Source organism: Vibrio sp. 1751 (genome assembly GCF_033339895.1).
Taxonomy (GTDB): Bacteria; Pseudomonadota; Gammaproteobacteria; order Enterobacterales; family Vibrionaceae; genus Vibrio; species Vibrio alginolyticus.
This window is the reverse complement of the sequence record NZ_JAWOVM010000029.1, coordinates 1-48143: the sequence shown is the minus strand read 5'-3', so window position 1 is coordinate 48143 and position 48143 is coordinate 1. Positions and strand designations below refer to the sequence as shown.

Sequence of the window (48143 nt, the reverse complement as noted above, 5' to 3'; positions counted from 1 at the left end):
TCGTTTCCGCTCGACTTGCATGTGTTAGGCCTGCCGCCAGCGTTCAATCTGAGCCATGATCAAACTCTTCAATTTAAGATTTTGTTCGGCTCAATGAATACTGAACATTACATAAGTAATGTTTGAATTGACTGTGCTCTTATTGGTTTTTACTTTTGAAAAAGTAAAACAAAACAGCTCAAGGCTGCTTCCCAATTCGAATGGTCACTTCGTTTCATTGAAACCTAAATTGTTTCCGAAGAAACTATTTGGATTATCATCAACGAGTGCCCACACAGATTGATAGGTCTATATTGTTAAAGAGCTTGCTTCGTAAGCTTTGCTATCGAAGCGGAGGCGTATTCTAAGGAATTAACTTTCAGTGTCAAACACTTTTTAAAATTAATTTTTAGAAGCTTTCTTTCGCCTTATTGCCAATTGCTTTTGCGTTTCCGCTTTGCCCTGACAACGGAGGCGCATTATAGGGAGATGATTTTTCTTGGCAACCCCTTTTTAGAAAAAAACTTAAAAAAAAAGCATCGAGTGATTAAATCTCACTCAAACGCTTAATTTTAGCACTCAGTTGTTAACTTCAAGTAACAAATAGGCAATCAGTATGTGTCTACCCAGCTCTCTTTAAAGCTGGTGATATCAAGATCCAGTGATTGCGCCGCTTCGATTTGCTCGATAGCCTCCAATTCTTTATTAACACTGCTCATCGTCAGTGTGTTGTTGTCTAACTCAAACACTTGGCGTTGCGTGGTGTAATAGAACTTAAGCGTAGTGAGCGCTTTTACATTGTCATTGCTCGCGGCTGCTTTAATGCTTTTTAGTTTACGAAAGATTTTGTTGTGCAGTTGCTTGAGTTTCCAAACGTACAGCACTTCTTCCATGTATGGTCGAGTTTTAATTTGATTCAATAAAGAGAGGGAAGTTGCAACTGCGAGAACGACACCAATCAAATTCCAATGGAAATTGCCCGTTGATTGTTCTGGTACGACTTCAGTGTTGCCAAACAAAACAATCAGCAAGGTACTAAAGGCAAGAGAAGAGATGGCGAGCAACGCAACAAAACCGCCAATCACAAGGCTTACTTTCTTTTTATAAATGTCTTTATTTATCTGTTTGATTTCCATATACCGCTCCTAACAGGTTCCCTCTATTTTAACCAGCGCACTCCGCACGACAATCGAAGCTTTGTAAGTAAGTTCACATTTGCTATTAAACTCGCATCCCTTCCCTGCTTGGGTATATACTTCCGCGCATTCACTCTTCCTATATAGAGGCTAAATTCATGCGCTCTTTTGTTTTACGAGCTCGCGCGGCGCCAACCACCAGCAAAGCACTGTTAGAAGGTGTTGGTAATGAAGCGCATACAGAGATTCTTGCTCATACCATGATGAACACTATGTTCGTTGCTCAATCACACCGTGAAGATGTGGTTGTTCACTTGGTTTTGGAAAGCACAAAAGACTTCTCACGCACCATTACTATTCGCTCCAACGACATCACCAACATTGGCGGCTTCCATGAGTCAACCTTGATTGCAGCAGTGGCTCGCGCTTTGGATGCTTCGGTTGGTATGGGTAAAGAGCAGCTTCGTGAAGTTGAACCCGGTATTACGGTTCGTACAGTGAGCTTTGAACGCTTGGTGCAAGAACTGGCGGAAGACCACCAACTTTATATGTTGGACAAGAAAGGCGAATTTGTTCGTGACGCAGAAATTGGTGAAAATCCATGTTTCTTACTAACCGATCACATTCCGATGCCGAAGAAGTCGTTCAACAGCTTAAAGCGCCTTGGCACAGAGAAGATCAGCTTAGGTCCTAAGATGCTTTTCGCTTCTCAGTGTGTAGTATTGATCCACAATGAGTTGGACATACGCGAATTCTAGTTATTCGCGCACACGTTGCTAGATAATGAAAGAGGACTCTATTGAGTCCTCTTTTTGTTTCTATAGTAATGCTAAGTTTACTTACCACCAATGCTCAAACGAGCAAAACGAACGTCTGGCGAGAAGAAAGTTCGGCTATAGTTAATTAGCTGAGTATCACCTACTGCCTCAACTTCTTGCAGCATATTGTAGAAGTTACCCGCTACCGTGATCCCACGAACTGGTTGAATGCGCTTACCATCACGGCACAAGAAACCACTCGCGCCAAATGAGAAATCACCACTCACTGCATCCGCACCAGAATGGACACCTTGAAGTTCGACTAACTCTAGGTACTCACCCGCTTTTACTTCTGACGCACTGCTGTTACCCGTCGCAATCACTTTGTGATTCGCTGATACGTCTAGGCTCGATTTTGCACCGCGAGCGGCACTTGCTGTCGAGACTGCGCCCAAGTAACTTGCGGTCTGGCTGTTGTGTAGCAAGGTTTTCAACTCACCATTAGCAATCATGACATTATCTTGAGTAGCGAAGCCTTCACTATCAAAACTCGCGATTGCCATACCATTTGGCATGTAAGCCGTATCAGTAAAGGTAATTAAATCACTCGCAACACGTTGACCAAGCTTGTCACCCAGTGGCGTAATGCCTTTCATCGCGCTTACGCCAGAGAAAGCACTGCCGAAAGCACCGAATAAACTTGCTAGCGCATTGATGTGGAAAATAGCAGGGTAGTTACCTGTCGCAACCGGAGCGCCTTCCAGAAGATCACGAGCAAGGTTGTAGCCACCTTCTATACAGTAAGCTGGATTCAACTCATCAAAACGGCGACCAAGTGACATTCTACCCGCCATTGACTGTTTGCCGTCTTTTTCAAACAAGGTATACGCGTAACAAGTGAACGAGCGCTCGAAGTGTTGACACAATGTGCCTTGAGTATTGGCAATGATCAGTTGTGTTTCACCGTCACTGTAACCATTGTATGGTGAGCTTGAAGCGTGAGGCAGAGCCACAACACCTTGCTCAAGCGCAAGGGACAGTTCAATTTTCTCATCGACCGATGTGGTATCGTCTTGCGCAATTTCTGCAATATCAGTGGTGATTTTGCTGTTTACGCAGCTGATGGTTTGATGTTCATCTTGCTTGGAAAAGCGAGCACTTTGCAGCGCGTTTGTGAGCATCAAATCTAAACTTGGTTGCTCTAGTGATTCAGAATAACTTGTCGCGACACGAGCATCTTTAATAACTCGAACACCCAGCACTTGACTTGAGCTTACTTTGTACTCATCCAGCTTTCCTTGGTTCGCTTTCAGAGAAAAGCTGCTGTTGCGGTTTACAATGACGTCCGCTTCTGCACCTTGGCGTTTTGCTTCTGATAGGACGTAATCAACCGCATTAAGAAGTTGTTGTTCTTGGCTCATTAGTTACCGCCTCCTACCAGAATGTTATCGACTTTCAGTGTTGGCTGACCGACTGTTGTTGGTACTGAACCACTTACGGAACCACACATGCCCGGCGCAAGTGCCATGTCTTTGCCGACCATGCTGATTTCTTTCAACACTTTTGGACCCGTGCTGATCAGCGTTGCTGTTTTCAGAGGCTTGGTGATTTTGCCATTTTCAATGAGATAAGCTTCACGAACAGCAAAGTTAAACTCACCCGTACCCGGTTGAACCGAGCCACCGCCCATCTTCTTCGCATAGATACCACGCTCGATGCCTGCCAGCATGTCATCAAGTGAATGCTCGCCTTCTTCGATAAAGGTATTACGCATACGCGAGGTTGGTGCGAACTTGTAGTTTTGACGACGACCAGAACCCGTAGGTTCGTAACCTGTCTTCATGCCACCCATTTTATCGACCATAAAGCTGGTTAGCTTACCGTCTTTGATCAATTGGGTGCGCTGAGTCTTCATGCCTTCGTCATCAACATGAATCGAGCCCCATTCGTTGGTCATGGTGCCATCATCGACTGCATTCACCGCGGTGTGAGCAACCATTTCGCCCATCTTGTCGTGGAATACTGATGCTTTCTTCGCAACTGAAGTGGTTTCTAGCAAGTGACCACATGCTTCATGGAAGATAACGCCGCCAAAGCCGTTACCAATCACCACCGGCATTTCACCCGATGGACAAGCATCCGCGCCAAGTTTTACTAACGCTTGCTGCGCGATAGTTTGACCTAGCTCTTTGGCATCAAGCTGTTCACTGAATTCCCAACCAGCAAGAGCGCCAGGACCTTCCATACCAGAAGACTGCTCATTACCTTTTTGCGCGACAGTGTTACCAGCAACACGAATGTAGTGGCGAGTATCGTCAACGTGTAGACCTTCTGAGTTGAAGATAGACACTTGTTGCTCGCGCTGAAGAACGCTGCCAATAAACTGGCTGATATGTTCACTCTCAGCACGTGCGGCTTGGTCAACTTTCAATAGAAACGCGATTTTTGAATCTAGGTTAGCATCCTTGCTTAGCGGCATGCGGCAACCATGTTGGATTGGGTAGCGGTTCAAATTCAAAGAACCCGCTGACGCGATTTGCTCACGCTTGTCTTTTGCAGCAAGCAGCGAGGTTACGCGCTTTAGTTCGGCTTCATCTGTGCTGTTGGTGTAACCGTAAAGCACCTTATGACCGAAAAAAAGACGAATACCGATACCAAAATCGATACCCGAGTTAACCTTATCCACTTCACCAGATGCGATCTGGACAGTGTTGGTTTGGTGATGTTCAACGAATAGTTCAGCGAAATCAGCCCCCAAAAAGAGCGCATGATCGATCACTGACTTCGCTGTTACAGAATTAAGCATGAAGTCTCCTTGCTCGATGATCGTCTTAGCCATCCTAATTAACTGTGAAAAAGTTCAACAAAGTTAAATTGGTAACACGTTAAATTTTAACAGTTTTTTAACCTTGTTTTGTGCTAATCCTTGCTTAACGAGACCACGATTATTTATTAAATATTCCAGGTTCTGCTCATTCACCAGAGCGTTGCACTAGTAAATTCCACCCAGCAAACCATTTAGGTGCTTACTTTATCACTCACCTCGCATAATTGAATACTCATTATAATTACGCTCAAAAAACGTATCCCTTCCGCAATGGTCCTGCTATCATCCGAACGAAATAGTCGGGGGGCCACACGACAAGTGTTGGCTGAGATCGAAATTCGAGACCCGTTGAACCTGATTCAGTTAGCACTGACGTAGGGAACTATGCACACTTTGCCTTTCGTCGCCCCTCTTAGGTAAGCGATAGCGATCGAAAAATCGATCTATCTGCAACGGTCAAAGTCAGTTCCTATACGTCTTGTAGTAGGAGCGACCATGACGCAGCAATCACAACCTCATTCACATCAAACGCCAGCCTTGCCTACCCCTATCGTATTGACCATCGCGGGCTCAGACAGTGGTGGCGGTGCAGGTATTCAAGCTGACATCAAAGCGATGTCCGCAACTGGTAGCTTTGCCTGCTCAGTGATTACCGCCATCACCTCACAAAACACTCAAGGCGTCTCTGCGATTTTCCCAATTCCTCTCGACCATGTAGAGAGTCAACTCGATGCGGTATTCACCGACCTCAACATCGTTGCAGTAAAAGTGGGCATGCTGGCAGATTCCAACATCATCAAAGTCGTTGCTGACAAAATTAAACAATACCAGCCAAAACACCTCGTGATTGACCCTGTAATGGTGGCCACCAGCGGCGATCTATTACTGGAACAGTCGGCAATCAGCACTTTAAAAGAAGAATTGATTCCGCTCGCAGACATCATTACCCCTAACCTACCCGAAGGCGCAGCATTGACGGGTAAGCCAATGCCTCAATCAGAATCTGAAATGAACGATATGATTACCGACCTTCGTGCGCTTGGCGCCAAAGCTATTCTGCTCAAAGGCGGTCACCTTGAAGAAAATGAAAACAGCAACGATCTGCTTATCATGCAAGACAGTGCCGAGTTAATTAGCGCCAAGCGATTTCCAACCAAAAACACCCATGGCACAGGCTGTACACTTTCTTCCGCCATTGCGTCTTATCTTGGCCAAGGCAACAACCTACACAAAGCGGTGCACCTGGGTAAGCAGTACATCAGCCAAGCTATCGCGCACGCTGATGAATTGGATGTAGGTAAAGGCCATGGCCCTGTGAACCACTTTTTTGCGGGTCATACTTATGTTCGCTAACGCGATTGGCATTCAGCTTTCCGATGCTAGTCTGCGATACAAAGACAGCCAAACACCAACGCTAGCAGGGTTGAGTATGACTATTCCTGCTAATCAATGGACAGTGTTACTTGGTCGCAGTGGCTGCGGAAAAACGACGATCCTTCGTTATCTAGCGGGTTTGTTAGACGACAAAGTCGAATGGCATGGCGAGTTAACGACCACGGATGGCATCACCTTACACAAGCGTATTGCCTACATGGCGCAGCAAGACTTGTTGCTGCCGTGGTTGAATGTGTTAGACAACGTCTGCCTCAGTTCTCGATTTTCTCAAGAGCAAGCACCAGAACAAAATAAACAACGTGCACTGACTTTACTCAGCCAAGTGGGACTCGCCGATTACCCGGATGCTAAGCCAGCTCAGCTCTCTGGCGGCATGAGACAGCGTGTTGCCCTTGCTCGCACTCTGATGCAAGACAAACCTCTAGTTCTGATGGATGAGCCTTTCTCTGCGTTGGATGCGGTTACGCGCCATAAGTTGCAAACCTTGTCTGCCGATTTACTGAAAGATAAGACGGTTGTTCTAATTACCCACGACCCACAAGAAGCGGTGCGATTAGCTCACCAACTCTATGTACTGCAAGGCACGCCTGCGCAAGCTCAGCACTTGGTCGTTCCAGACTCCAAGCCGCCACGAGTTCTCGATGGAGAGTGCGCAGCGCTACAACAGGCGATTTTGGATGAATTGGAGAAAGACTATGAGTGATATGACTCAGTACAACTCCGTTTCGGCACGTATTAGTAAAAAAGAACGCGTGCCCCATCCGGCTCTGCGCTTGGTCATTAGCACGGCGGTGATCTTGGGATTGTGGCAGTTGGTCGTGGTGATATTCGATATGCCAAGCTTCATCTTACCTTCACCAATTGAAGTGCTGGATAGATTGGTCACTCGTTACGATGTCCTGCTCAAACATACTTGGGTTACTGCGCAAGAGATCTTACTTGGCTTGGCGCTTGGATTATCGATGGGTTTGCTGTTCGCATTGCAAATGCTGATGTTCGAGCCGCTGAAGCGTTGGCTATTGCCTATTCTGATTGCTAGCCAAGCGATCCCTGTGTTCGCCATCGCGCCAGTGCTCATGCTTTGGCTGGGGTACGGCATTGCATCAAAAGTAGTCATGGCGGCGATCATCATCTTTTTCCCCGTCACGACATGTTGCTATGACGGCTTGCGCAATACGCCAACAGGTTACCTCGACCTTGCCAAGACCATGGGCGCGTCTAAATGGCAGCTACTTCGTCATATTCAATTGCCAGCCGCACTACCAACTTTAGCCTCAGGTATTCGTGTTGCCGTCGTTATTGCGCCAATTGGAGCAGTGGTCGGTGAGTGGGTAGGTTCAAGCGAAGGCTTGGGTTATCTGATGCTCCAAGCCAACGCTCGCATGATCATTGATGAGATGTTTGCAGCGCTGTTTATCCTCGCTGTGCTGTCTATCTCACTCTACTTCATCACCGATAAATTATTGAAAAAAGCCATCCCTTGGGAAAGCAAATAATTACAGAAAATAACCAAAGAAAATTGGGAAAGAAAAGGAAGAACCCCGTGAATAAAAACAAACTTATGAGCGCTGCTGCTCTACTCGCTTCAGTGGTATCAACCAACGTGCTTGCCGCTGAAAAAGAGATGACACTGATGTTGGATTGGTTCGTCAATCCAAACCATGGTCCTATCGTTATTGCCAAAGAGCGTGGTTACTTCAAAGAGCAAGGTTTGAAGGTCAACATTCAAGAGCCAGCAGATCCAAGTACACCTCCTAAGTTGGTCGCTGCTGGCAAAGTCGACATGGCGATTTCATACCAACCAAGCCTAACTATCGATGTCGCAGCTGGTTTGCCACTAATCCGCTCTGCGACTCTGATTGCTACGCCACTCAACACGCTGATGGTGTTGGATAACGGTAAGAATGAAAACCTTGGTGACTTGAAAGGCAAGAAGATCGGTATTGCGATCGCAGGCAACGAAGAAGCGACAATCGGCACCATGCTAGCTGAAGAGAACGTGAAGTTTTCTGACGTACAAATCATCAACGTAGGTTGGGCACTGTCTTCGTCTCTTGCGTCTGGCAAAGTGGATGCGATTTGGGGCGGTCTACGTAACTTCGAAACCAACCAACTTGCACTAGAAGGTTATAAAGCTAAGGCCTTCTTCCCTGAAGAACACGGCGTACCAGCGTATGACGAGTTAGTCTTCGTAGCCAATGCAAAAACCTACGACAAAGAAGCCATCAAGGCATTCAACAAAGCGCTAGAGCAAGCAACCACTTACATCGTTAACCATCCAAAAGAGTCGTGGAAAGAGTTCGTGGCTTATTCACCAGACACGCTCAACAACGAGCTTAACCAACGCGCTTGGAACGACACGCTAACTCGTTTTGCTCTTCGTCCATCCGCAGTAGATCTGAAACGCTACGATGATTATGCGCAATTCATGTATTCACAAAAAATCATCGAAACACTGCCAAAAGCGAAAGATTACGTACCGAGCTTTGACTAATTCTACTGACCTTAGGATCTCAGCCTAGGGTCTTTTGATAACGAGATACCCATAATGAAATACCAAGATTTGATCGACGCTTGCCGCCAAGATTGGCAAGAATACACTGAGCATGCTTTCGTACAGCAATTGGCAAAAGGCACTCTGACTCAGCCTTGTTTTCTGCATTACCTAAAGCAGGATTTTCTTTTCCTAAAGCAGTACGCACGAGCTTACGCATTAGCGATCTACAAAGCGCGTACTTTGGATGACATGCGCCGCGCTCTCCCAAGCGTACATGCATTGCTCGATTCTGAAATCGCCCACCACGTGACTTACTGTGAGCAATGGGGACTGACAGAATCCGACTTAGAAAACGAGCCAGAAGATTTCGGCACTGTGGCTTACACGCGCTACGTATTGGATGCTGGCATGACGGGCGATCTTGTTGATCTATACGCGGCACTAGCACCATGCTCTATCGGTTATGCCGTAATCGGTAAAATGCTGATTGAAGATGAGAACACGGTAATCGAAGGCAACCCATACGCAAGTTGGATCAACCTCTACGGTGGTGAGGAATTCCAATCTGGTGTCGCAAAAGGTGCAGAACACTTTAATCAGTTATTGGCGGAAATCGACATCAATAGCCAACGCGGTCAAAACCTGATTCAGGTATTCAAAACTGCAACGCGTATGGAAGTGGCATTCTGGCAACAAGGTCTGAACGCTCAGCAAGATTAATCGGAGAGTCTCATGTTAATTGAACAAATCACCCAAGCATTAACCGCAGTACGCCAGCAAAAGCCGTTAGTCGTCAACATCACTAACTACGTGGTGATGAACAACACGGCAAACGCGCTATTGGCTATCGGTGCTTCTCCAATCATGGCGCACTCCAAGCAGGAAATGGCCGAGATGATGTCGTTCGCTGGCGCACTGGTTATCAACATCGGTACCCTAGACAGCGTTTGGACACCGCGTATGAGCTATGCCGTAGAGCAAGCCAATGCAAATGGTAAAATCGTTGTACTCGACCCCGTCGGTTGTGGAGCAAGCTCATTACGTACCGAGACATCACGTGAGATCGCACGCCTTGCAGACAAGTTGATCATTCGTGGTAACGCTTCAGAAATCATCGCTCTCGCTGGCGAGCAAGCACAAAGCAAAGGCGTTGATGCGTTAGACAGCAGCGACGCAGCACTTGGCGCAGCCAACTTCTTAGTCGCAGAGTATGGTGCAAGTGTAGTGATTTCTGGCGAGACTGATTACATCGTCACGAAAGAGCAAACCGTCCAGTTGAATAATGGTCACGAGATGATGCCTTACGTAACGGGCATGGGCTGCACACTAACGGCACTGACGGGGGCTTTCGCTGCTGTTGGTGATCACTCCGGACTTGCTGCTGCGGCGGTACTGGGCGTTGTTGGCGAAATTGCAGCGGAACAAGCTCGTGGTCCAGGTAGCCTGCAAATGAACCTGTTGGATGAGCTTTACCAGTTGGATGAAGAAACGCTGGCAAAACGCCTAAAGCTCCAAGTGAGCAAAGCTTTTCTCTAACAAATATCGGCCTCTCATTCCATCTAGATGAGAGGCCCAAAGGAAACAAAATGAACGCCTATCGTTTATATTTGGTCACCGATGACCAACAAGATTTAGCCACACTAAAGCGTGTTGTGAGAAAAGCCGTGGAAGGTGGCGTGACCATGGTACAAGTTCGCGAAAAACACGGTGATGTGCGTGCGTTTATCGAACGAGCTCAAGCCGTAAAGACTATCCTTGAAGGTACTGGCGTCCCGCTAATCATCAATGATCGTGTTGATGTTGCCCTTGCCGTCGATGCCGATGGTGTTCACCTCGGGCAGTCAGACATGCCAGCAGAGATCGCTCGTCAATTGATTGGCCCAAACAAGATTCTCGGCTTATCGATTGAGACTGAAGAGCAGCTGGCAGAGGCGGGTTATCTGCCCATTGATTACATCGGTTTGAGTGCGATATTCGCTACACCTACCAAAACCAACACCAAAAAACACTGGGGTATTGAAGGTTTGAAGATGGCGCTGAACACCACGCCCTTACCAATCGTCGCGATTGGTGGCATCAACGAAACCAACATTCCTGCCCTGAGTGCGACAGGTGTGCATGGTTTGGCTTTGGTTTCTGCCATTTGTCATGCAGAAAACCCAACCAAAGCAGCAGAGTACTTACTTTCTCTGATGGATTAAGACCCCAACGCTTAAGGATGAGCGCCTTTACCCTCCGGATAAATGTCATCAATTCATCACTCAACCTTCATTCTCTCGTCAAATTGACAGAGCGTTGATAAGTTTTTCACGCCAGATAACGTAAGATAAGCCCCTTATTTTCACGTGGTTGAATAACCCTCAATAAAAACAAAACGCTCTCAATGAAAACCAAAAAATATGGATTGATGATGCTCGCCTTGTTTGTTCTTGGCATCATCCCAATGTCGCTGTTTGGCTCTTATCACAATCTCACTTCACAGGTGCCTGAAAGTCTGGGTATTACTTTTACTTTGCTCACAGATTCTGCTGGTAGCAAAGGCTTTTTAATTACGTTAACACTGCTACTGCTTTCTTTATTTCGCTTTAAACCAAGTCGCATTGAGTGGATACAAAGACTCTCAATGTTAGGGTTGTTACTTGTGATTGGTTTTGCCAGCAAAACGGGGCTAAAACTGATGACAGAAAGCCCGCGTCCCTACGCCGAACTGCTTGCTGCAGAGCAATTGATTGAGCACCCAGAAGCGTTTTATCAGTTGGATACAAAGCAGCAAGCCAACGTAATTAACCAGATTTCTGAACACGTCAGTGATTGGCGAACGCGCCATTGGCAAGGCGAGAAAGACTATTCTTTCCCATCCGGCCATACGATTTTCGTTTCGATTTGTTTGGCTTTCTTTGGCGGGTTGTTCTTACAGAACAAGTGCTATATCTCTGCACTGTCATTATGGATGTGGGGAATGAGCGTCGCATATAGCCGCTTATGGCTGGGGATGCATCGCCCTGAAGATTTAATAGGCTCAGTCTTGTTTGTCGCGATTGTATTTACTTTACTCCCGACATTTCAGATTAAGAAACAGATGCCATTTGTTTCTCTCGCTTCGCGCTAATGTGAACGATGACTAGATAAAAAAGAAGCCAGCGATTCGCTGGCTTCTTGCTTTAAAACGCTACTTTTTTCTAACCATTTCTTGGTGGTTCAAACGCTGTTAGTTCTAATTCTGGGCCAGTGTATTTTTCAATACGAACCAGTGCCGAGTTCGCCGCACAGCCGTTTGCAAGTCGAGAGGTCGGAATATCCAACGTTAACACGTTACAACCGCCGTTCTTACAAATGCCGATTTTCGGATCCAGATCCGGCCAGCCGCCTTCATGAATACACACTGAACCTTGCTTGATTCGGTCAGTCACTTCTGCACCAACCAATACTTGGCCACGGTTGTTAAACGCACGAACTAAATCGCCCGTTTTAATACCACGCGCTTTCGCATCTTCAGGGTGAATCCAAATAGGTTCACGGTTTGCAATTGCGTACTCTTCGCGAATCTTCGCGTAGTTAAACTGGCTGTGTAGACGATGCGCTGCGTGCGCGGTCATTAGCTGCAACTCGCCGTCTTTTGCATTGCCAGTGTACTCGGTTGGTGCCATCCACGTTGGGTGTGGAGGACAGTCTTCCAACTGATAACCTTCAATGGTTTTCGAGAAGATTTCGATCTTACCACTTGGTGTACCGAGTGGATTCATGATCGGGTCTTCACGGAAATCTGCGTAACGAACAAACTGTGCGTTCTTCTCGTTCCACTTCATCTCGATCAGTTGGTTATCTTCCCAGAACTTGCTGAAGTTCGGCATTGCTACGCGAGAGCCACGGCCACCTTGTTGCGCCGCCTTGTAGAAGCCGTACAGCCATTCCATTTCGGTTTTACCTTCAGTGTATACGTCACGGCCACCCGGAGCTAGCATCTCTGCCATGTCCGCGAATACATCGAAGTCATTACGCGCTTCACCTTGCGGCTCAACCACTTGCTTCATTGGCACCAAGTGTTGGTTACTGTAGTCACCCGTCATCGTTAAGTCGTTACGCTCAAACGATGTGGTGATTGGCAGAACAATGTCCGCGTGCTTCGCAGCCGCCGTCCAGTAAGGCTCTGAAATCACGATCAGTTCAGGCTTTTGCCATGCTTTAATCAAGCGGTTGGTATCTTGGTGGTGAGTAAAGTTCGCACCACCGGCCCACCAAATCATCTTGATGTCCGGGAACGTCAGTTCATGACCGTTATGATGGTAGGATTGACCTGGGTTTTCCAACGCCTCGACAATACGCGCTACAGGGAAGCTTTGCACCGCGCCAGACACCGCCCAGTCGTTCCCCGCAGAAGAGCCGCCACCCAGCGATGCCGAAATCGCAGGAAGTACGCCAGCATCACGAGCAGGGTTACCACCGTTTGAGTAGTGGTAAGAGAAACCAAAACCACCGCCCGGTAAACCGATCTGGCCCAACATCGTTGCCAGTGTAACCAGCATCCAGTGACGCTGCTCACCGTATTGTTGGCGCTGCATGCCCCAACCCGCCATCAGCATGGTGCGGTTTTTACTGAAGATGTCAGCCAGTAGCTCAAGTTGCTTCGCAGGTACGCCACAGATTTGTGATGCCCATTCTGCTGATTTTTCTACGCCGTCTTCTTCGCCCATCAGGTACGCTTCAAACTTGTCGTAACCTGCGGTGTATTTATCGAGGAAGGCTTTATCGTGCTTACCTTGTTTCACTAAGGTGTGTGCGATACCCATCATCATTGCCACGTCGGTCATTGGGTGAGGAGCAATCCACTCCGCATTCTCACCAAAGAACTCGATGGTTTCAGAACGAATAGGGTCAATAGCGATAACCGTCTTGCCTGACTTTTTCAACTGATGGAAGAACTCAAGACCAGCACAGTCTGTTGAGCTCCACGCGATTTTTAGAGTGTTGATTGGGTTTAAGCCCCAAAGCACAACCACATCGCTGTGCTCTAATACCACTGGGTACGTGGTTTGTTGCTCGTACACTTCGATAGAGCCCACAACGTGCGGCATGATGATCTGCGCAGCACCCGTTGAGTAGTCACCCAAGTGGCCTGAATAGCCACCCGCCATGCTCATGTAACGTTGCAGCAAGGTTTGTGCTTTGTGCAGCACGCCACTTGAACGCCAGCCGTAAGAGCCTGCAAACACAGAAGCCGGGCCATATTCTTTGCGAATTCGCATGTGCTGTTCGTGGATCAGCTTGTAAGCCTCATCCCAAGACACACGCACAAACTCATCACTACCGCGCACACCTTCTGGCGACGATGGGTTTGCCAAGTAGCCTTTACGTACCATTGGGTACTTCACACGCGCCTTGGTATGCACTTGGTCAGGCCCAGTAGTTTGTAGGCTATTTGGTACAGTTTGTGGAAGAGCATTAGTAGTCGAAACCAACTTACCATCTTTCACTTCACACAGCATTGGGCCCATGCGGCCCGCCGTTAGAATGCCCTTGCCACGCTGGTTTGAAGACGCAACAGACATAGGTGCAAATGAAGTGAATGCCATTGCACCAGCCGCCATACCAGTGCCTTTTAGAAATCCGCGACGGGTCATATTAGTCATAATCTTATCCTTCTATTTATCGTTAGTGACCAACCACATCTTTCGCGTGGTGCTGGAAGAACTTGGTTAGAATTTCTAGGTTCTCGGCTGAAATATCAGTTCGATCACCCATACTTTTCGCTACCGGTCCCCATGCATTCACTGTGAAGTGATTTGAAGGAATTTTCGCGTGACAAGTTGCACAGTAAACGTTGTCCAACTCTTCTGCGTATGACCATACGGGTTCAAGCGTGTCAACAACTGGAGAATCAATAGCGCCAGTTAGAGAAACCGCGCGCCATTCGTTGCCGTAAACATCTGCCTCAAATTCACCAGTTTCAAGCGCTTGTTGGCCTTGCTCTGTTAGCGTTGCAACGATGGCACGTTGACCTTCTCCCATGTAAAGTACTTGCTCTGCGCCTTTCATTTGGAATGCGTTCAACTTAACAGTGCGGTTGTCGCCTTCAGAGCTGATTACTTCCAACTTCGTCGTTGGGTTAATTTTACCCATCTCACCCATTGCGATTTCAGTCACAGGGTAAACGACTTTGGCACCAGGTGATGTTTTTGTGGTGAAGCTCATCAACGTTTCAAATGCCTTGCTGTCTAGCTCTGCTTCTGGTGCAAAGTGCGCCACACCTTTATGACAATCGATACACGTTTGATCGTTTGCTTTCGCGTAAGCGTGCATCTTCGCCGCATCACGTGATTGCTCAAACTCTTCCATTGCATCGAAATCATGACACGAACGACACGTCGCTGAATCATTTTCACGGAACTGAGCCCATACCGTTTCAGCCATATCTTTACGATGTGCTTCATATTTCTCTGGCGTGTCGATCTTACCTGTCACAAATTCATGGTAGATGTCTTTCGACGCGCGAATTTTGGTGATCAGGTAATCCATTGGTTCTTGAGGAATATGACAGTCAGAACATTCCGCGCGAATGCCTTTCGCATTACTGAAGTGCACTGAGCCTTGGTACTCTTTGTAAGGGGTTTCCATAGAGTGGCACGAGAGACAAAATTCAGTATCTGAGGTGTAATGCATTACTGCCGCACTCCCCCCCAAAGTTAACCAGCCCACACCAATGCCGGCAGCAACCAGCAGTGCAACATATCGTTTTTTTATTGACATAATTAGCAACACTTCCAAATAAAATGTAATTATAGGTCGCAAATTACTACTTTATGGGTAGTTCTCTCTTGATCCACATCATTTCCGTGTTGCTCTGTATGCCTCAAGTATGAAATTTTGTTATTTGCATCTCAAAGATGAATATATGGCAATAATCCATTACCCAGCCAACTATTCACCACATAAATCACTTTTATGAATGCAACTATTTGATTAAACAGATAAGAGGATGAGAGACTGAATCTCCACATTGATGCAGTAAGGACACGCATGTCAGTTTACATCGAGACGCACAGAAGCCAATTAAGACCCATCAAAGCCAGTGACTGGGAACTCTTTCAACGATTACTCTCCGAACAAGAGGTTATTGCGCTCTGTTTCGATCGTCCCAGCGAAACAGAAATAAGAGAAAAATTTGCTTCGCGATTATTACCATGGACCCCAAATTGCCAGCATTGGCTTTGCCTTGTAATACTCGATAAGCAATCTGAACAACCCATCGGCATCACTGGCTTTGCTATTGAAAACGGTAAGGCAGAGGTAGGTTACTTACTTTTGCCGGAATTTCATGGCCAACAGTTTGGAACAGAAACTCTTCAAGCGCTTCTATACTGGGCAACCTCGACACATAACATCAACCACTTTTCCGCGACGGTCACTGAAGGCAATATTGCGTCAGAGCGTGTCCTGATAAAATGTGGTTTCGAACTCATTGAGGTCATTCCAGACGCATACCAAATTGGTGGCAAACCCTACGCCGATAAAATCTACTCACTACATAAATAAGGACGTATTTTGAATAAAGTAGTCATCATTACCGGCGCAAGCCGAGGTATTGGAGCCGCAGCGGCGAAAAAGCTGGCCGAGCAAGGCTATCGCGTTTGCGTTAATTACCGCACTCAGCAAGAGGCCGCCGACCAAGTTGTGGCAGAAATACAAGCAAACGGTGGCAAAGCGATTGCCATAGCCGCAAACGTAGCCGATGAGAAGCAAGTGCTCTCCTTGTTTGATGAAACAGAACGTGAATTTGGTGCAGTGACGCACTTGGTCAACAACGTTGGCATCCTATTTACTCAATCGCCTTTGTCAGAAATTAGCTTAGAACGCTTTCAGAAAGTAATGAACACCAATGTGAATAGCTGTTTTCTCTGCTGTCGAGAAGCGGCGAGGCGATTCAGTGCAGGCGGTGCAATTGTGAATGTCTCCTCTGGAGCGTCGCGCTCAGGAGCGCCATTTGAGTATGTCGATTACGCCACATCAAAAGGCGCGATGGATACCTTAACTAAAGGGCTCTCGCTAGAGTTGGCAGAGCGCAATATTCGCGTCAATGGCGTTCGACCTGGTTTCATTTACACTGATATGCATGCCGACGGCGGAGAACCAAACCGAGTAGATAGACTCAGCCCTCAAATTCCTCTTAAACGCGGTGGCACGGTAGAAGAAGTAGCAAATGCGATCGCTTGGCTATTAAGTGACGAAGCCTCTTATGTCACGGGATCATTTATCGATATTGCAGGGGGCAGATAGAATGCAAGTCCATATTCGACAAGCGATTCCCGATGATTTAGACGAAATTTTTCAGCTTAATTTTCAAATTAATTCACTGCATTTTGCGAATGCGCCAGAAGCCTTTGTTGCGCCTTCAGAAGCTGACCGCGAATTTCTTGCACAAGCACTAGAGAACAAAGAGCGACTCTTTTTGATTGCCGAACGCGAACAGCAAATTCTCGGCTTCTTAACCGCGATGATCACCCAAAACGACACCGTCAGTTTTCTGATCAAAGACCCAATTTGTCGCGTGGGAACAATTGTTGTCGATGAAGCGCAAAAGCAGCAAGGAATCGGCCGCCAACTGCTCCTAGCCTGTGAGCAATGGGCGCGCGACGCCAATGCCACACAAATTCGATTGGAAGTGATGGAATTCAATCAGCCAGCACAGCGCTTTTACGATAATCAAGGTTTTAAAACTAACTCACGCATTATGCTGAAACATTTGTAACGATAACGACAATTAAGCGCTTTTCACGACTAAACCCACCTAAATCGTATTTATCGATGCAATTTACCCCCTAATTTTAGAAAAAGACGATATGATGTGCGGATAAGGAGATTCGAACATGATTTATCTTTTCGATTGGGGGAACACCTTGATGGTAGATTTCCCTGAGGCACAAGGAAAAATGTGCGATTGGGAACACGTAGAAGCAGTCCCTCAAGCCAGAGAAACACTGGCAATACTTTCCCAAAATCATCCCATCTACATTGCGACCAGTGCATCTGATTCCAACATGGAAGAGGTTCAGCGTGCATTTGTTCGCGTCGACTTAGACCAATACTTAAATGGCTATTTTTGTTTTGCCAACCTCGGCATCGCTAAAAACCAACCTGAGTTTTATCTCGCCACCGCAAAACAGTTAGGGGTTAACGTGAGTGGAATAACCATGGTTGGCGATTTACCTCACAAAGATATTTACCCTGCGATGAAAGCGGGCGTAAACACAATTAGGTTTAACCCAACGGGCGCTGATGCACCAGCCGAAGCCATTCCTAACCAAATTCGTTGTTTATCTGAGCTTATCCCCTAACCGTTACTAACCTGCACTAATCAAGGAAGATGAATGCAAATCAGATCCATCAAGGTGAGCGATATCGCGCGCTTCACCGCGCTGTGGAATCGAGTGTACTCCGAAGGGGAATTTTTGATTTCTCCTGCACCCGATAACGCAACGCTTCGCAGAATCCTGCAACGTGTGGAAAACGAGTCCATCCCTCAGTTTGTCGCGTTTGACCGCCAAAAACTTATCGGTAGTGTTGAAATCTACCCAGCTGAGATGTGCGGTTACGAAAGAGAGCAACGCCTTCGCGTCGGTATTCTTGGTATTCACATCGACAAAAACTACCGAGGCAAAGGATTGGGGCGGAAACTATTGGCAGTCGCGATCGCACGTGGTTGGGAATTTGGTTACGACCAAATCGCACTCTACGTATACACAACCAACACACCAGCGATTGCTTTGTATGAACGGTTTGGATTTGAACATCAGGGAGAACTTGGGGAAGTGACCTTGCCAAATGGTAAAGTCTTGATGAGTCAAAAAATGATATTGTATAAAGCGCAAAGCCGTTCGAAAAGCCCAGATTTGTAGAGTCACGATAACCGTTGTTCGCAACACTTATTCGGGGTTAACACCCTTGCGTCACATGCCCTCGAACAATTGAATCGTTAGAGGCTTGATTCACGTAGTAGAAATAGCATGCTTCTTCTGCCAGTGTGTAACCTTGCGGCCAAATGTACACCACGCGATCAACACCCGATTTATCTAAGAACTGATAATCAGGAATAGCGACAAAATGAGCACTGTTTGGGTGCTGCTGACCGATGATGCAAAAATCACTGCCTTTGCACGGCACGTCAATTTTCGAATAACCTCTGGCTGGTAGATCGATTTCTAACAAAGCTTCGAATACTATCGGCACTCGCTTCTGGCATGCCTTTGCGTGTTTTGACATGTCGGTCAATGTAGTGAACGTGCTCTTGGCCGTAAGCGTTATCAATCACTGATTGAGCATGGAAGAATTTGAGAGCCGTACCCAAAGAAGACTGAGAACTGTGCAGCATCGCAGCGTATGCTTGGCGATGAATATCGAGTAGTACTGGTAAAGCAGCTAATGCGATGAAAGCCAAAGTGGTAAGCACTATGGTGATTTCCATCAGCGTAAATCCCTTTGATTTCACGTTTCTTATCTCAACTAGCCCAAGACAATAGCCCCACATCCATGTGAGACCGAGCCAATATATCGCCAATTTCTTACGATTAAAGGCTTAAGGGGTAAGAAGAGACAAACACCACGCAAACTTGAGAACAGCAGCCAAATAGCCGTGTAACAAAACGACGCTATGTGTCAGATATTAGAAGGTTTTTACTCTCTAGTTACTGAGTAAAGGCACATTATTTCGCACCAGACCACGACGAACATTCGTGCACATTTTGCCAAAACGACGAATCTCATCGAACTGCGGAACAATGCCGCGCTCCATGGCTGACTCCCAATAAGTGACTTCTGAATCGACCATTTCCAACAATTTCTTCGGACAGCCAATGCACTGCCCTTCTGGTCCACATACAAACGTTTCTGGTTCATAAATTGGTAGTTCCGCTTTTACTTGCTCGATGATGCTACGCATGGCGGTCATTCGATCTGGCTTTACCTTCATCATTCTGCTCCACGGATTAAGATGAAGCAGATTGTACCCACTGATACGCAAATGTCCCTAGCCAATTTAGGTATATTCTGTTTGAATCGATTTCTTTATCGTCAGATCCGGCTTTTTAACCACCAAATACACCGCCGTAGCTGCCAGTACGAAACCAGAAATCCCCATCCAATCAAATGACTCTCCAAACGCGAGCCAAGCCTGAATCGCCGTCGTTGGCGGCACTAGGTAGAATACAGAAGCTACGCTCGATGCAGCACCGTTCTTAACCATGTACAGCAGCAGTAGAATAGCTACACAAGAGAGCACGACGACCAACCACAACACAGTCAAAATAAACTCCAGTTCCCACTGCACTTGCATGGTTTCAAACTGCATCGCAACGGGCAGAAACATGACGAGCGCGGCCAAATATTGCACCGTCGCACCACCCACCATATCCACTTGTTGGCAATGTTTTTTCTGATACAGCGTCCCTAGCGTGATACCAACCAAAGCCAACAAACACAAACCAATGGCCAACACTTTATGCTGCTCGGATTGCCACTCCATTTTGCCCATCAACACCATAGCGATACCGACAAAACCAAGAGCCAAACCCAACCATTGCGAGGGTTTAAATTCCTCACGAACAAACGCCACCAGTAAAGCCGCGGTTAAAATCGGTTGAATACCCACCAGCAACGAACTCAACCCAGCAGGCATACCCAAGGCGATAGCGAAATAAGTACCGCCCAGATAGAAACCGTGGATCAACGCACCAACTACACAGCTGTGCCAAAAATCTTTTCCTGTCGGCAACCTTCTACGCAATACCGCCACAAGAACCAGAAACAATAAGACATTGAATGCCATACGGATAGAAAGTAGTGTCGCTGGCTCGGCATATTGCAAACCAAAACGCGCACCAACGAATCCAGAAGCCCAAAGGATGACAAATACAAAAGGGATGGCTCGGATTAACATGATCGCCTCACTCACGCTTGTTTTATGTTTTGAGATACTGCTAATGTAATTAGGTACAGTGTTTTCAAAAAGTGACAGATGGAAGTGTTTTTATGGGTACAGATTTATTGGAAAGCGGTGAAGGGAATAAGTACCTCGTGGTGGAAAAACACCTCAAACAAGCCATCAATGGTGGCGTTTATCAGGCGGATGATCGACTGCCCTCCATTCGCTCGTTGAGCCAAGAATTAAACGTCAGTAAAAATACCGTGATTCGTGCGTATCAAGAGCTGGAAGCACAAAACTTGGTTTACTCGGTTCCCAAATCGGGTTATCGAGTTAAAGTCGCCTTGCCGACCTCTCGCTCAATTCCGGATCCGACTCGCGTGGATTTGCTCTCGATCTGCAAAGAAATCCTTACTTATCCTGAATACCAAGAGCGTTTGCCTACCGGTTCTGCCCACCCAAACATTGACTCCCCCGCGATCAAAAGCTTGTACGCCGAGATCGGCCGCCACAGCCGCCAGCAAACGCATGTACCGAGCCATTACCAATTACCACCCGGTGATCACCTCTTAATCAAACAACTAGCGAAAATCACACAAGATTTGGGCACGCCAGCCAAGTTGGATGAGATCATGGTGACGCACGGCGCGCAACAAGCCATTAGCCTAGCGCTGCGCGCAACGACACAAAAAGGCGATATCGTCGCGGTGGAGTCCCCTTGCTATTTTGGCAACTTATTGATGCTAGAATCACTCGGCCTCAAAGTGGTGGAAATTCCGAGTTGCCCACGCGACGGTATGTGCCCCGAAGCCTTAGCAAAAGCAATGGCGACATGGGACATAAAAGCGATCATCGTAACGCCAAACTTCACCAATCCAACTGGTGCCATGATGCCGCTAGAAAAGCGTCAACAATTACTATTGGCGTCCGGCAATATTCCTATTATCGAAGACGATGTGTTTGGCGGGTTAAGTTATGATAAGCCGTTGCCAAGCTTGAGATTGCTCGATGACAAGCAACGCGTAATTTACGTAAATTCGTTATCCAAAACGCTCGATTCGCGTTTGAGAATTGGTTGGATGTTGGCGGGGCGATATCGAGATCAAATTGAGCAATATCTACTGTGTGAGAACATGGGCAGTTTGAACCTGATGCAATCCGCCGTGGCAACGTTTCTAACGTCAGGCAAGTATCGAACGCATACTGCGCGAATGGGTCGGGTTTATCAAAACAACATGCGACGATTTATCCAGATGCTTCATCAATACTTGGATGAATACGAACCTCTAAAAAATCGATACCAGATCAACGCCGTACAAGGCTCGTTCTTACTTTGGTTGCGACTGCCCGAAGACACGGACAGCTATGCGTTGTATCAAGCATGCAATAAGCACAGAATCAGCCTACTTCCCGGCACCGTATTTGGCACTCAAGGGCAATATCGGCATTGCGTACGCCTCAGCGTGGCAAACTTTGGTCATGAAACCGATTGGAGTCAAGCGATGCAAACACTGGCAAAATTGATAGCAAAGCATGCCTGTTAACTCGCTCTTGCTAAATGAACTTATGCCTACACACGCAAACACGTAACAACAAAAAACTCCACGCAAAGGTGGAGTTTTTCATATCGTCATCGCCTTCAGTGCGACTTAATTTGCCACATTCTCGCGACGTTTTCGGCTAAGTTAGCAACGTTGACGTCGGCCTCTTTCATGGCCTCAGGTAAGCTCATCGCCCTTGGTACACAAGCAAACACCGCATCAATGCCGCACTCATAAACCGCCTGATAGTTGTCGCCCACACAGCCTGCTAATGCAATGACTGGTAAATTACACTGCTTGGCGACCTGAGCAACGCCCATCGGCGTTTTGCCATGTGCGGTTTGATGATCGATTCGACCCTCGCCTGTAAATACGATATCCGCATCCGCAACATGCTGAGCAAGTTTGACCGTTTCAAGCACAATCTCAATTCCCGGTTGCAAACGTGCTGGCGTGTACCCGAGCAAGGCCGCGCCCATACCACCAGCAGCACCCGCCCCTTCACGAGTCAGTACATGCTTACCCGTCGCTTGTTCCGTCAACTCGCCAAACTTGCGCAATGCGTTATCGAGCAGAGTGACGTCTGATACGGTCGCTCCCTTTTGCGGGCCAAAGATAGCCGACGCGCCTTTGTCACCACAGAGTGGGTTATCAACATCGCACGCTACCAACACTTCGCAAGTTGCTAAACGAGGGTCAAGACCAGAAATATCGATGGACGCAAGCGCCGCTAACCCGCCTCCATTTGGGGTAATTGCATGACCAGACTCATCAAGAAACGCCACCCCCAACGCGGTCAACATGCCCACGCCACCATCATTGGTAGCGCTGCCGCCCAAACCAATGATTAAGCGTTGAATACCTCTATCTAGCGCGTGTTTGATCAGCTGTCCAGTACCAATGCTACTGGTCAGTTTTGGGTCGCGAGCGTCACTCGGCACAAGGTGCAACCCACTGGCCTCCGCCATTTCAATAACCGCGGTTTCGCCGTCGCCGAGGATGCCATAAAACGCTTCAACATCATTCCCTAATGGCGCGGTCACTGTTGTGAAGACTTGTTCGCCTTGAGTTGCATCTATCAAAGATTGAACCGTGCCTTCGCCACCGTCTGCGACCGGAACCGTAACAAACTCAGCATTATGCCATACGCGAGCAAGACCCGTTTTGATCGCCTCGCTCACTTGTTTGGCGGTTAAGCTTTCTTTAAATGAATCAGGTGCAATTACCACTTTCATACGTATTTCCAGAGACTTATAAGAGAACGAGGCTCAAAATGTACACCAATGCCATTGCCGTGACACCTTGAACGAGCGTAGCCATGGTTTGCGCGCGGTACGCTAAGCCCACCGACATGCGGCTAAACTGCGAAACTACCCAGAAGAAACTGTCGTTTGCATGAGAGACCGTCATCGCACCTGCACCGATCGCCATCACCGTTAATACGCGGCCCATTTCTGAATCGAGCCCCAATTGCGTAAGCATAGGCGCAACCAAAGCCGATGTGGTCACCAGTGCAACCGTTGACGAACCTTGTGCCGATTTTAGCGCAGCCGCAACGATAAATGGCATGAAAATACCCACGCCCAGCGCCGATAGCGTCGTACCCAAGTATTCACCTAGCGGCGTGGCTTTTAATACCGCGCCAAATGCGCCACCCGCACCGGTAATCAAAAGAATAGGCGCAGCAGCCGTAATACCTTGGCTGATTCGCTCGCCAAATTCTTCAATCTTGTTGTCTGATTTGAGTAGGCGAACAGAAAGGAACAGGCCAATCACTAATGCAGTTAGTGGCTGTCCTAAGAAAGTCAGAACATCAAACACAAAACCTTCGCCCAGCGGTAGGCTTGGGAATTTCGCGATAGAGCCAAAACAGATCAATAAGATAGGAACAAAAATAGGAGCGAATGCTTGGCTCGCCGTTGGCAATTTGCCGTAAGACGCTTTGAGTGCTTGCCAGTCTTGCTGAATTTCTTCTACGGCTTCAATGCCATCTGGTTCAACATGTTGGAATCGGTTCGCCCACAACATACCCGCTAACGCCGCAACCGCTGCAACAAACACACCCACACCAATCACTAAACCAAGGTTATATTCCAGGCCTAAGTTACCCGCAGCGGCAATCGGGCCAGGAGTTGGCGGCACAAACGTGTGCGTTGCGTATAAGCCAGTTGCCAACGCCACACTCATCGCAACGCTTGAGGTTTTTAAACGCTTCGCGAGTGATTCTTTGAGCGAGTTCAGAATGACAAAGCCTGAATCACAAAATACCGGAACAGAAACGATGTAACCTATGATGCTCATAGTCAATGTTGGGAAACGCTCACCCAACACTTTGATGACCGTATCGGCCATGGTGATCGCCGCACCACTTTTTTCCAAAATAACACCGATGATGGTACCTAAAACGATAACCAAACCAATGTAACCAAGGATGCCGCCAAAGCCAGAAGCAATGGTTTTGGCAATGCTATCTGCCGGTAAGCCGTAAGCAAATGCCGCAAGGAACGCCGCGATGATCAGCGCTAAAAAGGGATGTAATTTGAATTTGGTGGTCGTGAGCACAATAAATGCGATCACCCCAAGCAGGATTAATATAAGGTTCATGATAACTCCATTTATTCTTATTTTGCTGAGCGAGTCCGTGTTGGCTCACTCAACATGTAGGGACGCATGAATTATTAATCGTTTGCTTTCGAATTCCTTTAGGCGGAGTGACAAATGATGTGGTCAAAAAATAACGCGTATTGTGCAAATGCACAACATCACGACATTTTTGAGAGCCGAGTCGCAATATAAAGCTCCGCTAACCCCACAAAATTGGTTGTTGGTAGCCCTGTTATCTCGGTGATTTTCTCTAACCGATAGCGCAGAGTGTTCCGGTGAATAAACAGCATTTTAGAGCATTCTGTTACATTGCCATTGCATTCAAACAGTGCATCTAGGGTTTTCAGTAATTGCCCAGATTTGTCTTTCTCTTTCAACCGTTTCACACCATCAATAATTTGTTCACCTTGCCAAATATCCGCCAACGGCGCTAACAAAACAGGCAAACGAAGTTCATCGAACAGGTACTTACGTTTCTCTGGGTAGAACTGCTTGCCAATAGCTAATACCTGCTTCGCACTTTGGTATGACAACGCGACATCTTTAGGCTCATTAAACAGCTGCCCTAGCGCAATGTGAAACGTATGCGAATCGTGATCGCTTAAACGCGACATCAACTTATCAATGCGCTCACTTTCAACTTGGCTATCCCACTGCTTGGCGGAATGACACGGTTTCAACACCACAATTTCATTCACTGAGACAATCGCAACTAGGTTGTTACGCTCTGGGTATTCAAGCAGCTCAACAATATTGCGCACACTCTTCATGCTTTTCGAGGCCGACGGCGTCGAGACTTCAATCACCGTTGCCACCCGTGGTTGAGTAACATCGATAGAAAGACGCATCGCCCAATCTTTCAGCTCTTCATCGGTCAATTTGCCATTGATCCAAGCCAGAATAAACTCTTCACGATGACGTCTGTCCCACTGAAATTTTTCCACCAGCGCAGCTTGCTCGATTGTTAGTTCAGCGGTCATTTTAACCAGTTTTGCAAAATCTCGGATTTTCTCCGGCTCTCCTGTGACGCCAACAATACCGACCACGTCGCCATGTAATTTCAACAACATATTGATACCGGGTTTGACACCCTGCAACATCAAACATTGCTGCTCATTAAGCTCTAGCGAATCGCCATGATTCAGCGCCAGTACCGCGCCATCATGCACTTGCCCAACACGTTTAGGGTCGCCACTGCCAATGATGATGCCTGCCGAGTTCATCACATTCACATTGTGACCAATGATGGACATGGTTCGATCAACAATTTGTTGTGCTAAAGCGTGGTCGAGAATCACCATTTCGAGTTTCCAAATTGACCGTTTAATCACTCAATAAATCACAAATGGCAAACTATCGCGATGCTGCGGTTCTAAATAACGGAAGCAGCTCAAAGCATTATCCAATTACCCATATTTAAAAAGTGGATTAAACCTTCATTTTTAGCAGCGGGTTATATACTTAGAACAAAGGTTACCAATGCATTCTTCACTGTGCATTGATGCCACTCGTCTACCTACAGAGGAGAGATCAACATGGAGTTACGGAATAAATCGGGGGAAGTTGCAAATATTGCTGATAACCTCACTTTGAAGGAAATCACAGAAATGGGCTACACCGTAGATTTATGCGATGAAGCATTTGCCCCTGGAGAGCATTGGAAAGCGGAAGGTAAAACGCAAGGTATGGGCGAGTATCCAGAGGAGTAAACGTCCTGACGAACCAGCGCAAAAAAGCGCTCCACAAACAGAAAAGCCGAGCGACTTAACGCTCGGTTTTCTACTTTTGAACTTCTTGAATAAACAAGCCCATCTCTTCAAGATAATTGCCGTTTGAGCATCCCCAGTCGGTGACCTCAATCAACTCTGTAACTAACTGTCCAGACTCATCATCTTGCACTCTCTGCACAAACGCTTCAAAACGTTCCAGTTGTGCCTGACTCTTAACGCCATGCACGGCATATTCTACAAGCAAGCCGTTGTACGTCTGCCAGCGCTGATCGCCCGCAACATCATTGCTTAAAATCACAGAACACTTTTGTTGAATGCTTTCAACCGCATCATTTCTTGGTGGCGCGACTGTGGAACATCCAACTAAAATCGTACCTACCGCCAATAACGTAACTTTTGTCTTATTTATCATATCGTTTCCAACTGTATCGCCACGATATGGAAATCTTATTACACCTGATAAGGATCATCGATAGCGCACCGCAGATTAATTACTTAATAAACTGTAAACTCCATACCAGTCTTAACACTGCAAGCTCATAACTCCTATTAACTCACCCAAATGTAAACAAATAGTAAAATCACCTTTACGCGATGCAAAATCGACAAATGAGATTAGCGTTCCTTTCTCGCGACCAAGCGTGCAATAATCAACTGTCTACATAACGAAACCATTTGAAGGATCAAAATGACCGCAACGGATTACCTCAACGACCTCAATCAACGTTACCTTGCGATTCACCGCACCAAAGAAGATTTCTTTTGGGAAACTTACATGGGGATCAGCGATGACCATGATGGCTCGACGCAAGCACAAACGGCATGGACAAGCTTTTTAAGCAACGCCGAGCAAATTACTGCCATCAAACAACAGCTTGAAGCCGCGGACTCAATTACCGACCCACAAGAGAAACAACAAACCATTACAGGTCTTTCGGGTTGGCTGGCGATGTTTGAATCTCACGCTATCGAGGGCGAAAAAGCACAAGCGTTGAAAAATCAGCTCATTGCCTTTGAAGCTGAGCTCTTCGAGAAAAAACAGAACCACGTACAAACATTTACCGATGAGAACGGCGAGCAAGTAGAAGGTTCACTTCCAGTATTAAGCTCAACCATTCGCACCAGCAATCATGAAGAAGTTCGCCAATCGGCTCATCAAGCGTTGCTGAACCTTGAACAATGGCTACTGCAAAACGGCTTTATTGAACTGATCAAACTGCGCAACCAGTTCGCTCGCTCACTGGGTTATGCAACTTTCTTTGATTACTCCGTGCAAAAAACGGAAAAGATGAGCACTGAGCAGCTATTCGAGATTTTGGAAGATTTCGAACAACGCACGCGAGATGCGCACCTAAACAGCTTAGAAAACTTGGCGAAAGAGAAAGGCGCAAGCGCACTAGCAGGCTACAACTTTGTTTACTCATTCGCGGGTAACGTTATGCGTGACCTTGACCCATACGTGCCGTTCTCAAAATCTCTGAGACGCTGGGTAGAATCATTTGGTCGCCTAAATATTGATTACTCTGGCGCGACGCTAACGCTGGATTTACTAGATCGCAAAGGTAAGTACCCGAATGGGTTCTGCCACGGCCCTATCCCTTCTTTCTATAATCAAGGCGAGTGGGTCGCAGCGCAGGTGAACTTCACCAGCAATGCCAAACCAGACCAAGTGGGCAGTGGCTACGATGGCATTAACACGCTGTTCCACGAAGGCGGCCACGCAGCACACTTTGCGAACGTAAAAATGAACGCGCCTTGTTTCTCGCAGGAGTTTGCGCCAACGTCAATGGCTTATGCAGAAACTCAGTCGATGTTCTGTGATAGCCTGTTAACCGATGCCGATTGGCTAAAACAATACGCACTGGATGATGAAGGGAATTCGGTTCCTGATGAGATTATTCAAGCGATGATCAACAGTCGTCAGCCATTCAAAGCTTATGAAGAACGTAGCATCTTGGTTGTGCCGTACTTTGAACGCGCGTTATATCAACTGAGCGATGACGAGTTAACGCCAGAACGCATCACTAAGCTGGCTCGCGATTGTGAAAAACAGATCCTTGGTTTGGAATGCAGCCCTCGCCCACTGATGGCGATTCCACATTTGCTATCCGACGAAGCGGCTTGTGCGTATCAAGGTTACCTACTCGCGCACATGGCGGTGTACCAGACCCGTGCATACTTCCTTGAGAAGTTTGGTTACCTAACGGATAACCCAGAAATTGGCCCACTGCTGGCAAAACACTACTGGCACGCAGGTAATCACTTGTCGCACAACGAAACCATTGTCAGCCTGACTGGCGAAGGCTTCAATGCCAAATACCTTGCAGACGTGTGTAACCTGTCACCAGAACAGGCATGGGAAGTGCAGCAGAAGAAAATCGACTCACTTGCGACGCGAGAGCGAGTACCAGTCGCTTCACTGAACGCCGCGATTAAAGTCGTCGACGGCAGTAAAGAGCTGGCAAGCAACACCATCTCTGACGAACAAATGTGTGACGATTTTGAACATTACATCGTAGAGACTTACGGTCGATAACACGCAGAAAGCCAGGAGCTCGCCTTCTGGCTTTTTATTCTTTAGCTAATGCAATAGGAAGGAAGATCCATGTACCAAGAAGTCATCAAATTTTGGTTCGAGGAGCTATCGCCCCAAAATTGGTTTGAAAACAACCCAGAACTGGACAAGCGTATTACATCGCGATTTGCCTCGGTATTAGAACAAGCCGCTCGTTGTGAACTGTTTAATTGGCGTGACAGCGCACAAGGACGATTGGCCGAAATCATCGTCCTCGACCAGTTTTCACGTAATGTGTATCGCAACACCCCAAAAGCGTTTGCACAAGACCCACTCGCATTAGCATTGGCTCAAGAGGCAATTCAGTTAGGTCACGACAAAGAATTAGCGCCCGAGCAGCTAAGCTTTTTGTACATGCCGTTTATGCACAGCGAATCTCGCCTCATTCATGTCCAAGCTGAAAAATTGTTTCGCGCATCAGGGCTTGAAAATAACTACGATTTTGAGCTAAAACACAAAGCCATCATCGACCAGTTTGGGCGCTATCCTCATCGCAATGCGATACTGGGAAGAAAGAGCACTCCCGAAGAGTTAGCGTTTTTGCAACAACCTGGGTCAAGTTTCTAAATAACAATGAATAATGAGTTAACCATGAGAGACCACGCAGTATGTTGGCCATGCTTGCTAAAACTAGACGGCGACGATGAGCTGATCTACACGCATTCCCAGTCCGACTTAGACTCTGAATGCGAAGCCCTCATTTTTGGGCAAGATGATTACGTTATCGACTCAAATGGCAACACGTTTGAATTGAAAAACAATGGCTCGAACACCACTCTTTTACATCTAAAAGAACGAACGCTGTCCGTAGAAGAGGTTACGTCATTAATCCAATCGCATGAATTCAGCCTCGCGCAACGGTGCATTATCAAGATTCATTTCACCTCGGTGAGGCAAGCTGTTGAGGCCTTAGCTCACTAAATCAATCCCAATACGCACATCATTAAATAAAATTATCATTTTTATAATTTATGATAATTTCATGTAATCAATATCACGCCATATACTCTCCCACATCGAAACAAGACAACGTTCAAACACACATGTTGGGAGCAAACAAATGAAAATGAATCATGTCGGTATTATGGTCGGAGATATGGACAAAGCGGTTGAGTTTTACACGCAAGCGCTAGGTCTAAAAGTCGTTATGGGCAACACGAAAGTGATTGAAGAACGCGAAACGGCAATTGGCAGAATGTGTATTGCGGTCTTTGGGGAAGGCTTTAAAGGCTTCAACATTGCGCACCTTGTGACAAGTGATGGCATTGGCCTTGAGTTATTCGAAATGAAAGAGCGTCAAGAGCGCCATGAAGTGGATTTTTCTCGCATCGGTATCTTCCATTTCTGTTTGCAGACAGACGATTTTGAAGGTGCTATCAAACGCACCGAAGCACTAGGTGGCAAAGTTCGCATGGACATCATGCGTTACCACCCAGAAGACGATAATAAGCCTGCGAAAATGGTTTACCTAGAAGACCCATTCGGCAACCTATTCGAGCTTTACTCACACACTTACGAAGAAACTTACGCTTCTGATTACGAGTAATAGCCCCATCCATATTCCAAAAGGCTAGCAATACGCTAGCCTTTTTTGTTTGCTTTGAGTTGCAGTGTTTCTGCACTCGCTCTAGAAAAAAACATCTGGAATTTGATCATTTCTCTCACCACTTTTAAGGTCACTTTATACTTACCTCAACACAATGCAAAAAGGAGTGAAGCATGCCCACCAAAAATCCAATCGCCATCAAAGCGCTTGATCATGTTGTTTTAAGGACCTGTAACCTCGATGCTATGTTGCATTTCTATCGAGACATTTTGGGCTGCCCTGTCGAACGCGAAGTAACGGAACTTGGTTTAACTCAACTTAGGGCAGGTAACGCATTAATTGATGTAGTGACGGTAGACAGCGAATTGGGCCAACTCGGCGGTAAGCCACCAGTTCAAAATGGTCGTAATATTGACCATTTTTGCCTGCAATTGGCGCCTTTTCCCGAGGATGAATTACTGGAATATCTGCGTGCGCGCGGCATTGAAACCGAAGAGTTTGCGAAACGCTACGGCGCACAAGGATTCGGTCGCTCACTCTATATTCATGATCCGGAAGGAAATGTCGTCGAGTTAAAACCTCAAGTGATTGATGAGTAAGCGAGTAAAAACCTTGTTATATTCTGAAAATAACAAGGTTAATTTCTAAAATAATTATTGAAGTAAGAACATATTATTAAGTCAAAATTATATCTGGCTCACCTATTTCTTTTTCTCGCCACCATTGTTTATTTATATGTTCTTGATGAACGTAAAAACTCTCCCCCGGCATTGGCGTCAGCAGCGTTATATGTTCTTTTTGACAATGGGTAAGCAAATCTAAAATCGGTTCGTCCCAGCGGTGAGTAAACAGTTCGTATGTAGCCCAATGTACTGGCAACAGTTTTTTCGCATTTAAGTCGCGAAACGCTTGCACGGTATGATGAGCCTGCATGTGCCCCCAGTTTTCGACCGGATAACCTTGGCCTTTCACATCAGCAGCCACTTCCAAACAGGCAATGTCGATTGGTCCACATCGCAGTGCGATCTCGGAAAAGTGCGAATCGTAAGCTGAATCGCCACTAAAATAGAGCGTCTCTTCTTTACCTTTGATGACCCAAGAAGCCCACAAGGTCGAGTTTTTATCGAAATAAGTACGACCAGAATTATGGTTAGCGGGCGTACAAATCAGTTCGATTCCGGCATAGTGCACGCTATCCCACCAATCGAATTCCACGATGTTGTCTGCGCAAACGCCCCACTTTATCAGATGCTTGCCAACCCCTAAGGGTACATAAAACGTCACGGGTTTATCGGCGTAGAAACGTATGGTCGATGCTTCTAAATGGTCGTAATGATCGTGCGAAATCACGATAATTTCAGGAATCGGCAAACAATCTCTGGCATGGGTATTGGGAATATTGCGTTCAAACCACGCTTTTGCGATGAACGGAGAAGCGTAATCAAATACCGGATCAGTCAGAATTCGAATGCCATCGACCTCCACCAGCATGGTGGAATGGCCCAGCCAAGTAACGCGCATCGATTCACTTCGCTGCGCAAACTGCGTAGGTTGAATTGGGAAATGTGGCAGATGTTCGTTAGGACTCAATGGCGTTCTACCACCAAGATAGCTCCAACACACCTGCCAGAATGATTGCGGGCTAGGGACATTTGGCATCTCGTTTTTAACGCGGCCGTTTTCAAATTGAGGCGAGTGGTAAACACGGTGCGCCAACTGCGCATGGTAGGTTTGAGGCGGAATCAGTGAACTTGGCTTTTGTTCACTCGTTAGGTATGTGCGCTTAAGTATCGTCTCAGACATATCGTTATTTTGTCTCGCTTGTGAACGCTCAACAGTAGGTTTATTAAAACGTGCGTGTATGTCTATTTCGTGACCAAAATGAGGTGTAAGATGAAGATTCAGTTTCAATCAAACGTCTTCTATTTAAGGAAGCGGTTCTCAAACCTTCTGAATACTGCGTCGGTTTGAAAGGAGAAAACTATGGTGACTTGCAGCCAATACGATTTTATTGAAATCGCCTGTATGTTTAAGCTCCCTATCGAGATCACGCTAAAAAATGGTGAAACTCATCAGGGCAACGCGTTCGACACAGGCTACGACATGCAGCGACAAGAGTGCTTGTTTTTAGATATGGATGGTGAGCACACCGCTTTCCCGACTGAACAATTAGTCGCAATGCGCGCGCTCAAAGCCAATCCGCATTTTGATGAAGTGACGTTTGAGTAAACGTCCGTCTTTCATTGACACCGTCCAATAAAAAACACCTCTCAAGCAAATACAACTTGAGAGGCGTTCTCTTACACGATTCACCGGAACTTGTTGTTATTCTCGCGACCGGATGAAAACCAGCATCGGCATCATGATCACGAACATCACTCCCACAAGCTGGAAGGTGTGCACAAACGCGACCATTTGCGATTGCTGCTGCAACATCTGTTGGTATTGGTCTAACGCAACCGGATCGGTAATAGAAAGCCCCTGATTGGCCGCCCAGTCATGCAAGTTAGGATTATAAGGATTAATACCCTCTCCCAGCGCATGCCATTGCTGCTGACTATCACGATATTGGAACGTGGTGGCGATAGAAATACCAAACGAGCTACCAATGGTACGGAACAGATTGTAAATACTCGCCGCCGCAACAGATTGCTCTTTCGGAATCGTTAAATACGCCAAGGTGGATAGCGTCGAGAAGGTTAAACCAAGCCCCATCCCCTGAATCATACTCGGCATCACAATCCAAAATGTATCGATCTGCAGTGAGTATTGCGTCATCAAATAACTACCAATCCCGATGCAGCTCAAGCCAAAGACTATTTTGATTCTGGGATCGAATTGCGGATTGAGCTTAATCACCAAAATCAACATCGCCGCTGACGCCAATCCACGCGGTGCCATTAATAAGCCAGTGGTTGAGACCGGATAATCCAGCAAGCTTTCCAACAGCATCGGTTGTTGAGTCGTCAGGCCAAACATCGCCATCGACACCACGGCAATCATCAACGACGAGACCATAAGATTTCGGTCTTTCAGTAGCCACAATGGCGCTATTGGGCTTTTGGTTTTCCAGCTGCGATAAATCCACATCACCGACCCCATGACAGCGAGTAATATCGCGGTCTGGATCATGCGTGAGTTGAGCCAGTCTTCTTCGTTACCTTTATCCAACACAAACTGCAACGCGCCCACACCTAACGCCATGTAACCGATGATCCACCAGTCAAAGTTAGGTTTGGATTTGTTGTCGATGTGGATATAGCGATAAATCAAAGAGGTACAAATCAAACCGAATGGCAAGTTGATGTAAAAAATCCAGCGCCAATTGATGTTGTCGGTGATCACGCCACCCACGACTGGGCCCAAAATAGGACCAAGCAAAATGCCGATGGAGAAAATCGCCATCGCTTTGCCTTTTTGTTCGTACGGATAAATCTGCACTAACGTCGACTGCGCTAATGGAATCACCGACGCGCCGAAAGCGCCTTGAATAATGCGAAATAGCACCATCTCTTCAAGAGACTGTGCTTGCCCACAAAGCGCACTGGCAATCACAAAACCGATCACAGCAACCAGCATGACTTTGCGTTCACCAAAGCGCGACACCCAGAAACTGGTCATCGGAATGAAGATCGCTTCCGCCATGCTGTAACCCGTCAGCACCCAAGTAATTTGGTCTGCCGTTGCGCCCAACGCGCCCATCATGTGCGATAGCGACACGTTCGCAACGGTCATATCGATTAACACCATGATGGCAGAAAGCATCACGGCGACGGTGGCAATCCCCCGTTTGTCTGCCGTAATTTGATGGCTCATTGCACGCTACTTTGCAAATCAATGGTGACTTCTGAGCTCGCACCCACGCGAAGTTGCGGCGCATCGGCCGGTACTTCTAATGCCAAACGTACAGGGAAACGCTGTTTGATTTTAACCCAGTTACCTGTTGCGTTTTCTGGTGGCATCAAGGAGAACGATGTACCACTCGCAGGCGACAGCTGCTCTACCGTTGCTTTCCACACCACGTCTGGGTACATATCAATCACCACATCCGCATGCATGCCAGGTTTAATATGAGTAAGATCGGTTTCTTTAAAGTTCGCGCGTACCCAATAGCTGTCTTTTAAAATCACAGGGAACAACGTTTGACCCACGCTAACGACCGAGCCTACGTGCGTATTGATCTCACCGGCAATGCCATCCACTGGTGACGTAATGTCGGTGTAGCTCAAGTTCAGCTCTGCTTGCGCTAACTGTGCTCCCGCTTGTTGAACAACCGCAGCCTCTGCGCCTTCTTCACCACGGTTCGCAATGGCTTTTTCTACCGTCGCGCGCGCTTGCTCCAGGCTCGCTTGGGCATTGGCTAGTTTGTTTTTTGCCGTATCTAAATCTTGGTCCGACGCCAGTTTGCGTTTCACCAAGGAATCCGTACGTTTGTACTCCACTTGCGCTTCTGTCAGGTTAGAGCGCGCCGCATCTAAGCCCGCAACGGCTTCAGTTACCTGCTTATCGGCAACGTCATGTTGCTGGACCGCCAATTGGTATGCCGCTTTTGCTTGCTTCACTGCCAACAAATATGGGCGTGAATCTATCTTCAGCAGTAGGTCACCTTTGTTAACAGATTGGAAGTCTTTGACATCCACAGAAACCACTTGGCCTTTTACCTGAGGCGCTACCGACAAAATTTTTGCCCTAACATAGGCATCTTCTGTGCTTGGGTGACTGTCTGAATACTGCCAAGACCAATACATCGCACCAAATGCGATAACACAGAGAGTAAAGAAAAGAGTTTTTACCAGCTTAGATCTGGAGGAGGAATGCTTTGCGATATCGTCGCTCATTTATATTGTCCACTTGTTCAATTATGTGATCAGTGTAGGACTTTTCGATCTTCCGACAATAAAATGATCTGCAAGGTAAAGATCCAATTTTGCATGTTGCTAAGTGGAGTAAATGATGTGCAATCAAAACGAGGATAAAAAAGAGGGGCAGTCCCCGTAACCGCCCCCAAAGTCATGCCAATAATAGTAATGTGCGTGTAACTACTGGTTTTTCTTAGAACTTGTAACCGCCGCTGATCATAAATACCCAAGGGTTAATTTTGACGTCGGTTTTTTGCTTCACTCCACCTGCTTTGTAAGTTGCTTCTGTTTCAATGTTTGCGTACCACGCAGCGGCGTTGAGGAACCATTGATCGTTGATCATGTAGTCCACACCAATATTCGCTGCTAGACCGAATGAGTCATCCAACTTAAGATCTGAAAGACCAGCGCCTTTACCCGTGCTATTGAAGCCCTCATCAAAGAACATGGTGTAGTTCAGACCTGCACCAACGTATGGACGGAACTTACTTTGTGGCTCGCCAAAGTAGTACTGCACCATAAGCGTTGGTGGAAGGTGTTTGGTGTCCGCGATATCACCAAGACCTAACAAGTCTGTTGAAATATCGTGGCTGAATGGTGTTGCTGCTAGAAGCTCTAAACTGATGTTGTCTGTAAACATGTAGCCAAACGTCAAACCAAGCTGCGTATTTGAATCCACTTTCAATTCTTCTTGAGAACCAAGAATCTTATCGCTGCTGTCGTTTGGAACGACAGACGCCGCACCAACACGAAGAACGAAGTCACCTTGTTTATGAGCGAAAACACTTGGTGACACGAGTGCAGCAACCACTGCTAGACTGCAGATTGTTTTTTTCATTTTTATTTCCTTTCGTAGGGCTTCGTTATGTCGTACCCAAAGGGGTGCCTGTTAACTGATCTGAGATTTCAAGTAAACTCAGCGCCTTGAAGCACACGGGTATCTATATCTTTTTGAGCTGTGCGCAATCTAGCACATAGAAACCCTACTATTTTGATGGAAATCAATTTGTGAAAAATATAGGTTTTTTGTATGGAGAAACGCCATATTGATCAACAAATTATGCAAATAGGATACAATTCTGTAATGCAAACTGTGCGTGTGAGTTGCCATGCATACCCATAAATGCGAATCCTCTCGTTAAGGCTCGTAGCCAGCAAAAACTTTTTTCGTCCTCTACGTCTTCTATTTTCAAAAAACAACCCACTTAAAACGCTCGTTTGCCCCCTTAAAATCGCGATTTGAGGGGTTTGTAAAGCACTGAAATACAAGAAGTTATTTTTCTGGAAAATCAGTCACTTGGAGTGCTAGTCTGCTCGCAGCTAAGGAGAAGACATGTTAAAAACCGATCTCATTTTTGAACGAGAAAACTTTTCTCATCACGATTTTCAGAATGCTACCTTTAAAAACTGCCACTTTTATATGTGCTGTTTCGACCATGCCGATCTGCGCGATGCTAAGTTCATCGACTGTCGCTTTATCGAATCCAAAGCGCTAGAAGGGTGTAGTTTTCGCTTCGCGAACTTAAAAGACGCCAGCTTTACGAACTGTATGTTGGCGATGAGCCTGTTTAACGGCGCAAATTGTATGGGCTTGGAGCTGCGTAAGTGCGATCTCAAAGGGGCAAACTTCCAAGGTGCGAACTTTGCTAATCGCGTCAGTAACACCATGTTTTTCTGTTCTGCTTTTATTACTGGCTGCAACCTCACCTACTGTAACTTCGAACGAGTGTTACTAGAAAAATGTGACCTCTTTGAAAACCGTTGGAACGGTGCGAACCTCGCAGGGGCAACTCTCAAAGGCTCGGATTTATCTCGCTGCGAATTCTCGCCAGAACAATGGGGAACCTTTAACGTTGAGCAATGTGATCTGACTCATGTCGAACTAGACGGGCTGGATGTTCGCCGCGTTTCTCTGTTTGGTGTTAAAATTTGTGATTGGCAACAAGAGCAATTGCTTGCGCCTTTTGGACTGATCATTCTCTAAGGAAAGGCCATGAACCTGTTTAAAGACTTACCGAATAACCTCGACGAGGAAGTGTTCGAAGACCTGCTGACCCACAAAAACCTGCGTATAGAACGCATTGTCTCAACGGGGCAAACCTCGCCCGAAAGTGGCTGGTACGACCAAGAAGAACATGAATGGGTCTTGGTTCTTAAAGGATCTGGAGAGCTGACTTTTGAATCAGGTGTAGTGCAACGACTTGAGGCAGGCGATCACGTTACGATTCCAGCTCATACCAAACACAAAGTGAGCTGGACTGACCCAACGCAAGAAACCATCTGGTTGGCGGTGTTTTATCAATAAACACAAAACGATCTTAAACCCAAAAATAGGCGCTGAGTTTGCTCGATACTACTAAGCCGTCACTGGCACTGTTTGATTTTGATGGCACCATCACCCGAGAGGATATGTTTAGCCTTTTCCTCCACTATTCTGCTTATGGCCTGCGCAAACGAATAGGAAAGGTCGCTATCATGCCATTTTATGCGCTGTACAAACTCGGAGTGTTACCCGCTCGTGTTATGCGCCCTCTCAGCAGTTTTATTGCATTTTCAGGGAAAGAAACGCAGAAAATTGAAGCGATTGGCGCTCAGTTTGCCCATGAAGTGATCCCGCTGTACTTACGGCCAGAAGCGATGGAAAGGTTGGCGTGGCATCAACACAGAGGCGATACCATTGTGGTGGTGTCGGCATCACTCAATGCGTATCTCAAGCCTTGGTGTGAAGCGAACGGTTACCACTTGCTGTGCAGTGAACTGATCTCAGAGCAGCCAAAACTGAGTGGCTTTTACCAGCAAGGTGATTGCAGTTTAGAAAGAAAAGTCTCGCGCGTGAAGGCGGCGTTTTCGCTCGACGAGTTTGCGTCTGTTTATGCCTACGGTGATACACACGAAGACATTCCGATGCTCAAACTGGCAGACTACGCGATGCTCAACTGGAGCGAGTGGAGAGCAAGCGAATAACGATATGTGCTCTGATTTTCAAGACAACCACTCGACCAAAGTGATCGTTTTAGGCTAAAAAAACAAACCCTTCTCACATGAGAAGGGTTTTATTGATCAGGGCCCGAATAACTGGCTTAACGCCATACCCCCCATTGACCCGTTGTGCCTGGTTCCTCACCAGACGTCCACCACTGGGCAGTCCATTCTTTGCCGTTGTGCGTCACCACATCACCTTGGTTGTATACGGCCGTCTTGTCCCACAAGTTGGTTGGTTCAACTGGTGGCGTTACATCCGCTTTGATCAGTGACAACGCATAACTGAAGTCTGCGCTTGGCGCTAATACTTGGTTCGCATTCACGTTGTTACTATCGAACATGTAGTGGTTCATCTCTTGATGCCAAATGCCCACGTACCAATCGCCCGTTTGCTGCGCGTTAAATTGATCCGCAATTTCTGCCGCCCAAGTCGTCGTATTGTTTGCGCTGATTGGCAGTGAAATATCGACAATTTCATTGCCTGTCGCATTAAACGTACGGAAACGGATGGTGTCACCCGCTTCTACTGGTCCGAAACCTTGCTGAACAAAGTAGCCTAGAGATGTCAGATTATTGCCCGGTTCGGTTGGATCAACAGGGTCAGTCGGTGGCGTCGTGCCTGTTCCGTTTAACGTAATGTCACTACAGTTGTAGAAACCTTCCCCAGCGACATCAATACGCTGCCAACGAGTGTAAAGTACCGCATCGCCCGAACGATCAGCAGGGAAAGTCACCTGAATACGGTAGCGTTTTTCCGCATCAACATACACATCACCTGCGGTGTCGATCAGCTCTAAATCACTCCAAGTAAGAGGCTTTGAATCATCATAAGTTGGCTTGGTGAGATAGAATTCCCAGTACGATGGGTTGTGCGGCGCTTTGCCGTAAAACAGCAATTCAATCTGGTTGTTTGCATCTGGCGTAACATTGGTGCGCTGCCAGTTTGGAGAAGGAATGTTCAAGCCTTTCTTAGCCGCATCGCCGGCAGAACACAGTTCACCGTCGCGAACCACGGCTTTCACATGCTCCATATCTCGGTAATTTGGTACGTTCGCCGCGATTTCGCTGCGTTGCACAAACGGATACGCGCCAGATTCTTCAAAAGCCGCTTTACACGCTTGGTTAGGGATCTCGTTGGTCCAAAAACCACCGTCTAAATAACACGTATTCTGACGAGCGCTTGGAAATTCTACCCAGCCGTGGGCGTTGACGTTAAATGAGCTCAATGCGGCAACAGCGCTTAAGCTCAAAAGAGGAAGTGTTACATGTGATTTCATCGTTCATCCTTAATTTTGCTGACTCGCCGCTCTGAAACACAAGCGGTTTAAGCAAAACTAGCAGGATGGGATTATTTAGAAGGTGAGAATAAATATGGAAATTGTAAGAGTGCCATCTGCTTTCCAGCATTTGTTGTGAACCATTCTCATACTCGACTGACTCTTTCGAGTCACTTCAAATTCATGTGCCACAAAAACTGTCACTCTCGTTTGGCTATCGCTCGTCTTTTGGTGTGTCCATCACCACCATGGTTGTGATCGACTTGACGTGTTCGCACTCACCCAACACATCAGCATGGAACGCTTTATAAGCGGCGAGATTTTGCGTCTCTACGCGTATGAGATATTCGTTAGATCCCGTAATGTTGTGACATTCCACCACCTCGTTTACAAAACGCACATGCTCTTCGAAACCCAGCTGTGCCTGCTTAGAGTGCGAGGCCAAACCAATCGACACATAAGCGACAAAACCCACGCCAAGTTGCTGATTATCCAGTACTGCTCGGTAGCCTTTGATAACGCCTTTACGCTCTAAATCTTGCACTCGGCGTAAGGTTGCAGACGGAGATAAACCAACGCGTTCCGACAGCTCCACATTGGAGATTCTTCCGTCTCGTTTGAGCACTTGCAATATTCTTTCGTCAAATCTATCCATCATGATGTTTCATTGCTTATTTAGTTTCTAATCATCAAATAAAAGCACAATATTGACCTCAGTTCTACTTATAGTTGTTCTCAACTTATCGAGAACTGATTCAAGGAACAATCTATGGAATATCATCAACTGGGCGCTTTGGCGTTGTTCGCTTTTGTCTCCACTTTTACGCCGGGTCCCAATAACATTATGTTGATGACCTCAGGGGCAAATGTCGGCTTTAAACGCACTATCCCACACATGTTAGGCATTACCTTCGGCTTTGGTGCCATGCTAATTTTGGTGGGTATTGGCTTGATGGGCCTGTTCCACGCTTACCCGCTCACCCACTCGATTTTAAAAGTATTGAGCTTGAGTTATTTGCTGTACTTGACGTACAAAATCGCCACCAGCGACAAAACCGAAGCAAAACATGATTTTCGCCCGATGTCTTTTTTAGGGGCTGTCACATTCCAATGGGTGAACCCAAAAGGTTGGTCGATGGCGTTGACGGCCATTACGGTATACAGCAGTGGCGGTGCATGGCTCGAACTGACTTTTATCGCCGGTATCTTCTGTTTAGCCAACTTGCCATCGGTAACATTTTGGACGGCGGCAGGTATGCAATTGCAGCGTTGGTTGACCACCGATAAACGCGTTAAGGGGTTCAACTACAGCATGGCTGCGCTGTTGCTTTTGTCTACGATTCCAATGATATAAGTCTATTTTGGGTTAAAAAACGACTCACTTTACGTAATTGGGAAAGGACAGATACTGCATTTTGCTTGAGGCTTTGGCGTTAATTCACAGTGTAAATTTGTTTAAAGACGCTACCCTCTTGTTAGGGAACTTGATAATCTTTAAATGAGAAAGAGAATAATTATCGAGTAAAGTAACAATGAAAAAGAAGCCTCAACCTAAAACGCTTGTTGTCACAGACACAGAAACCATCACTCCAAACATGCAGCGCATTACCTTGCAAGGTGAGGCGCTGAGCCACTTTCCTCGTGACTGCGAAGGCAGTTACATCAAATTACTGTTTAACGATATGGGCGGCGCGGATCTGAGCATCCTGTCAGAAGACGACCGGCCGATCATGCGCACCTACACTATTCGACGCTTTCATCCAGAAACCAGTTCAATCGAAGTGGATTTCGTCCGACACGTAACGCAAGATCTGCAATGCGGATTTGCCGCACGTTGGGCAATGGCCGCGCAAAAAGGCGACACGATCAGCATCGTAGGGCCAGGTAGCATCTCCAACTTAAATACGGAGGCGGATTGGTTCTTCATGGCTGCCGATATGACGGCACTTCCAGCGCTTTCTGCGAAAATTCGTACGTTGCCAGAAGAGGCCAAAGGCTACGCTGTGATCAGCGTGATGTCTCCAGCCGACATCCAACCCCTAAACACGCCAGCCGGTATGGAGTTGATTTGGTTAACCGAAGGGCAAACCTTGGCTGATAGCGTTCGCGAACTCGAGTGGTTAGACGGTAACGCTTCGGTATGGTGTGCGTGTGAGTTCGATTCAATGCGCGCGCTGCGCCAATATTTCCGCAATGAGAAAGAAGTCGATCGCGAGAACATCTACATCAGCAGCTATTGGAAGCAAGGCGTGTCTGAAGATGGGCACAAAGTGATTAAACGTGAAGACGCGGAATCCAACCAATAGTGATTCATGTCTTTTCGATTCCAGCTCTCATCCTAATAAAAACGCCCGGCATCACCGGGCGTTTTAGCAACTTCAGTTGTATTAAAGTTCATGAAAACTCTAATCCGCTAGTTCCTGCGCTAAAAAGTCGATTAACAACCTCACTTTGGGCGATAAATTTCGGCTTTGTGGATACAGTGCCCAAATGCCTTCACGGTCGTCTCGGTAATCGGTCAGCACCTCGACTAGCTCACCGTTATCTAGGGCTTCTTGAACGTAATAGTCCGGCAACTGCACTAAACCCAAACCACGTTTGGCGGCGCCCATTAGCGCAAAACCACTATTGCATTTAATCCTCCCCGACACGCGCAAAGACTTATCGCGTTTATTTTCCTTAAAATGCCAATAATCGACCGAACCAACTAGGCACTGATGTCGAGCCAGTTCGGATAATGTGTGAGGCTCGCCAAATCGCTCCAAATACATAGGGCTAGCACACACGTAATTTTGACGCGACGAAAGACGCTTTGCGATCATGCTGGAATCTTGCAGGCGGCCAAGACGAATCGCCACGTCTACCCCTTGCTCTATCAAATCCAGTTTTTGATTGGTCAGAACTAAATCGAGGTCCACACGCGGGTGCTTCTCCAAAAACTGATGCAAGAGCGGTGCGAGGTTCATTTCCCCATAGGTCACAGGCGCTGTCACACGCAGCAAACCTCGCGGTTCGGTTTGCATTTGCGTTACGGCAAGCTCGGCCAGTTCTAGCCCTTCGACCAAATGTTTGCACTGCTGATAATAAAGCTGTCCAGCTTCAGACAGAGAAACTTTTCGCGTCGTGCGATGCAGTAACTTAACCGCAAGACGCTCTTCAAGTGCCGATACGCGGCGACTGATTTGTGCCACTGACGTTTTCAGTTTAGCCGCGGCAGCTGTAAAGCTGTTAGTTTCCGCTACGGCAACAAACTCGCTGACTCCTTCCCAATTCGCCATGCTGTATTCCTGTCGACCTCTTCTAGACAAATAGTGATTACATTGTTCTCGTCGCGCTACGCTTTGAAAACGGGAAAACTTTACGCGTCAGGTAACGGACGAAGTTCGTCGTATTGCACATCAAGCTCAATGCCAAAATATTCTTTCAACGCATCCAGGTAGGTTTGACCTGGCTCTAGCTCTATTTCTGTTAGCTCTTCATGATTGGTGCATCTGAGTGTGTAGTTAAGCAGCGTCACCAACCCACTTTCTGTCGCTCTAGCAGCGACTCTTGCGCTAGTAAAACGCGAATTAGGCGAAGTCGAGGTAAAGAAGTTGCTACATGCAATGTCACCAGCAAACACAAACTCTAGGTCAAAGCTGTATAGATTGTTCCACGTGTCCGTTCCATCGGTTGAAAGCACTTGGAGGAAATAACCAAACTGAGCATCTTTGACAAAACGGAAGGTTTGTAAATCCGTCTGAATCACTTGGTCAAGGATAAACGGCAATGGCGCTCGAGGGGTATTGGAGCCAAAGCCCACATCAATAATCCATGTTTGTTCCTCGAACGTCACTAACGTGATTTGATGACTACGACCTGTTGGCGTACCAGACACATGTACACGCCCTAGCAAACTTCGCGCTTCAAACCCAAGAGTGTTGAGCACATCAAGCATTAAACCATTTAATTCAAAGCAGTAACCACCGCGAGAGTGGTACACGGTTTTTTGAATAATATCTTCAATCTCAACAGAGACGCCTCGCTGCAATGCGATGTCAAAATTCTCAAACGGCAGGCAACGATGCTGCGCCACGTGAACTCTGTGCAATGACTCCAAATCGGCAGGCAATTCACTAGGCAAGCCTAGCTTGGTTAAATAGGCACTCAGATCCGTCTTATTCATAATGACTCTTACTTAGCTGATGGTTTGACTGTTTTCTACTTTAGCCCCTCTATCTAACTTCAGGTCAATCACCTTTTCCATTTCCCTTCCGCTTTAAGGAGGCACAGCACTCTTTTTACACGCTCACCTTATCATTATTACGCATATGTAAAAATCATTTTCAAAATGGACGGATTATCATTTTTACTGAAACACCTAAAATGAGCACCAACAAAACGACGCAGCGCGGTAAGCAAACCTTAACTACGCTTATTACGTCACTCCATATACTGAAAATATAAAGGAAACATCCAATGTCGCTTGAAATCAAACCTGGTCAAACTCACATAAAATCAAAAGCAATGGTCGCTTGGGCTGCAGGTGAGCCGCTTAAAATGGAAGAAGTTGATGTACAACTTCCAAAAGCCGGCGAAGTGCTAGTACGCATCGTAGCAACTGGGGTTTGTCACACTGACGCATTCACACTATCAGGTGACGATCCAGAAGGTATCTTCCCTTCAATCCTTGGTCACGAAGGTGGCGGTATCGTTGAAATGGTTGGCGAAGGCGTAACAAGCGTTGAAGTTGGCGACCACGTTATCCCACTTTACACTGCTGAATGTGGTGAGTGTAAGTTCTGTAAATCTGGCAAAACGAACCTATGTCAGGCCGTTCGTGAAACGCAAGGTAAAGGCCTAATGCCAGATGGCACAAGCCGATTCTCTATCAACGGCGAAACTATCTTCCACTACATGGGTTGTTCTACTTTCTCTGAGTACACGGTTCTTCCAGAAATCTCTCTAGCGAAAGTAAACAAAGAAGCACCACTTGAAGAAGTTTGTCTTCTAGGTTGTGGCGTAACCACTGGTATGGGTGCGGTATTAAACACAGCTAAAGTTGAAAAAGGCGACACAGTGGCAATCTTTGGTCTAGGCGGTATCGGTCTTTCTGCAATCATCGGTGCTCGCATGGCTGGTGCCAGCCGCATCATCGGTGTAGACATCAACGAAAGCAAATTCGACCTAGCGAAACAACTTGGTGCAACTGATTGCATCAACCCACAAAAATTCGACAAGCCAATTCAAGAAGTGATTGTTGAAATGACAGACGGTGGTGTTGACTACTCATTCGAATGTATCGGTAACGTAAACGTGATGCGCCAAGCACTTGAGTGCTGTCACAAAGGTTGGGGTGAGTCAGTCATCATTGGTGTTGCTGGTGCAGGTCAAGAGATCTCAACTCGTCCATTCCAACTGGTAACTGGTCGTGTATGGCGTGGCAGCGCTTTCGGTGGCGTTAAAGGCCGCTCTGAGCTTCCAGAAATCGTGAACCGTTACATGGCTGGTGAATTCGGCTTACAGGAGTTCATTACCCACACAATGGGATTAGCAGACGTCAACAAAGCGTTTGATCTGATGCATGAAGGTAAGAGCATCCGAACAGTTATCCATATGGATCAATAATGCTGCCTCAGGCTCTCCTTTTGGGGAGCCTGAATTCCTTCTGCTAATTAGAGAGTTTATTCATGACCATTGAAAATGTAAGCCAAGCCAAAGTGTTTGGCGGTTGGCACAAGCAATATACACACGAATCCAATGCCCTAAACTGCACCATGCGCTTCGCGATATTCTTGCCACCTAACGCAACGAAATCGAATCCCGTACCCGCGCTATACTGGCTCTCTGGTTTAACGTGTACCGATGAAAACTTTATGCAGAAAGCGGGCGCATTTCGTATGGCGGCCGAGTTTGGCATTGCGATCATTGCACCAGACACAAGTCCGAGAGGCGAAGGTATCGCTGACGACGAAAGCTATGACCTAGGAAAAGGAGCTGGCTTTTACCTTAATGCGACGCAAGCACCTTGGTCATTGCATTACTGCATGTACGACTATGTGACTGAGGAGTTGCCTGCGATCATCGAAAGTAACTTCCCTGTCTCTGACGTGAAGTCGATTTCGGGTCACAGCATGGGCGGCCACGGAGCGCTCACCATTGGTCTGAAAAATTCAGAACAGTACCGTTCTATTTCAGCGTTCAGTCCAATCAGTAACCCAATGCAATGCCCTTGGGGACAAAAAGCCTTTACTGCTTACTTAGGCAAGGAGCTTGAAATCTGGAAGCAATACGATGCAAGTGAACTTCTAAAACAACAACAATCACCATTACCAATTTTGGTTGATCAAGGTGATGCTGATGGCTTCTTAAATGAGCAGCTTAGACCGGAAGCGCTGATTGCTGCGGCAAAAATACACGATTCAAACCTAACCTTGAGAATGCAACCAGGCTATGACCATAGCTATTACTTCATCTCAAGCTTTATTGAAGAGCACCTCAACTTCCATGCAAAATATTTGTTTGCATAGTTAACTTAAGTAAGCTCATGAAATAAAAAATAAAGTCACCAAAACTAGGTGACTTTATTTTCTTTACGTACTAACAAATACATATCTGAATATCGATGATTTAAATATGTAAAATAATGTAACTTAAGAACAAATTCGACGTCCATTTCTCGCCTTATTAAATTCTCATTTCCGACACAGTATCTTTATTAAAAATGAAACAAAGTTGCACTAAAAACCAATTAAATACCGCGAAATCATTACGAAACTCTACTATCATCCCAAGACTCTGAGCTTTTAATTAAGAAGCAACTTAATAACCTTGACGTGACGTAAACCGACAGTTATTTTTGAAACATAACGTATTATAAAATCTCATCCGGTTGGCTCTATAATTATAAATAAATTACCGCTAGCACCTTTGTCCTAGCTAAGAAAAAAGAATAAAACTCAAAAGGGCATATGATGAAAAAGATAGTCGCGCTAGGTCTGTTTTTTGTTGCGCCATTCTTGTCTGCAAATACGATCGTATTTAGTAGTAGCCAGCAGCCTAGTGTCATACTGGAACTGGAAGAGATCCAAGCTTTACCTACCACTAGCTACACGATGACATTGCCTTGGCTTCCTGCCTCGTCAGAGTTTTTAGGCGTTAAACTCAGCACGCTTCTTACACACGTCTATGGAAAGGTACCAGAGCAGGTTGATATCAGCAGCTTAAACGACTATCACTCGACATTGTCCCGACAAGATATTCTTCGATATCAACCAATACTGGCTTATCAACAAGATCAGAATTACATAAAAGTCAGGAATAAAGGCCCTTTCTGGGTGATATATCCACTCAATCTCTATCCAGAGCTAAACTACAATAAATATCATGCGCAAATGGTATGGCAAGTAAATGAAATAAAAGAAAAATAATAAGAATGAAGTTATCAGAACCCTATTCTAAGAAACAAAGAATATTGCAATATTCTACCACCAGCAAAATGCTGCTGGTGGTGTTTGCCGTTTCTTTGCTTCTCGCGAATGTCGTGCTTTTACAGCAAACACGTTCACTCTCACAAAATTTTAATAACGAACAAAAACAAGCGACTTGGTTTTTATTCCAACTCTCCAAAGAACTATCAGAACTTGTCGGCGAGGCCAGACGGTTAGATGAAAACGTATTGAATATTGATGGTGCAGAGCTTCAATACGAGTTAGCGTGGAGTCGCTTTGACTTATTGACCAGTAGCACGAAAGCCAATAAGTTCTTTTCTCGGAACAACATGCACCTTTACTTCATTAACCTTTTTGAAGAGTTCAAAGAGCTAGAAAAACAACTAGTAGAAGCTAGAACAGGTGATAGCCAAGCTGCTGCTGCATTTTATCGTTCAACTCAAACACTATATTTAGGCTTAATAGACTTCGTTAATCAAAACTTCCGTCTAAGCAGTAAAGCTTATGAAGCACAAAAAGGTCAAACCCAGCGCTTAATGCAAGCACAATATATGTTGTTTGCGACGTTCGTTTTGTCGATTATCTCTCTAACTTATTTCTTTTATCGTGAATCCCATTTTCATAGAAAATTGGCGCTAAGCGACCCTTTGACGAACCTAGGGAACCGCAATGCACTATTCATAACCCTAAACAAATTTACTCAAGAAAAAAGGCCCTTTTCTCTCTGGATTCTAGATTTAAATGGTTTTAAAGAAGTCAACGACACACACGGACACCAAGTTGGCGACACTGTACTGCGGGAAATCGCTAGGCGGCTTAATTCTATGGCACTCAATGATTTTACTGTTTATCGCATGGGAGGAGATGAGTTCGCGGTTATCCTTGAAGGTGAACATCTCAATGAAGAGAACGTACGTGAGCAGATAAATACCGTCTTTGATGCACAAATATTAAACTCCGATAAAGTCTCAACACTTTCAACAAGCATGGGCTTAGCGCAATACCCTAAAGACAGTGACAATGTTGACTTTCTTATCAGCATAGCGGATAAGCGCATGTACAAAATGAAATTTCAACGTTAAACGGTATATATGAT

52 protein-coding genes, 1 rRNA gene and 1 riboswitch are annotated in these 48143 nt (G+C 46.4%); of the genes, 31 read left to right on the top strand and 22 right to left on the bottom strand.

The features are described 5' to 3' along the window. Window positions 1–75: ribosomal RNA gene (locus tag R7041_RS11695) — 16S ribosomal RNA — on the bottom strand; the annotation flags it as partial. Window positions 76–590: 515 nt separating this feature from the next. Further along, window positions 591–1115 carry a DUF3087 domain-containing protein gene (locus R7041_RS11690; RefSeq protein WP_064354470.1) on the bottom strand — a complete coding sequence of 175 codons (525 nt, stop codon included), beginning with the start codon at window positions 1113–1115 and terminating at the stop codon, window positions 591–593. Between the two features lie 158 nt (window positions 1116–1273). Between R7041_RS11690 and trmY the strand changes: the two genes are divergently transcribed. Continuing rightward, window positions 1274–1873, top strand: a complete 600-nt coding sequence (trmY, locus tag R7041_RS11685) for a tRNA (pseudouridine(54)-N(1))-methyltransferase TrmY (RefSeq protein WP_017634347.1) — start codon at window positions 1274–1276, stop codon at window positions 1871–1873. 77 nt (window positions 1874–1950) lie between these two features. Here the strand turns inward: trmY and R7041_RS11680 are convergent, their stop codons facing one another. Together R7041_RS11680 and R7041_RS11675 are read right to left on the bottom strand one after the other, a co-directional pair. After that, window positions 1951–3294 (bottom strand): TldD/PmbA family protein, encoded by a 1344-nt coding sequence (locus R7041_RS11680; protein ID WP_206949226.1) that lies wholly within the window; start codon window positions 3292–3294, stop codon window positions 1951–1953. Beyond that, on the bottom strand, window positions 3294–4679 hold the full coding sequence (locus tag R7041_RS11675; protein WP_031780818.1) for a TldD/PmbA family protein: 1386 nt from the start codon (window positions 4677–4679) through the stop codon (window positions 3294–3296). Before R7041_RS11675 ends, R7041_RS11680 begins: the two co-directional genes overlap by 1 nt. A 311-nt stretch (window positions 4680–4990) precedes the next feature. Continuing rightward, a riboswitch (TPP riboswitch) is annotated at window positions 4991–5098 on the top strand. Between the two features lie 97 nt (window positions 5099–5195). Between R7041_RS11675 and thiD the strand changes: the two genes are divergently transcribed. The 8 genes from thiD to R7041_RS11635 all read left to right on the top strand — a co-directional run bounded on the left by thiD (window position 5196) and on the right by R7041_RS11635 (window position 11701). Beyond that, window positions 5196–6053 (top strand): bifunctional hydroxymethylpyrimidine kinase/phosphomethylpyrimidine kinase, encoded by an 858-nt coding sequence (gene thiD / locus R7041_RS11670; RefSeq protein ID WP_047102518.1) that lies wholly within the window; start codon window positions 5196–5198, stop codon window positions 6051–6053. Beyond that, the gene (locus R7041_RS11665) at window positions 6043–6798 is read left to right on the top strand and encodes an ABC transporter ATP-binding protein (protein WP_206949225.1); all 756 of its coding nucleotides are present in this window, start codon (window positions 6043–6045) and stop codon (window positions 6796–6798) included. Before thiD ends, R7041_RS11665 begins: the two co-directional genes overlap by 11 nt. Further along, a complete protein-coding gene (locus R7041_RS11660; RefSeq protein WP_206949224.1) occupies window positions 6791–7591 on the top strand; it encodes an ABC transporter permease in 801 nt (266 codons plus the stop codon). Before R7041_RS11665 ends, R7041_RS11660 begins: the two co-directional genes overlap by 8 nt. 47 nt (window positions 7592–7638) lie before the next feature. Further along, window positions 7639–8589 (top strand): ABC transporter substrate-binding protein, encoded by a 951-nt coding sequence (locus R7041_RS11655; protein WP_206949223.1) that lies wholly within the window; start codon window positions 7639–7641, stop codon window positions 8587–8589. A 54-nt stretch (window positions 8590–8643) separates the two neighbouring features. Continuing rightward, on the top strand, window positions 8644–9312 hold the full coding sequence (tenA, locus tag R7041_RS11650) for a thiaminase II (RefSeq protein ID WP_206949222.1): 669 nt from the start codon (window positions 8644–8646) through the stop codon (window positions 9310–9312). A 12-nt stretch (window positions 9313–9324) separates the two neighbouring features. Then, window positions 9325–10128, top strand: a complete 804-nt coding sequence (gene thiM, locus R7041_RS11645; protein ID WP_206949221.1) for a hydroxyethylthiazole kinase — start codon at window positions 9325–9327, stop codon at window positions 10126–10128. 50 nt (window positions 10129–10178) lie between these two features. After that, a complete protein-coding gene (thiE, locus tag R7041_RS11640; protein ID WP_206949220.1) occupies window positions 10179–10793 on the top strand; it encodes a thiamine phosphate synthase in 615 nt (204 codons plus the stop codon). Window positions 10794–10975: 182 nt separating this feature from the next. Beyond that, a complete protein-coding gene (locus R7041_RS11635) occupies window positions 10976–11701 on the top strand; it encodes a phosphatase PAP2 family protein (RefSeq protein ID WP_206949219.1) in 726 nt (241 codons plus the stop codon). Window positions 11702–11771: 70 nt separating this feature from the next. Here R7041_RS11635 and R7041_RS11630 read toward each other — a convergent pair whose 3' ends face one another. Further along, a complete protein-coding gene (locus R7041_RS11630) occupies window positions 11772–14219 on the bottom strand; it encodes a trimethylamine-N-oxide reductase 2 (protein WP_206949218.1) in 2448 nt (815 codons plus the stop codon). A gap of 22 nt (window positions 14220–14241) precedes the next feature. Next, entirely contained in the window at window positions 14242–15336 is a 1095-nt protein-coding gene (locus R7041_RS11625; protein WP_017634357.1) for a NapC/NirT family cytochrome c, read from the bottom strand. Between the two features lie 270 nt (window positions 15337–15606). Between R7041_RS11625 and R7041_RS11620 the strand changes: the two genes are divergently transcribed. The 5 genes from R7041_RS11620 to R7041_RS11600 all read left to right on the top strand — a co-directional run bounded on the left by R7041_RS11620 (window position 15607) and on the right by R7041_RS11600 (window position 18482). Beyond that, entirely contained in the window at window positions 15607–16122 is a 516-nt protein-coding gene (locus R7041_RS11620) for a GNAT family N-acetyltransferase (protein ID WP_005374306.1), read from the top strand. A gap of 9 nt (window positions 16123–16131) precedes the next feature. Continuing rightward, a complete protein-coding gene (locus R7041_RS11615) occupies window positions 16132–16863 on the top strand; it encodes a glucose 1-dehydrogenase (protein ID WP_104976337.1) in 732 nt (243 codons plus the stop codon). Between the two features lies 1 nt (window position 16864). After that, a complete protein-coding gene (locus R7041_RS11610) occupies window positions 16865–17335 on the top strand; it encodes a GNAT family N-acetyltransferase (protein ID WP_025768770.1) in 471 nt (156 codons plus the stop codon). A gap of 118 nt (window positions 17336–17453) precedes the next feature. Continuing rightward, entirely contained in the window at window positions 17454–17921 is a 468-nt protein-coding gene (locus R7041_RS11605; protein WP_206949216.1) for an HAD family hydrolase, read from the top strand. A gap of 33 nt (window positions 17922–17954) precedes the next feature. Then, window positions 17955–18482 (top strand): GNAT family N-acetyltransferase, encoded by a 528-nt coding sequence (locus R7041_RS11600; protein ID WP_064369517.1) that lies wholly within the window; start codon window positions 17955–17957, stop codon window positions 18480–18482. 37 nt (window positions 18483–18519) lie between these two features. On the opposite strand, the gene R7041_RS11595 is transcribed toward R7041_RS11600, so the two are convergent. From R7041_RS11595 to R7041_RS11580, 4 genes are all read right to left on the bottom strand, one after another. Next, on the bottom strand, window positions 18520–18747 hold the full coding sequence (locus R7041_RS11595; RefSeq protein WP_242531662.1) for a hypothetical protein: 228 nt from the start codon (window positions 18745–18747) through the stop codon (window positions 18520–18522). Between the two features lies 1 nt (window position 18748). After that, window positions 18749–19048 carry a hypothetical protein gene (locus R7041_RS11590; RefSeq protein WP_242531660.1) on the bottom strand — a complete coding sequence of 100 codons (300 nt, stop codon included), beginning with the start codon at window positions 19046–19048 and terminating at the stop codon, window positions 18749–18751. A 216-nt stretch (window positions 19049–19264) separates the two neighbouring features. Continuing rightward, window positions 19265–19552, bottom strand: a complete 288-nt coding sequence (locus R7041_RS11585; RefSeq protein WP_005374318.1) for a hypothetical protein — start codon at window positions 19550–19552, stop codon at window positions 19265–19267. A 66-nt stretch (window positions 19553–19618) separates the two neighbouring features. Further along, window positions 19619–20518, bottom strand: coding sequence for a DMT family transporter (locus R7041_RS11580; protein ID WP_017634359.1), 900 nt, complete (start codon window positions 20516–20518; stop codon window positions 19619–19621). A gap of 92 nt (window positions 20519–20610) precedes the next feature. On the opposite strand from R7041_RS11580, the gene R7041_RS11575 reads away from it, so the two are divergent. Continuing rightward, window positions 20611–22047 carry a PLP-dependent aminotransferase family protein gene (locus R7041_RS11575; RefSeq protein ID WP_213880280.1) on the top strand — a complete coding sequence of 479 codons (1437 nt, stop codon included), beginning with the start codon at window positions 20611–20613 and terminating at the stop codon, window positions 22045–22047. Window positions 22048–22142: 95 nt separating this feature from the next. Here R7041_RS11575 and R7041_RS11570 read toward each other — a convergent pair whose 3' ends face one another. The 3 genes from R7041_RS11570 to R7041_RS11560 all read right to left on the bottom strand — a co-directional run bounded on the left by R7041_RS11570 (window position 22143) and on the right by R7041_RS11560 (window position 25949). After that, entirely contained in the window at window positions 22143–23279 is a 1137-nt protein-coding gene (locus R7041_RS11570; RefSeq protein ID WP_033907195.1) for a glycerate kinase, read from the bottom strand. Window positions 23280–23295: 16 nt separating this feature from the next. Beyond that, on the bottom strand, window positions 23296–24648 hold the full coding sequence (locus R7041_RS11565) for a GntP family permease (protein WP_206949214.1): 1353 nt from the start codon (window positions 24646–24648) through the stop codon (window positions 23296–23298). 158 nt (window positions 24649–24806) lie between these two features. Continuing rightward, window positions 24807–25949: a sugar diacid recognition domain-containing protein gene (locus R7041_RS11560; RefSeq protein ID WP_206949213.1), complete on the bottom strand. Its 1143-nt coding sequence runs from the start codon at window positions 25947–25949 to the stop codon at window positions 24807–24809. Between the two features lie 234 nt (window positions 25950–26183). Here R7041_RS11560 and R7041_RS11555 point away from each other — a divergent pair, with 234 nt between their 5' ends. Then, window positions 26184–26357 (top strand): hypothetical protein, encoded by a 174-nt coding sequence (locus R7041_RS11555; RefSeq protein ID WP_005374332.1) that lies wholly within the window; start codon window positions 26184–26186, stop codon window positions 26355–26357. 70 nt (window positions 26358–26427) lie between these two features. Here R7041_RS11555 and R7041_RS11550 read toward each other — a convergent pair whose 3' ends face one another. Further along, complete coding sequence (locus tag R7041_RS11550; RefSeq protein WP_151515197.1) at window positions 26428–26790, bottom strand: hypothetical protein; 363 nt, start codon at window positions 26788–26790, stop codon at window positions 26428–26430. 276 nt (window positions 26791–27066) lie between these two features. Between R7041_RS11550 and R7041_RS11545 the strand changes: the two genes are divergently transcribed. From R7041_RS11545 to R7041_RS11525, 5 genes are all read left to right on the top strand, one after another. Beyond that, window positions 27067–28914: a M3 family metallopeptidase gene (locus R7041_RS11545; RefSeq protein WP_206949211.1), complete on the top strand. Its 1848-nt coding sequence runs from the start codon at window positions 27067–27069 to the stop codon at window positions 28912–28914. A 69-nt stretch (window positions 28915–28983) separates the two neighbouring features. Then, entirely contained in the window at window positions 28984–29520 is a 537-nt protein-coding gene (locus R7041_RS11540) for a DUF924 family protein (RefSeq protein ID WP_206949210.1), read from the top strand. A gap of 24 nt (window positions 29521–29544) precedes the next feature. Next, on the top strand, window positions 29545–29874 hold the full coding sequence (locus tag R7041_RS11535) for a DUF4144 domain-containing protein (protein WP_017634368.1): 330 nt from the start codon (window positions 29545–29547) through the stop codon (window positions 29872–29874). 139 nt (window positions 29875–30013) lie between these two features. After that, on the top strand, window positions 30014–30499 hold the full coding sequence (locus R7041_RS11530) for a VOC family protein (RefSeq protein ID WP_005374344.1): 486 nt from the start codon (window positions 30014–30016) through the stop codon (window positions 30497–30499). 173 nt (window positions 30500–30672) lie between these two features. Beyond that, window positions 30673–31098 carry a VOC family protein gene (locus R7041_RS11525; RefSeq protein ID WP_137282899.1) on the top strand — a complete coding sequence of 142 codons (426 nt, stop codon included), beginning with the start codon at window positions 30673–30675 and terminating at the stop codon, window positions 31096–31098. Window positions 31099–31174: 76 nt separating this feature from the next. On the opposite strand, the gene R7041_RS11520 is transcribed toward R7041_RS11525, so the two are convergent. Continuing rightward, complete coding sequence (locus R7041_RS11520; protein ID WP_137282900.1) at window positions 31175–32302, bottom strand: MBL fold metallo-hydrolase; 1128 nt, start codon at window positions 32300–32302, stop codon at window positions 31175–31177. A gap of 180 nt (window positions 32303–32482) precedes the next feature. Between R7041_RS11520 and R7041_RS11515 the strand changes: the two genes are divergently transcribed. Beyond that, the gene (locus R7041_RS11515) at window positions 32483–32728 is read left to right on the top strand and encodes a Rho-binding antiterminator (protein ID WP_005460845.1); all 246 of its coding nucleotides are present in this window, start codon (window positions 32483–32485) and stop codon (window positions 32726–32728) included. Window positions 32729–32824: 96 nt separating this feature from the next. Here R7041_RS11515 and R7041_RS11510 read toward each other — a convergent pair whose 3' ends face one another. The 3 genes from R7041_RS11510 to ompW all read right to left on the bottom strand — a co-directional run bounded on the left by R7041_RS11510 (window position 32825) and on the right by ompW (window position 36196). Then, window positions 32825–34315 (bottom strand): MDR family MFS transporter, encoded by a 1491-nt coding sequence (locus tag R7041_RS11510; RefSeq protein WP_005460814.1) that lies wholly within the window; start codon window positions 34313–34315, stop codon window positions 32825–32827. Then, the gene (locus R7041_RS11505) at window positions 34312–35337 is read right to left on the bottom strand and encodes an HlyD family secretion protein (RefSeq protein WP_025768756.1); all 1026 of its coding nucleotides are present in this window, start codon (window positions 35335–35337) and stop codon (window positions 34312–34314) included. Before R7041_RS11505 ends, R7041_RS11510 begins: the two co-directional genes overlap by 4 nt. 214 nt (window positions 35338–35551) lie before the next feature. Beyond that, entirely contained in the window at window positions 35552–36196 is a 645-nt protein-coding gene (ompW, locus tag R7041_RS11500) for an outer membrane protein OmpW (RefSeq protein ID WP_025768755.1), read from the bottom strand. Window positions 36197–36691: 495 nt separating this feature from the next. On the opposite strand from ompW, the gene R7041_RS11495 reads away from it, so the two are divergent. The 3 genes from R7041_RS11495 to R7041_RS11485 are packed head-to-tail and all read left to right on the top strand — an operon-like array spanning window position 36692 to window position 38322. Continuing rightward, entirely contained in the window at window positions 36692–37342 is a 651-nt protein-coding gene (locus tag R7041_RS11495; RefSeq protein WP_005374358.1) for a Qnr family pentapeptide repeat protein, read from the top strand. Window positions 37343–37351: 9 nt separating this feature from the next. After that, window positions 37352–37663 (top strand): cupin domain-containing protein, encoded by a 312-nt coding sequence (locus R7041_RS11490; protein WP_206949208.1) that lies wholly within the window; start codon window positions 37352–37354, stop codon window positions 37661–37663. Between the two features lie 38 nt (window positions 37664–37701). Further along, window positions 37702–38322 carry an HAD-IB family hydrolase gene (locus tag R7041_RS11485; protein WP_206949207.1) on the top strand — a complete coding sequence of 207 codons (621 nt, stop codon included), beginning with the start codon at window positions 37702–37704 and terminating at the stop codon, window positions 38320–38322. A gap of 116 nt (window positions 38323–38438) precedes the next feature. On the opposite strand, the gene R7041_RS11480 is transcribed toward R7041_RS11485, so the two are convergent. Together R7041_RS11480 and R7041_RS11475 are read right to left on the bottom strand one after the other, a co-directional pair. After that, window positions 38439–39617 carry a lytic polysaccharide monooxygenase gene (locus R7041_RS11480; protein ID WP_206949206.1) on the bottom strand — a complete coding sequence of 393 codons (1179 nt, stop codon included), beginning with the start codon at window positions 39615–39617 and terminating at the stop codon, window positions 38439–38441. A gap of 214 nt (window positions 39618–39831) precedes the next feature. Continuing rightward, window positions 39832–40272 carry an Lrp/AsnC family transcriptional regulator gene (locus tag R7041_RS11475; protein ID WP_031780811.1) on the bottom strand — a complete coding sequence of 147 codons (441 nt, stop codon included), beginning with the start codon at window positions 40270–40272 and terminating at the stop codon, window positions 39832–39834. Between the two features lie 114 nt (window positions 40273–40386). Here R7041_RS11475 and R7041_RS11470 point away from each other — a divergent pair, with 114 nt between their 5' ends. Beyond that, window positions 40387–40971, top strand: a complete 585-nt coding sequence (locus R7041_RS11470; protein WP_154204124.1) for a LysE family translocator — start codon at window positions 40387–40389, stop codon at window positions 40969–40971. Window positions 40972–41149: 178 nt separating this feature from the next. Next, on the top strand, window positions 41150–41923 hold the full coding sequence (locus R7041_RS11465) for a siderophore-interacting protein (protein ID WP_182038593.1): 774 nt from the start codon (window positions 41150–41152) through the stop codon (window positions 41921–41923). 99 nt (window positions 41924–42022) lie between these two features. Here the strand turns inward: R7041_RS11465 and R7041_RS11460 are convergent, their stop codons facing one another. Together R7041_RS11460 and R7041_RS11455 are read right to left on the bottom strand one after the other, a co-directional pair. Further along, the gene (locus R7041_RS11460; protein ID WP_182038591.1) at window positions 42023–42895 is read right to left on the bottom strand and encodes a LysR family transcriptional regulator; all 873 of its coding nucleotides are present in this window, start codon (window positions 42893–42895) and stop codon (window positions 42023–42025) included. Window positions 42896–42975: 80 nt separating this feature from the next. Beyond that, window positions 42976–43782, bottom strand: a complete 807-nt coding sequence (locus R7041_RS11455; RefSeq protein WP_182038589.1) for an arylamine N-acetyltransferase family protein — start codon at window positions 43780–43782, stop codon at window positions 42976–42978. Between the two features lie 293 nt (window positions 43783–44075). Between R7041_RS11455 and R7041_RS11450 the strand changes: the two genes are divergently transcribed. The 4 genes from R7041_RS11450 (at window position 44076) to R7041_RS11435 (ending at window position 48129) form a co-directional block, all read left to right on the top strand. After that, window positions 44076–45224 (top strand): S-(hydroxymethyl)glutathione dehydrogenase/class III alcohol dehydrogenase, encoded by a 1149-nt coding sequence (locus tag R7041_RS11450; protein ID WP_017821027.1) that lies wholly within the window; start codon window positions 44076–44078, stop codon window positions 45222–45224. A 62-nt stretch (window positions 45225–45286) separates the two neighbouring features. Next, window positions 45287–46126, top strand: a complete 840-nt coding sequence (gene fghA, locus R7041_RS11445; RefSeq protein WP_258512488.1) for an S-formylglutathione hydrolase — start codon at window positions 45287–45289, stop codon at window positions 46124–46126. A 444-nt stretch (window positions 46127–46570) separates the two neighbouring features. Further along, complete coding sequence (locus R7041_RS11440) at window positions 46571–47026, top strand: hypothetical protein (RefSeq protein WP_005374384.1); 456 nt, start codon at window positions 46571–46573, stop codon at window positions 47024–47026. A 5-nt stretch (window positions 47027–47031) separates the two neighbouring features. Then, window positions 47032–48129, top strand: coding sequence for a GGDEF domain-containing protein (locus R7041_RS11435; RefSeq protein WP_005383270.1), 1098 nt, complete (start codon window positions 47032–47034; stop codon window positions 48127–48129). The last annotated feature ends 14 nt before the right edge of the window (window positions 48130–48143 follow it).

Bases quoted from the DNA above. Each gene is read 5' to 3' on its own strand.
- R7041_RS11690 (WP_064354470.1), bottom strand. From the start codon at position 1,115: ATGGAAATCAAACAGATAAATAAAGACATTTATAAAAAGAAAGTAAGC.
- trmY (WP_017634347.1), top strand. From the start codon at position 1,274: ATGCGCTCTTTTGTTTTACGAGCTCGCGCGGCGCCAACCACCAGCAAA.
- R7041_RS11680 (WP_206949226.1), bottom strand. From the start codon at position 3,294: ATGAGCCAAGAACAACAACTTCTTAATGCGGTTGATTACGTCCTATCA.
- R7041_RS11675 (WP_031780818.1), bottom strand. From the start codon at position 4,679: ATGCTTAATTCTGTAACAGCGAAGTCAGTGATCGATCATGCGCTCTTT.
- thiD (WP_047102518.1), top strand. From the start codon at position 5,196: ATGACGCAGCAATCACAACCTCATTCACATCAAACGCCAGCCTTGCCT.
- R7041_RS11665 (WP_206949225.1), top strand. From the start codon at position 6,043: ATGTTCGCTAACGCGATTGGCATTCAGCTTTCCGATGCTAGTCTGCGA.
- R7041_RS11660 (WP_206949224.1), top strand. From the start codon at position 6,791: ATGAGTGATATGACTCAGTACAACTCCGTTTCGGCACGTATTAGTAAA.
- tenA (WP_206949222.1), top strand. From the start codon at position 8,644: ATGAAATACCAAGATTTGATCGACGCTTGCCGCCAAGATTGGCAAGAA.
- thiM (WP_206949221.1), top strand. From the start codon at position 9,325: ATGTTAATTGAACAAATCACCCAAGCATTAACCGCAGTACGCCAGCAA.
- thiE (WP_206949220.1), top strand. From the start codon at position 10,179: ATGAACGCCTATCGTTTATATTTGGTCACCGATGACCAACAAGATTTA.
- R7041_RS11635 (WP_206949219.1), top strand. From the start codon at position 10,976: ATGAAAACCAAAAAATATGGATTGATGATGCTCGCCTTGTTTGTTCTT.
- R7041_RS11630 (WP_206949218.1), bottom strand. From the start codon at position 14,219: ATGACTAATATGACCCGTCGCGGATTTCTAAAAGGCACTGGTATGGCG.
- R7041_RS11625 (WP_017634357.1), bottom strand. From the start codon at position 15,336: ATGTCAATAAAAAAACGATATGTTGCACTGCTGGTTGCTGCCGGCATT.
- R7041_RS11620 (WP_005374306.1), top strand. From the start codon at position 15,607: ATGTCAGTTTACATCGAGACGCACAGAAGCCAATTAAGACCCATCAAA.
- R7041_RS11610 (WP_025768770.1), top strand. From the start codon at position 16,865: ATGCAAGTCCATATTCGACAAGCGATTCCCGATGATTTAGACGAAATT.
- R7041_RS11605 (WP_206949216.1), top strand. From the start codon at position 17,454: ATGATTTATCTTTTCGATTGGGGGAACACCTTGATGGTAGATTTCCCT.
- R7041_RS11600 (WP_064369517.1), top strand. From the start codon at position 17,955: ATGCAAATCAGATCCATCAAGGTGAGCGATATCGCGCGCTTCACCGCG.
- R7041_RS11590 (WP_242531660.1), bottom strand. From the start codon at position 19,048: ATGGAAATCACCATAGTGCTTACCACTTTGGCTTTCATCGCATTAGCT.
- R7041_RS11585 (WP_005374318.1), bottom strand. From the start codon at position 19,552: ATGAAGGTAAAGCCAGATCGAATGACCGCCATGCGTAGCATCATCGAG.
- R7041_RS11580 (WP_017634359.1), bottom strand. From the start codon at position 20,518: ATGTTAATCCGAGCCATCCCTTTTGTATTTGTCATCCTTTGGGCTTCT.
- R7041_RS11575 (WP_213880280.1), top strand. From the start codon at position 20,611: ATGGGTACAGATTTATTGGAAAGCGGTGAAGGGAATAAGTACCTCGTG.
- R7041_RS11570 (WP_033907195.1), bottom strand. From the start codon at position 23,279: ATGAAAGTGGTAATTGCACCTGATTCATTTAAAGAAAGCTTAACCGCC.
- R7041_RS11565 (WP_206949214.1), bottom strand. From the start codon at position 24,648: ATGAACCTTATATTAATCCTGCTTGGGGTGATCGCATTTATTGTGCTC.
- R7041_RS11560 (WP_206949213.1), bottom strand. From the start codon at position 25,949: ATGGTGATTCTCGACCACGCTTTAGCACAACAAATTGTTGATCGAACC.
- R7041_RS11555 (WP_005374332.1), top strand. From the start codon at position 26,184: ATGGAGTTACGGAATAAATCGGGGGAAGTTGCAAATATTGCTGATAAC.
- R7041_RS11550 (WP_151515197.1), bottom strand. From the start codon at position 26,790: ATGATAAATAAGACAAAAGTTACGTTATTGGCGGTAGGTACGATTTTA.
- R7041_RS11545 (WP_206949211.1), top strand. From the start codon at position 27,067: ATGACCGCAACGGATTACCTCAACGACCTCAATCAACGTTACCTTGCG.
- R7041_RS11540 (WP_206949210.1), top strand. From the start codon at position 28,984: ATGTACCAAGAAGTCATCAAATTTTGGTTCGAGGAGCTATCGCCCCAA.
- R7041_RS11535 (WP_017634368.1), top strand. From the start codon at position 29,545: ATGAGAGACCACGCAGTATGTTGGCCATGCTTGCTAAAACTAGACGGC.
- R7041_RS11530 (WP_005374344.1), top strand. From the start codon at position 30,014: ATGAAAATGAATCATGTCGGTATTATGGTCGGAGATATGGACAAAGCG.
- R7041_RS11525 (WP_137282899.1), top strand. From the start codon at position 30,673: ATGCCCACCAAAAATCCAATCGCCATCAAAGCGCTTGATCATGTTGTT.
- R7041_RS11520 (WP_137282900.1), bottom strand. From the start codon at position 32,302: ATGTCTGAGACGATACTTAAGCGCACATACCTAACGAGTGAACAAAAG.
- R7041_RS11515 (WP_005460845.1), top strand. From the start codon at position 32,483: ATGGTGACTTGCAGCCAATACGATTTTATTGAAATCGCCTGTATGTTT.
- R7041_RS11510 (WP_005460814.1), bottom strand. From the start codon at position 34,315: ATGAGCCATCAAATTACGGCAGACAAACGGGGGATTGCCACCGTCGCC.
- R7041_RS11505 (WP_025768756.1), bottom strand. From the start codon at position 35,337: ATGAGCGACGATATCGCAAAGCATTCCTCCTCCAGATCTAAGCTGGTA.
- ompW (WP_025768755.1), bottom strand. From the start codon at position 36,196: ATGAAAAAAACAATCTGCAGTCTAGCAGTGGTTGCTGCACTCGTGTCA.
- R7041_RS11495 (WP_005374358.1), top strand. From the start codon at position 36,692: ATGTTAAAAACCGATCTCATTTTTGAACGAGAAAACTTTTCTCATCAC.
- R7041_RS11490 (WP_206949208.1), top strand. From the start codon at position 37,352: ATGAACCTGTTTAAAGACTTACCGAATAACCTCGACGAGGAAGTGTTC.
- R7041_RS11480 (WP_206949206.1), bottom strand. From the start codon at position 39,617: ATGAAATCACATGTAACACTTCCTCTTTTGAGCTTAAGCGCTGTTGCC.
- R7041_RS11475 (WP_031780811.1), bottom strand. From the start codon at position 40,272: ATGGATAGATTTGACGAAAGAATATTGCAAGTGCTCAAACGAGACGGA.
- R7041_RS11470 (WP_154204124.1), top strand. From the start codon at position 40,387: ATGGAATATCATCAACTGGGCGCTTTGGCGTTGTTCGCTTTTGTCTCC.
- R7041_RS11465 (WP_182038593.1), top strand. From the start codon at position 41,150: ATGAAAAAGAAGCCTCAACCTAAAACGCTTGTTGTCACAGACACAGAA.
- R7041_RS11460 (WP_182038591.1), bottom strand. From the start codon at position 42,895: ATGGCGAATTGGGAAGGAGTCAGCGAGTTTGTTGCCGTAGCGGAAACT.
- R7041_RS11455 (WP_182038589.1), bottom strand. From the start codon at position 43,782: ATGAATAAGACGGATCTGAGTGCCTATTTAACCAAGCTAGGCTTGCCT.
- R7041_RS11450 (WP_017821027.1), top strand. From the start codon at position 44,076: ATGTCGCTTGAAATCAAACCTGGTCAAACTCACATAAAATCAAAAGCA.
- fghA (WP_258512488.1), top strand. From the start codon at position 45,287: ATGACCATTGAAAATGTAAGCCAAGCCAAAGTGTTTGGCGGTTGGCAC.
- R7041_RS11440 (WP_005374384.1), top strand. From the start codon at position 46,571: ATGAAAAAGATAGTCGCGCTAGGTCTGTTTTTTGTTGCGCCATTCTTG.
- R7041_RS11435 (WP_005383270.1), top strand. From the start codon at position 47,032: ATGAAGTTATCAGAACCCTATTCTAAGAAACAAAGAATATTGCAATAT.